Source organism: Calothrix sp. FACHB-168 (assembly GCF_963889195.1).
GTDB classification, from domain to species: domain Bacteria; phylum Cyanobacteriota; class Cyanobacteriia; order Cyanobacteriales; family Nostocaceae; genus Aulosira; species Aulosira anomala_A.
In genome coordinates, this window is sequence record NZ_CAWPNJ010000061.1 from 1 (window position 1) to 47840 (window position 47840).

38 protein-coding genes are annotated in these 47840 nt (G+C 40.2%); 27 read left to right on the forward strand and 11 right to left on the reverse strand.

Annotated features, from left to right (window positions below):
• The first annotated feature begins 559 nt into the window (after positions 1-559).
• The 3 genes from AACW45_RS30210 to AACW45_RS30220 all read left to right on the forward strand — a co-directional run bounded on the left by AACW45_RS30210 (position 560) and on the right by AACW45_RS30220 (position 3396).
• Complete coding sequence (locus AACW45_RS30210; protein ID WP_190636811.1) at positions 560-1603, forward strand: HNH endonuclease; 1044 nt, start codon at positions 560-562, stop codon at positions 1601-1603.
• A gap of 120 nt (positions 1604-1723) precedes the next feature.
• Positions 1724-2683: an orange carotenoid-binding protein gene (locus tag AACW45_RS30215; RefSeq protein ID WP_096646458.1), complete on the forward strand. Its 960-nt coding sequence runs from the start codon at positions 1724-1726 to the stop codon at positions 2681-2683.
• Between the two features lie 386 nt (positions 2684-3069).
• Positions 3070-3396, forward strand: coding sequence for a hypothetical protein (locus AACW45_RS30220; RefSeq protein WP_096589631.1), 327 nt, complete (start codon positions 3070-3072; stop codon positions 3394-3396).
• Between the two features lie 167 nt (positions 3397-3563).
• Here AACW45_RS30220 and AACW45_RS30225 read toward each other — a convergent pair whose 3' ends face one another.
• The 5 genes from AACW45_RS30225 to AACW45_RS30245 all read right to left on the reverse strand — a co-directional run bounded on the left by AACW45_RS30225 (position 3564) and on the right by AACW45_RS30245 (position 7247).
• Positions 3564-4475, reverse strand: a complete 912-nt coding sequence (locus AACW45_RS30225) for a HEAT repeat domain-containing protein (protein WP_190636813.1) — start codon at positions 4473-4475, stop codon at positions 3564-3566.
• A 34-nt stretch (positions 4476-4509) separates the two neighbouring features.
• Entirely contained in the window at positions 4510-4788 is a 279-nt protein-coding gene (locus AACW45_RS30230; RefSeq protein WP_242045795.1) for a hypothetical protein, read from the reverse strand.
• Between the two features lie 133 nt (positions 4789-4921).
• Entirely contained in the window at positions 4922-5677 is a 756-nt protein-coding gene (locus AACW45_RS30235; protein ID WP_190636815.1) for a phycoerythrobilin:ferredoxin oxidoreductase, read from the reverse strand.
• Positions 5678-5745: 68 nt separating this feature from the next.
• Positions 5746-6477 carry a 15,16-dihydrobiliverdin:ferredoxin oxidoreductase gene (locus tag AACW45_RS30240; protein WP_190636817.1) on the reverse strand — a complete coding sequence of 244 codons (732 nt, stop codon included), beginning with the start codon at positions 6475-6477 and terminating at the stop codon, positions 5746-5748.
• Positions 6478-6659: 182 nt separating this feature from the next.
• Positions 6660-7247 (reverse strand): phycobiliprotein lyase, encoded by a 588-nt coding sequence (locus AACW45_RS30245; protein ID WP_190636818.1) that lies wholly within the window; start codon positions 7245-7247, stop codon positions 6660-6662.
• A gap of 249 nt (positions 7248-7496) precedes the next feature.
• Here AACW45_RS30245 and AACW45_RS30250 point away from each other — a divergent pair, with 249 nt between their 5' ends.
• Positions 7497-8300 carry a pentapeptide repeat-containing protein gene (locus AACW45_RS30250; RefSeq protein ID WP_190636820.1) on the forward strand — a complete coding sequence of 268 codons (804 nt, stop codon included), beginning with the start codon at positions 7497-7499 and terminating at the stop codon, positions 8298-8300.
• A 423-nt stretch (positions 8301-8723) separates the two neighbouring features.
• Here the strand turns inward: AACW45_RS30250 and AACW45_RS30255 are convergent, their stop codons facing one another.
• Both AACW45_RS30255 and AACW45_RS30260 read right to left on the reverse strand, forming a co-directional pair.
• Positions 8724-10520, reverse strand: a complete 1797-nt coding sequence (locus AACW45_RS30255) for an ABC transporter ATP-binding protein (protein WP_190636823.1) — start codon at positions 10518-10520, stop codon at positions 8724-8726.
• 104 nt (positions 10521-10624) lie between these two features.
• On the reverse strand, positions 10625-12367 hold the full coding sequence (locus tag AACW45_RS30260; RefSeq protein ID WP_190636875.1) for an ABC transporter ATP-binding protein: 1743 nt from the start codon (positions 12365-12367) through the stop codon (positions 10625-10627).
• 1111 nt (positions 12368-13478) lie between these two features.
• Here AACW45_RS30260 and AACW45_RS30265 point away from each other — a divergent pair.
• The 3 genes from AACW45_RS30265 to AACW45_RS30275 all read left to right on the forward strand — a co-directional run bounded on the left by AACW45_RS30265 (position 13479) and on the right by AACW45_RS30275 (position 21698).
• Positions 13479-14654: a PAS domain S-box protein gene (locus tag AACW45_RS30265; protein ID WP_190636825.1), complete on the forward strand. Its 1176-nt coding sequence runs from the start codon at positions 13479-13481 to the stop codon at positions 14652-14654.
• Between the two features lie 713 nt (positions 14655-15367).
• Positions 15368-19588 (forward strand): chemotaxis protein CheB, encoded by a 4221-nt coding sequence (locus AACW45_RS30270; protein WP_190636827.1) that lies wholly within the window; start codon positions 15368-15370, stop codon positions 19586-19588.
• Between the two features lie 403 nt (positions 19589-19991).
• Positions 19992-21698, forward strand: a complete 1707-nt coding sequence (locus AACW45_RS30275) for an N-acyl-D-amino-acid deacylase family protein (protein ID WP_190636829.1) — start codon at positions 19992-19994, stop codon at positions 21696-21698.
• A 7-nt stretch (positions 21699-21705) separates the two neighbouring features.
• On the opposite strand, the gene AACW45_RS30280 is transcribed toward AACW45_RS30275, so the two are convergent.
• The 3 genes from AACW45_RS30280 to AACW45_RS30290 all read right to left on the reverse strand — a co-directional run bounded on the left by AACW45_RS30280 (position 21706) and on the right by AACW45_RS30290 (position 23510).
• On the reverse strand, positions 21706-22029 hold the full coding sequence (locus AACW45_RS30280; RefSeq protein ID WP_190636831.1) for a XisI protein: 324 nt from the start codon (positions 22027-22029) through the stop codon (positions 21706-21708).
• Entirely contained in the window at positions 22017-22466 is a 450-nt protein-coding gene (locus AACW45_RS30285) for a XisH family protein (protein ID WP_190636833.1), read from the reverse strand. Before AACW45_RS30285 ends, AACW45_RS30280 begins: the two co-directional genes overlap by 13 nt.
• Before the next feature lie 669 nt (positions 22467-23135).
• Entirely contained in the window at positions 23136-23510 is a 375-nt protein-coding gene (locus AACW45_RS30290; RefSeq protein ID WP_190636835.1) for a hypothetical protein, read from the reverse strand.
• A gap of 464 nt (positions 23511-23974) precedes the next feature.
• Between AACW45_RS30290 and AACW45_RS30295 the strand changes: the two genes are divergently transcribed.
• From AACW45_RS30295 to AACW45_RS30330, 8 genes are all read left to right on the forward strand, one after another.
• Complete coding sequence (locus AACW45_RS30295; protein WP_190636836.1) at positions 23975-24823, forward strand: immunity 49 family protein; 849 nt, start codon at positions 23975-23977, stop codon at positions 24821-24823.
• Between the two features lie 410 nt (positions 24824-25233).
• On the forward strand, positions 25234-28587 hold the full coding sequence (locus AACW45_RS30300; RefSeq protein WP_190636839.1) for a HEAT repeat domain-containing protein: 3354 nt from the start codon (positions 25234-25236) through the stop codon (positions 28585-28587).
• Between the two features lie 439 nt (positions 28588-29026).
• On the forward strand, positions 29027-29464 hold the full coding sequence (locus tag AACW45_RS30305; RefSeq protein WP_190636841.1) for an Mpo1-like protein: 438 nt from the start codon (positions 29027-29029) through the stop codon (positions 29462-29464).
• Positions 29465-29553: 89 nt separating this feature from the next.
• Entirely contained in the window at positions 29554-30549 is a 996-nt protein-coding gene (locus AACW45_RS30310) for an aromatic ring-hydroxylating oxygenase subunit alpha (RefSeq protein WP_190636843.1), read from the forward strand.
• A 275-nt stretch (positions 30550-30824) separates the two neighbouring features.
• Positions 30825-31565, forward strand: coding sequence for a hypothetical protein (locus AACW45_RS30315; protein ID WP_190636845.1), 741 nt, complete (start codon positions 30825-30827; stop codon positions 31563-31565).
• A gap of 5 nt (positions 31566-31570) precedes the next feature.
• A complete protein-coding gene (locus tag AACW45_RS30320) occupies positions 31571-32575 on the forward strand; it encodes an aromatic ring-hydroxylating dioxygenase subunit alpha (RefSeq protein WP_190636847.1) in 1005 nt (334 codons plus the stop codon).
• Positions 32576-32860: 285 nt separating this feature from the next.
• On the forward strand, positions 32861-33760 hold the full coding sequence (locus AACW45_RS30325; protein WP_190636849.1) for a ferritin-like domain-containing protein: 900 nt from the start codon (positions 32861-32863) through the stop codon (positions 33758-33760).
• Between the two features lie 255 nt (positions 33761-34015).
• On the forward strand, positions 34016-34285 hold the full coding sequence (locus AACW45_RS30330; RefSeq protein ID WP_190636850.1) for a DUF7219 family protein: 270 nt from the start codon (positions 34016-34018) through the stop codon (positions 34283-34285).
• Positions 34286-34294: 9 nt separating this feature from the next.
• On the opposite strand, the gene AACW45_RS30335 is transcribed toward AACW45_RS30330, so the two are convergent.
• Positions 34295-35041 (reverse strand): alpha/beta hydrolase, encoded by a 747-nt coding sequence (locus AACW45_RS30335; protein WP_190636852.1) that lies wholly within the window; start codon positions 35039-35041, stop codon positions 34295-34297.
• A gap of 367 nt (positions 35042-35408) precedes the next feature.
• Between AACW45_RS30335 and AACW45_RS30340 the strand changes: the two genes are divergently transcribed.
• The 12 genes from AACW45_RS30340 to AACW45_RS30395 form a co-directional block, all read left to right on the forward strand.
• Positions 35409-36617, forward strand: coding sequence for a P-aminobenzoate N-oxygenase AurF (locus AACW45_RS30340; protein WP_190636854.1), 1209 nt, complete (start codon positions 35409-35411; stop codon positions 36615-36617).
• Between the two features lie 158 nt (positions 36618-36775).
• Positions 36776-36967: a hypothetical protein gene (locus tag AACW45_RS30345; RefSeq protein ID WP_096647469.1), complete on the forward strand. Its 192-nt coding sequence runs from the start codon at positions 36776-36778 to the stop codon at positions 36965-36967.
• Positions 36968-37209: 242 nt separating this feature from the next.
• Entirely contained in the window at positions 37210-37509 is a 300-nt protein-coding gene (locus AACW45_RS30350; protein WP_190636856.1) for a 2Fe-2S iron-sulfur cluster binding domain-containing protein, read from the forward strand.
• Between the two features lie 59 nt (positions 37510-37568).
• Positions 37569-38924: an AAA family ATPase gene (locus tag AACW45_RS30355; protein WP_190636858.1), complete on the forward strand. Its 1356-nt coding sequence runs from the start codon at positions 37569-37571 to the stop codon at positions 38922-38924.
• A complete protein-coding gene (locus AACW45_RS30360) occupies positions 38921-39787 on the forward strand; it encodes a DUF4435 domain-containing protein (protein WP_190636860.1) in 867 nt (288 codons plus the stop codon). The genes AACW45_RS30355 and AACW45_RS30360 overlap by 4 nt, the downstream gene beginning before the upstream one ends.
• Before the next feature lie 29 nt (positions 39788-39816).
• The gene (locus AACW45_RS30365) at positions 39817-40839 is read left to right on the forward strand and encodes an aromatic ring-hydroxylating dioxygenase subunit alpha (RefSeq protein ID WP_190636862.1); all 1023 of its coding nucleotides are present in this window, start codon (positions 39817-39819) and stop codon (positions 40837-40839) included.
• Between the two features lie 116 nt (positions 40840-40955).
• Positions 40956-41693 (forward strand): glutathione S-transferase family protein, encoded by a 738-nt coding sequence (locus tag AACW45_RS30370; protein WP_190636864.1) that lies wholly within the window; start codon positions 40956-40958, stop codon positions 41691-41693.
• Between the two features lie 99 nt (positions 41694-41792).
• Positions 41793-43349: a GMC family oxidoreductase gene (locus AACW45_RS30375; protein ID WP_199331272.1), complete on the forward strand. Its 1557-nt coding sequence runs from the start codon at positions 41793-41795 to the stop codon at positions 43347-43349.
• 389 nt (positions 43350-43738) lie between these two features.
• Positions 43739-44485, forward strand: coding sequence for a sterol desaturase family protein (locus tag AACW45_RS30380; RefSeq protein ID WP_190636867.1), 747 nt, complete (start codon positions 43739-43741; stop codon positions 44483-44485).
• A gap of 362 nt (positions 44486-44847) precedes the next feature.
• Positions 44848-45579: a hypothetical protein gene (locus AACW45_RS30385; protein WP_242045796.1), complete on the forward strand. Its 732-nt coding sequence runs from the start codon at positions 44848-44850 to the stop codon at positions 45577-45579.
• A gap of 66 nt (positions 45580-45645) precedes the next feature.
• Positions 45646-46584 (forward strand): DUF1822 family protein, encoded by a 939-nt coding sequence (locus AACW45_RS30390; RefSeq protein ID WP_190636868.1) that lies wholly within the window; start codon positions 45646-45648, stop codon positions 46582-46584.
• Positions 46585-46856: 272 nt separating this feature from the next.
• Positions 46857-47840: CHAT domain-containing protein (locus AACW45_RS30395; RefSeq protein ID WP_190636870.1), on the forward strand; the 984-nt coding region annotated here is incomplete at its 3' end.

Sequence of the window (47840 nt, forward strand, 5' to 3'; positions counted from 1 at the left end):
GGGGAGATAAGACCAAAGATGGGGCGAAAGTCTCACCTGCGGCACTCGCCTGTGAGTACAGAAGCTCAGGGTGTAGCGAAGCGAAACCCTGAGTAGTTCACGTAGCCGGGTATTGAACCTGTCAAAGGGGTAACCGAACACATAGTGTTGTTACAGCATCAACACAGGGAGCATCCCAATTTTGACGCAATACCCTAGAAGGGTATTGCTATACCAACAAAGCCTGCCTTCTTTTGCTAAAAGTTTGATAGCCTGCGTTCGTCGAAGACGTTCCCGAAGGGTAGGCAGGCTTCGTATTTCTAGCCCCACCCTTATAGGGTGAGGGCGTTTTTGCACATTTGGGATGCTCCCTCAACACATTTGCCAATCCCCCTAAATAAAGAGCTAAACCAAGTTTATAGTTCATTTTTTGGCTTTATCCGCACGAAAGCTATAACTTGGTTACAATATCTTTAAAAAGATTGGTAACAATTTCATGATTAATGCTCTTGTGGTTTTTTACGATTAACACAGAAGCTGGACTAAACACTCAATACTATTTTTGACAGTTTACTAAAACATGGATTTCATCAACCAAGCACAAAATCTAGCATTTACAGTTAGAGATAAAGTTCAAGAAGTGGCAACTAATGCAACTAACGGTCTAGATGAAGTAGTTAATGAAATTAAAAACACTACTGTAGATATTACTACCTCAAGTATTAGCATACTCACTGATATACAAGGATTATCAACTACAGCAGCAAAGCAAGGTCTTCAAACTGTACAAAATGTTAGTAAAGCATTTGAAGCAGCTGCTATTGGGGCTACTACCTCTAGTCTTGTTATAGCTGATGCTCTGCAAAACTTGCCTTCGACAGCTACGGAATTAGCAGCAGAAATGCCTAAGATTGCCAATAGGTTGAGGTATCGTGCTGGTTTAAGAGTTGGCGACTCTCCTCGCTCGGACTCCGATATCATCAAACTTTTTGAGAAAATCCCTGGTACATCCAAGCTGGGAGCTAAGGAACGGACTATTCGTCAATTTCTCAGTGATAAACATGGTAGTCATATTATCCCACGCTCTCAAGGTGGCTCAAATGGGGCTGACAATATTCTTTGGGAAGTAGGCGTTGATAATATCCGTCGCGGTGCGAAAGTTATGACTGTTGGGGAGCAGTTTTATATTCGGGTTTATAATGCTGTCGATTCTATCGTCAGTAATTCTGGGACAATCGCTAAACTTGGTATTACTGCAACGGGAACCGCTATTCTCACCCAGGTAATGGTGACAGCGATTTCATATTCTTTGGATCTTTACCGAGGCGATATCACTGTTGAAGAGTATAAAACTTTAATTTTAGAAACGGCAAAAACAGCAGGTATTGCTACACCTATTGTTTTTCTTTTGTTGGTGGCTGTATTGGCTTTATTCCCAGAATTTACAGTTATATTGTCAGCACCAGTGGTAGTTGCAGGTTTCAATGCCTTATTTGGTATGAGTATTGCTGTACCAATCGTTCAATCGTTGGTTCGTCATACTCAAGCTGGTGGTTTTGGCAATGAAGCTGCTGGTGAGCTTTCCACTGCAATTGCTGTCAAGACCGATACAAAATTTTATTAAGTTTCTTTACTTTTCGTTACAAATGGTTAATACTACTAATTAGATTTACACAAATAAAGCTGTAAACGTCAGTTAAGCGTTGAGCTTGATCATCCATAAACTCCTAATTAAGGTTCACTTATGCCGTTTACCATCGATTCAGCTCGCGGTATCTTTCCCGAAACACTGACTGCTGATTTAGTTCCAGCAACCATTGCTCGCTTCAACCAACTAAGTGCTGAAGATCAGCTAGCGCTCATCTGGTTTGCTTACCTAGAAATGGGTAAAACGATTACCATTGCTGCTCCTGGTGCTGCAAATATGGTATTTGCAGAAAATACCTTGAATGAACTCAAGCAAATGTCTTTCCAGGAACAAACTCAGGTAATGTGTGACCTAGCAAACCGTGCTGATACACCCATTTGCCGCACCTATGCAATTTGGTCTGTAAACATCAAACTTGGTTTTTGGTATCGGCTGGGAGAGTGGATGGAGCAGGGTATTGTCGCTCCGATTCCACAAGGTTATCGACTATCAGCCAATGCAGCTGCAGTTCTGCAAGCAATTAGAGATCTAGATGCAGGACAGCAAATTACCGTTTTGCGTAATTCTGTAGTTGATATGGGATACGATCCCAATAAATTAGGCAGTTATACCAAGGTTAGTGAACCTGTAGCTCCGCCGAAAGAAATAGCTAAACGCACACCTGTCACTATCGAAGGCATTGATAATCCAACCATTCTGAGTTACATGGATAACTTAAATGCCAACGATTTTGATGCGTTGATTGAGTTATTTACTCCCGATGGTGCGCTACAACCTCCCTTTCAAAAACCGATCGCAGGTAAGGAAGCAGTCTATCGGTTTTTCCGAGAAGATTGTCAGAACCTCAAGTTAATACCACTGCGAGGTGTGTCTGAACCCGCAGAGGATGGTTACACTCAGATTAAAGTTACAGGTACAGTACAAACTCCTTGGTTTGGCGCTGCTGTGGGTATGAACATGGCTTGGAGATTCTTGCTAACTCCTGATAACAAAATCTTCTTTGTGGCGATAGACTTACTAGCATCTCCCAAAGAGCTACTGAATTTGGTTCGCTAGTACTAGAAGAATTTTCTTTTGATTCTGATCTAGAAACAGACTTAGGAAATGAGGTGATAGGGCGATCAATCCCAGACTAGGACAAAGCCCTACACCTCCACAAATTATAAATCTGCGATCTAACGCAGTACAATATCGAAAATTGTGAGTATGGCTTTGCTCTGACCACAATCTTCGATATGAAAACTGTATTAGGGACTTCCAAGTAAAAAATATTCCTGAAGCTATTGTTGATGGTTGACTGTTGACGGTTGACTGCGCCGCACTGAGCCTGTCGAAGTGTTGACTGTTAAGCGTTAACAACTTGAACGGAATAATATATTGTTTGGAGTTCCCCTTATGAAGTGAATTTGCTCTCTTGGAGGAGAGTATTTTGGGATGGGAGCATGAAGGTAAACGAAGTTAGCTGGTCTGATTTAGAACAAGAAGTTGCTCAAGCCGCCTTTCAAAAAGCATATGAGCGAGAAATCAACGCCCTGATTCAGGACGTTCGCGACAACGCCGTTCACATTTCCGAGTTGGAAGATATCTGGCGATTACATAACTTTCTCAGTGCCAAAAGACATGAGATTGATGGTAAGTATGATTACAACTATTCAGTTCTCGTATTTGTTTTTGCAACTCTGATTAAACAGGGATGGTTGCATCTGGATGAACTCAAGGGGCTGGATCAGGATAAACTTACTAAGATTGGCTCTCTTTCACGAATGTAGCTACCGGTGAAATGTTGGTGGTAGACAACTGAAAGGGAATGTTGCCAATCATCTTGTTGTGATTGGCGTTCAATTTGGGCGTAGACGCGGTAGACGAGCGGAGCGAGGCTTCTCGGAGAGTACGGCTTGTCATTAGACAGCGCTAAAACCGCCCCGAAATTAAATTGTTACCAATCATCTTCTTGTGACTGACGCTCAATTTGGGCGATCGCTAATTTCGCTAACACCCGCACTACCTCTTGTTCATCATTGAGTAAGGCCTGTAATGGTTCATTAGCTGCGCGATCGCCAATTTTACCCAGAGAATTAATTGCGGCTTTTCTCACATCCAAATCAGAATCGTGAAGTGCCAGAATTAAATGCGGTACAGATGGAGGATAATTCACTTGTCCCAAGGCGGCGGCGGCTTCTGTGCGGATCAGCGCTTCTGGATCTGTCAAAGCAGAAACCAGCAAGTTGCAAGACTTTTCATCTGACTGTTCTTGGGCTACATGACCTAAAGCACCAATCACGGCACATCTTACATCTAAAGAGGCAGCATTTAATGCTTTATATAGATAATCTGCTGCTTCTGAGCCAATAAACGCCAATGCCCATGCCGCATGACCTTTAATATCTTGGGGATGCTCATCTGATGCTAAAATGTCCAGCAACGCTGGTACAGAAGCTTCTCCTGTCCTAGCTAACGCCCCGGCTGCTGAACTTCTGACTACTGTATCTTCATCATTCAGAAAAGCCTGAAGCAATTCGGGTACAGCACGAGGATCGGCAATAATTGTGAGTGTCTTAGCAGCAGCCCGTCGCACCACTACATTAGAATGATTTTTCAGCGCTTCTATGAGAAAGGGCGTTGCGGCTTCGCCAATTTCACCCAAAGTTTCCGCAAACCGCAGTCGCACTAATCCTCGCGGATCTCCTAAACCCTCTACGAGTTGCTTGAGAACCGTTTCATCTGTAGCATCGAAGATTTCTAGTGAAATCTGCTCGTTTACTCTTTGAACCAAAGCATCATTTTCAGCTTGCACTCGCAGGATGGAATCGTTCACCCCTGAAGTATCAATATTGAGCGATTGACTCATCACAAATTCCCTATCACCGTTATTTTGAAAGCCTCTAATTACCAGATGTCAAAGTAGATTGCTGCTGACGTAGCGACTCTAGAGTAGCGTCTATTTGGGTAAGTTGAGGTTGCAGGCTAGCAAGGGCTTGTGCCTTCATCACTTTAGCTTTTTGTGCCATTGACAAGGTATCGTTAACCAGACGTTCGCGATATTGTTCTAATTCTGCGATCGCGAGAGTCAATTCTTCGGAGTCAGTTTGAGCGTTTGCTGTGAGTTCTGTAGTATCAGACATATCTGTTTTATTTGCTAAAAGTAGTTTTAAAATGCCCATATTAAATTTTCTCAGATTTCAGTGACTAAAGCATAGGAAAATGGGCATGGGGCATTGAAACAATTTTGGATTTTGGATTTCCGATTTTGGATTAGGTTTAAATCTAAAATCCAAAATCTAAAATCTAAAATTACTAGCCCCTAGCTCCTGATAATGTGAGTTTTCTTTCCAAATCGAAGAGAAAGCCGTGAATATATTCTTCTGTCCACTCACTACCGTAAAAACGGGTGAACATTCCTCTTGCTGGATCTTTTTCGGCGCGGTAGCGGAGATAACGCAGTTGGGCTTGTTCAATTTCGGTTAAATATTTGGAGTCGGTGATGGGTTGTGCTTGGTCAACAAAATCTAGGTAGGCTTGGAGATAGGCTTTAAAAGCTGCAAATACATGGGTTTCTACTACCTCGGTTTGCTGGGGGCGCGTCCAGAGAAAGGCGGGTGAGAAAAAGGGCTGGGCTTCTTCGGGGAAGTCCCCGCCCCAAGGGAGATGCTGCTGATGCGTCTGGAAAATTGGCAGGATAGGTTGGGTATATTTCGCCTGATATCCTAAATCATCCCGAAATAGGGGTTGCATATCGAGGGCGATTAAGTGTCCTCCGGGTAAGGTGACTAAATCTGCACCAAAGAAGGGTAAATCGTAATTTAGGTGCGGAAAAATTACGAAATTTAATACCTGAAGTGAGTTACCTCCCTGTACGTGGGCGGCTCGAATTTGCCGGAGTTTGCTAGTTTGATAGGCGTAGCTAGTTGTTAAAACTTCTTGGTGATGTTTGCCTTTACCTACTGTTGCTTGTTTGGACTCAAAGCCAGCAGGAATAGGATAAGACTGCAAATTTAAACGATTCTGTAAAAGCGCGATCGCGTAATCTAAAAATGGCTGATAGAGAGTCAACTTCGCTTCGCTCCAAATTCAAAATGAACAATCACCGGATTTTGTTGAGGCGATTTAGATTTAAATCTCTATTTGGTTGCTACAGCTGCTAATGGCACAGCATCCTCAAATAAAAATTCATGCAAAAATCGTTCTGACCATTGATGACCAAAGTAGCTGCTGAATAATCCAGATGCAGGATCGCGATCGGCACTATATTGGTCGTAGTCTTTTTGTGCTTTGACAATCCGTTGAATGTCTGACTGATCAATCAGAGGTTTAGCTTGGGCTAGCATCTCCCAATACAAGTTTAGATAGTCTTTGAAGGCCTCAAATACCCGTGTTTTGACTGTTTCGGCATCGGTTTTGGCAAATAACAGATATTTTGAAAAGTACTGATTAGCGTCATAAAATTTCATTTCCAGGTTTTGCGCCAAGTCTGGATACTTATCGCGTAATGTCTGCAATGGATAGATGTACTTCCTCAAGTAAGCTTCATCTTGAAAAAGCGGCTGGAAATCCATCACAATCAGGTTTTTCACTTGTCCGAAAGACAGAAAGTCAATGCCGAGTAAGGGCAAATCGTAGTGATGACTGGGATAAATCACGCTGTTAAAGATTTGAGCGCTTGCGCCTGCATCGATATATGTATAGCGGATTTTGCGTAATTCTGGGCATTGATAACACCAACTTTGAATTGTGGCGGGATTTCTGCCGCGATCGCTCACCTGATACTCTAGTCCGGAGGGAATCGGACGACTCTCTAATGTAAACCGTTGCAAAAGCGATTGTTCCAGATGCTCAAGGAAGCACTTATACATAAAAGTTAGAGACTAATTTGCCTTAATCCCAGAGAATAGAGGATTCGCAGATTCGCCGTCTCGAATATATTAAACAAAGTAACGATCCTTAACGTTAGCCGGAAGCGATCGCGCAATACCTAGAAAATGCGATCGCCCAGAAACTACAGGATATTCTGCCCAATAACTATCTGATAGAGACTTTATAGGGCGGCTCTAGATAAATTGTGTTCTACCATTTGCGCTAAATTTGTCTCAGTTAAATAACGTCGCTCAGAGCAATAAGTCATTAAATATACGCCATTCATCATTCTTACCGTGCTTACACGTACCCGAAAATCATCGGTCATAAACCAGCAGCGTTCCTGTCCCTGGTTAGTTTCATATTCGGTATCGATGGTTAAAATGCCGTCTTGTCCGAACCAATAACGGCTAACTACGGGGATTTTTTCCACATAGCCTTGATTCCGCAGCAATTTTCCCGATCGCCCTGTCTCATCATCTGGTACATCAATTAATACAGCCGCACGTTCCGGATCGGGTTCGCGATCGTCGTCATGTTCTTGCCACATAAAGCTAGCGCCGCCCTTAGCCTTAGCTGGATCGATTCCTTGCGCTTCGCAAATAGCTTTTACCCTGGGATCTTGGACTGTAATTACTCCCACATAGAGCTTTGATTCTCCCGACTGATCCGCCACCGCATCAAAGTGATGCACCGTGCGCTGAGTAAACCAAACTCCTTCACTCTTGTGAAAAAACTCCATCATGGTCATTGGTTGTACAAAAGGCATAGCTGATCCTCAAACAATTTTGGATTTTGGATTTTGGATTTTAGATTAACTCCAAGCAAAGACATAAATAATTGTGGATTTGAGAATTGTTCCGCGTAGCTTGCTTCTGGCGGAGCGAAAATGAATTAGTTTGCTATCAGACCCTTTTAAATTGTGAATCTTCAATTCAAAATCCAAAATTTAAAATCTAAAATTCGGGTAGATATATCGCGGTACAATACCCCTACAATAATCTCACAATTTCAATTCATGATCGGCAGAGAGACTCAAAAGACACCTCTAGATGTTTTGGCTGTCCTCAAGGCGGGAATTGCTCTGACGCAAGCAGATTTATATCAATTCAACCTCAGTGGTTTAGAACTGCAAAGAGCTAATTTACATCAAGCTATTTTGATTCGCGCCAATCTGAGCAAAGCGGATTTGAGTGCAGCAGATATCAGTGGCGCTGATTTACGAGCAGCAGATCTCAGTTATGCGATTTTAACAGATGCCAATTTACAGGCAGCTTGTATGTACAGAGTAGATCTCAGTGGTGCGGATTTACGAGGAGCTAATTTAACCAATACCAAGCTGCTAGGCGCGAGATATGATAGCCAAACCCTCTTTCCTGAAGGCTTTAATTACAAATCTTCGGGGGCAATTGGGCCTAATGCCTATTTGAATGGTGCCCAATTAAATACAGCTAACTTGCGTCATGCTGATTTGCAGGGTGCAAGTATGTTGGGTGCTTATTTAGGGGGAGCGGATCTAACTCGTGCGAATCTTCAAGGAGCAAGATTAAGTCAAGCTGATTTGCGCAAAGCCTGGTTACCGGGAGTATGTTTACGTAATGCGCGGTTAAATGGTGCCAATTTAGCCGGTGCTGATTTACGCGCAGCCGATTTGACTGGTGTGGAATTTGAGCAACTAGAAAGCATTGCTGGGGCAGATTTTACCCATGTTCAGGGACTAACTGAGGAGATGCGATCGCGCCTTTTAAGCCAACCAGCACAAGAACTAGATACAGCTCATGCTTTAACCCGTCGTACCACACGCGCCAGCCTGGAAACTTGATGGCATTTATAGTGGGGGCATTCGACCACACTGTAGGGGCACGGCATCCAAAATCTTCTCATATATACAATAATCTTACTGGTGCCGTGCCCCTACTACGGTTGTGGGTCAAATGCATGAAAACTGCTGTAAGCGATAAATCGCAACTACCAACCCAGCAAAATTAATGCGATAGACCAGTAGTAGTCTGTCAATTTTGTTTTGAGGGGTTTTTGGTAGTGCGGGCAGCGTTCGACTGAGCGCTCACGCCGAAGTCTTGCCCGCGTGAGCGAGACGCTCACACTACTGTCCCTCATTTCAACCCTGACACACTAGTAGTCTGGCAACCCAACTTTAAGGGGTAAAGAAACAAACCGCGAAGGCACGAAGGGCGCTAAGAAAGAGGTAGATAAGAGAAATAAAAAAATGATTCACCCAGCAAAGTTAACTTGTCAGAGTACTAGTAGTAGCTGCACCTAATTGCAGGGCGTATAGGTTCGCATAGACACCTTGCTCGGCAATTAATTCGGTATGGGTTCCCCGCTCAACGATTTGTCCTTGCTGGATGACTAGCACTTGGTCGGCTTGCGTAACAGTACTGAGACGATGGGCAATTACGAAACTAGTACGACCTTGCAACAAACGAGCGATCGCAGTTTGTACTAAAGCTTCGGTACGTGTATCTATACTACTAGTAGCTTCATCTAAAATCAAAATTTTCGGGTTAATCAATACCGCACGGGCAATACTAATCAGTTGGCGTTGCCCTTGGCTAAGTGGCGCGCCTCTTTCGCCTAATTGAGTGCTGTAACCTTGAGGTAATGAGGTAATAAATTCATGAACATTCGCCATCTGCGCCGCCGCTTCAATTTCCGCTTGGGTAGCATGAGGCAAGCCAAAAGCGATATTTTCTGCCACGGTGCCGCTAAATAAAATATTGTCTTGCAGCACTATGCCAATTTGTCGGCGTAAACTGGCTTGGGTAACACTCCGCACATCAATGCCATCAATTTCTACTGCACCTGCCGAGACATCATAAAATCGCAAAATTAAGTTAATTATCGTGGTTTTGCCTGAGCCTGTGGGGCCGACTAAGGCAATCATTTGCCCTGGTTTAGCTTGTAAATTTACACCTTTTAGCACCATTTGCTGGGGATTATAGCCAAATTTAACATCAACAAAAGTTACCTCACCTTGAATTTCTGGCATTTCTGTTGCATTGGCGGCATCTTTGAGTTGAGATGGTTCATCTAGCAGAAAGAAAATTCGCTCTAAGCCAGCAAAAGCGGATTGTGCTTGGGTGTAAAATTGGCTAAGGATTTGGATGGGGCGAAAGAATTGCTGCACATACAATAAAAATGATGTGACTACACCCACAGTCGCGCCACCAGTGACAGCTAAATAACCACCATAAGCCAAAACCCCAGCCGTTGCTAAGGTATTGAGAAAATCAATTGATGGTAAAAATGCCGCAGTAATAGCGACAGCTTCCACATTAGCGTCGCGGTTGGCAGCGTTGAGGATATCGAATTCAGCAATGTTAAGATGTACGCGATTAAAGGCTTGAGCTTCGCGCACACTACCAATATCTTCTTCTAGCTTGGCGGAAAGTTCGCCGATAGTTTCTCTGGTAACCCGAAATTTATCTCTAGCCCAACGCGCAAACAAGCTGGTAGTGATAATCATCACGGGAACAACAAGGTTGCTTAATAAACCCAGTTGTAGATTAATTGCCAGCATCGCAATCACAATGCCTACTAAGCTGAAAACGTTACCTAGCATTTGCGCAATTGTCTGTCCAAATGCCTGATTTACGGTGTTCACATCATTCAGCAGGCGACTCATTAAATCGCCGGCTTCGCTGCGATCAAAAAAGCTTAATGGTAGACTTTGAATTTTCAGAAAAATATCTTGGCGCAATTGTGCCAACAAGCGCTGCATAATCCAACCGACGCGCATAATTTGACCGCGAATCGCCAAAATACCCAGCCCATAAATTAGCGCTAGTAAGAGTAATAACAACAGTAAACCCTGTAAATTACCCTTGGCAATTAAGTTATCAACAGACCAACCGAGTAAAAAAGGCCCGATCGCTTGTGTTGATGCACCAATTACTACAAATGTCAAGGCTAGAGGAATTTCTTTGCGGTAAGGTTGGAAATATTGTAAAAAGCGGCGCAAAGTGGAGACTTGATTAGTTGCTTGTTGCTCAGATGCAACAACAGGGCCGATACCTCGCATAGGAATTTTAGGTTAGGGGCTAGGGAAGGGGGACAAGGAAGACAAGGGGGACAAGGGAGACAAGGGGGACAAATGACTATTGACTATTGACTATTGACCATTGACTATTGACTATTGACTTTAGTAACTTGAGATTCCAAAATTACGCCGTAAAGCGGGCTGGTGCGCATCAATTCTTCATGGGTTCCTTGGGCGACTAAGCGCCCTTTATCAATTAAAAAGATGCGATCGGCATTTTTGACTGTGCTGATGCGTTGGGCTACGACAAAGGTGACACAGGCTTTTTGGCGCATGAAATTATCGAGTTCGGCTTGGATTTGGGCGGCTGTTTGAGCATCAACCGCAGAGGTACTATCATCCAAAATGAGAATACTGTAATCGGTGAGTAAGGTACGAGCGATCGCAATTCGCTGTTTTTGTCCTCCCGATAAACCTATACCCCTTTCCCCGACTATGGTTTCGTAGCTATCAGGTAGGCTGGTGATAAAATCATGAATTTGCGCAGTTTTGGCGACGGAAATCACTTCTGCCAAGCTGGCGTGGGGTTTAGCATAGGTGATATTCTCGCGGATGGTACCAGAGAATAAGGTGGTTTCTTGGAAAACGATGCCGATATGCGATCGCAAACTTTTTAAGCTAAAATCCCGCACATCTCGTCCATCGATGCGAATTGAGCCTGCGGTAACGTCATAAAAGCGGGGAATCAAGTTCATGATGGTGCTTTTACCGGAACCTGTCATGCCCAAGATGGCGATTAATTCTCTGGGCTTAGTTTCAAAAGATACACTTTTTAAGGCGGGGGTAGTGGCTCCGGGATAACGAAAAGAGACATTTTCAAAGGTGATTCTCCCACTGCAAGTATCAAATTCCACAGCATCAGCGCGATCGCGAATTTCTACTGCGGCGTCTACCACTTCATAAACTCGTTGCGCTGAAGCCGCCGCCGATGCGATCGCGGGAGCGGCAAAACCAATGAGTAAAATTGGTTGGAGAATTAATACTAAATAAGAGTTAAAAGCTACAAGTTCGCCAATGGAAAAATCATTATTAATTACCTGCGCTCCCCCATAGGCAAACACTGCCAAAGTTACCAAGTTACTTAGCAAGAAAATAAAGGGGAAAGTATTATGAATAGCGTCAATGGTCTTCATATTCGCTTTGACCAGGCTATCATTGAGTGCGGTGTAACGCGACTTTTCCGCAGACTCCCGCACGAAAGCTTTAACTACCCTAATTCCTAATAAATTCTCTTGCAAGATAGCATTTAAATTACCTAATTGTTCTTGTACTTGTCCAAATAATTTTTGATTGCGAGTAATAAATCTTGCCATTAACCAACCGGAAATCGGCACTACTGTTAAAGTAATTAATGCCAATTGCCAATTCATAATTAACAGCACCACCGCAATACTAACTAATGTCACCACTGCACCGATGACTTGAATTAAGCTAGTACCAATAAAGGTGCGGATTTGCTCGATGTCACTGGTAACGCGAGTTAATAGCTGGGAAGTTTGCGAGCGATCGTGATAGCTAAAACTCAGGTTTTGAATTTTGCTAAAAATCTTATTGCGTAAATCATAGGCTACACCTTGGGAAGCGGCTTCCGCCCAGTAGCTTTGTCCAAAATTAAACAAACCGCGCGCGATCGCCGCTACTACCATCCAAGCTGCACTGTAAAGTACAATTTGCAAATTGCGCGGCACAATTCCGCCATCGATTCCCCAGCGAAATAATTGGGGGGTAACGGCGTTCGCAACTGTCAAAAGTAAGAGACTTAATAAAGCTCCTACAGAAATCCACCGATAGTTGCTCAAGCTTCCCAGCACTCGCCGGATCGCTTGCATCGACGAATTTTCAGTGAGTTCTGATTGTGGTCGCAATGGAATTCACCCCTGTATCTTTAAAAGATTATCTCCCATATTCATACAAGAGTAGTTTGGCTTTAAATATATCTACTGGGTTGTCTCATTCGTTGTCATAAGGTGGTGGTATTAAGATCCCCGACTTCTTTAAGAAGTCGGGGATCTAGCAACCCATTAAAATTAATCACAGATGATGGTTGAATTATTTACTACAATTCTTTTAAATACGCTTAGATGCTTTGTTGTAAAAAATTTTTATCGACTCACCATCCATGCTCGTCTTTTGTTAAATAAATCACTAAATAGGTATTAATATTGCTTAAGAACTTTTGATTATTATTAAGTTATCAACTACATAAATCATACTGCAAGTGCTTAACTCCAAACTTATCAAGGCTTTGAGAAATAATCTTCACTACAAATAGAGAAAAAATCAGCTTAATTACTATATCAAATAACTCGCTTTGTTACAAAGTAAAATGTAGCCTAAATCACAGTATAATTTAATAAAAATATATCTCTCTAGACTATATATTTTGCGTTAAAAATCCATTAATGTAGAGACGAAGAAATCACAAAACCTTCTTTACCCTATTTTTTATTAAATATTGCAGTCAGGATTTATTCAACTTTTATAGCGGTTCCCAATCTGGTGAAGTACATTTTCAAAGCTAATCACCTTGTCCAGCAAGATTTGGGTGTACCTCAGTAGCTTAGGAAACGCTATAAAAACAACTAGCTGGAAAATACCACTTTGACAAATATCAATCTAGATACAGCCATGATCTATAACCCATGTCCTATGCCCAGCAACTGAGCAGTTATTAGCTGAAAATGTATATTTTTACACTTCATTAAATAAATGTGGTGTTTTGGGGACTTTATGTTATTATTTATTCTTTGCATAGCCTAACTTACACGTAGATATAAAGCAATTATTTAGATCTAGATTTAGTTAGGATTTGTGCAAGAATTTGCACAAATGCTCTTATGGTAAAAGATTTTTAATAAAAATTTGATTTTGTCATGATATTAAATGTTTTTTCTTCCTAGCGTTCAAACTTAGTTAACAACTGCAACAAGAGAGAAGCCAATGAACCTAGAGCTGTTTTTCCAACGCACAGAAGTCTTGCACAAGCGGTTAGCAGATTTATATCAAACTGCTACTATTCTGCCTTGGATGCCAACGGAAATGCTACCCCAAGCATTTGCGGAACTTCACAACAGTTCAAAAACATTGCAGTTGGCGGTTGAAGAACTATATCAGCAAAATGAAGAACTCATCCAAACACAAAATTTTCTAGAAACCGAACGCCAACGTTATCAAGATTTATTCGATACAGCACCAGATGGTTATTTAATTACTAACGCCTCAGGTATCATCTGTGAAGCTAACCCAATGGCTGCTAAATTACTCAATGTTTCTCAACAATTTTTAATTGGTAAGCCAATTATTAATTTTGTTCCCATCGAAGAACGTCAACAATTGCGGACGGAAATTAACCGCTTAGGAGAATCTGATAGAAATACAGAATTATTAATTAACTTACAACAACGTCATGGTGATATTTTCAATGCGGCGTTAACAGTTTCAGTTATTCGCAATGCACAGGGTAAAGTCATTTCTCTTAACTGGTTAATTAGGAATATAACTGAACGCCAGAAATGGGAATCACCAGGAATGAAAAATGTTAGCGGCATTATCAGAGATCAACGCTTATATAAATACGATAAGGGAGACAATATTAGTCTCAACCCGCTACAGATTTTACAAGTTAGTCGAGGTTGGGTAAAACTTAGTACTTTCTGTGAAACAGGGGAAGAAGTACTCATTGGTTTAGTCGGCTCTGGTATGATATTTGGTGCTAGCATGACTTCTCTAAAAATTTACCAAGCCATCGCTTTATCAGAAGTAGAATTACAATCAGTTCATGTCTCAGAAATTGCTGCTTCTCCGCAACTTAGCCATAACTTTTTACCGAAAATTAATGAACGATTGCAGCAAACAGAATATTTACTAGCAATTTCTGGTAAGCGCCAAGTAGAAGAAAGATTATCTTACTTTTTAGAATTTCTCAAACAAGAAATTGGCGAACCTGTAGCAGAAGGAACGCGGTTAAATGTGCGTTTAACTCATGAAGATATTGCTAGTGCTTGCTGTGCAAATAGAGTGACAATTACCCGCTTTATGAGCAAATTAAAGCAAGAAGGTAAAATTAGTTTTGATAGTCGCAAACACATGATTTTAACAGATGTCATTTGTGCTTGAAGAAGGCAGCACTACCCTGCGGGAACGACTCCGTCGAACGACAAGCTCAGTGACCAGGCAGGAGGCAGAGGGCAGAAGGTAAAACCGTAGCATTTGTGCTTTGAAGATATCCTAATTTATGTGACTACAGCTTGATATGACAAAGTTATTTTTAAATATTTATGTAGGGTGTGTTGTCGCGCAGCGCAACGCACCTGGTTTATATTGATTAACTAATATCAATTTAAATAATGTTTGCAGCATCTCAATATATTCTAGAGGGCATGGAATTGCCATATCCCTACTGTTGCATTCTTGTTTTAAATTGCGATGAGAATTTACAGCAGATTGCCAGTTATGATTGTAGGGGCACTGGCACTGCCATGCCCCGAAGCGCTTACTGGGCAACGCTTATCCAAATTAAACTTAAATCTTTAAACATTAATTCTTTATCGGTGCGTTGCGCTACGCGACAACACACCCTACAAATACTAATATTTATTGGCTGGATATAAATATCAAAGTTAATATAAATTGCTGAATAAATCAAGATAAAATAATAACACCACACTTGACTGAAGTTAAGTTTTTAAGTGACTTAATACACAAATATTGTTTTTAGATGAAAGCTTCAGTCCGCTAGATGATTGGATTAATATCTGATAAAGTGCAAAGCATATCTGTAGTTTTAATAGCTAAATACCTAATATCCCCCAGTATTAATTACTCACACCATGACCTCTAGGCGTTCTGCTAAAAAATCTCCATCTAGTTCTTCGGCTCGTCAATCTGCAAATGAAGAACAAGACAATCATGACAATACATTATTTCCTATAGTGGGAATGGGCGCTTCTGCGGGTGGATTGGATGCTTTTAGGGAATTACTCACCCATTTACCAGATGATACGGGGATGGCGTTTGTATTAATTCAGCATTTGAGTCCCCATCAAAAAAGTTTGTTGAGTGAAATTCTTTCCCGCGCAACTAATATGCCTGTGCGGGAAGTAGAGAATGGGATGGTTGTGGAAGCAAATCATGTCTACGTGATTCCGCCAAATGCGAAAATGACTATTTCTCAGGGAGTGTTGCAACTGACTCCGAGAGAGAAAACCTACGGGTTGTTTATGTCGGTGGATACTTTCTTTATTTCTTTAGCAGAAGATAGGGGAAATAAAGCTATTGGGATAGTGCTGTCGGGAGGCGATGGCGATGGGGCCAGGGGGTTAGAATTTATTAAAGAAGCTGGTGGAATTACTTTTGCGCAGTGTCAAGATTCAGCAAAAGTTAGTGCTATGCCAAATACGGCTGTAGCTTCGGGTAATGTGGATTTTATTCTGACTCCACAAGAAATTGCTGAAGAACTCGCAAAACTCAGCCGTCATCCTTATATTCAACGCCAGTCACCAGCCGCAACAACGGAAGTATCTGAGCCAATCCCAACTAACAGCGATGCTATCTCGACTATTTTTAGTTTATTGCGGGCGGCTACGGGGGTAGACTTTAACCACTACAAACAAACTACTCTCAAGCGGCGAATTGTGCGGCGGATGATTTTGTATAAGTTAGAAAGATTGGAAGATTACGTCCGCTATTTGATGGAAAATCCGCCAGAGGTTTTGGCACTGTATCAAGATATGCTGATTACGGTGACGAATTTTTTCCGCGATCGCGAATCTTTTGACGCTTTAAAAACCAAAGTCTTCCCCATTATTACCGAAAACCGCACCCTAGATTCACCAATTCGCATTTGGGTAGCGGGATGTTCTACCGGTCAAGAAGCTTACTCAATAGCTATTTGCTTGTTGGAATTTTTAGGAGATCGGGTAATTAATACCACTATCCAAATTTTCGCTACAGATATTAATGAAGCGGTAATTGAAATTGCGCGCATCGGGATTTATAAACCCAGCCTAGTAGCCGAAGTTTCTCCCGAACGCCTACAGCGCTTTTTTGTGCAGGTAGAAGGTGGTTACCAAATTAGCAAGCCAGTACGGGAATTATGTATCTTTGCTAGACAAAACCTGATTGCTGACCCGCCTTTTTCTCACTTAGATTTAATTACCTGCCGCAATGTGCTAATTTATTTGGGCAATGCCGTACAAAAGAAAGTTCTACCTTTGTTTCATTATGGTCTTAAGCCTACTGGTTTTTTAATGTTAGGCACTTCCGAGACTGTAGGAGAATTTTCGGATTTATTTAGTTTATTGGAGAGAAAGTCCAAGATATATAGCCGAAAAATGGCTCCAGCGCGGTTGGGTATAGATTTAATTACCAATAACTTTCCCCTAAAGGCAAGTACTCCCCAGTTAGCAGCGAGCGATCATACTTGGAATGAGATGGAGATGCAAAGAACTGCTGACCAAATCATTTTAAGTCAGTATGCGCCAGTTGGTGTGATTATTAACAACGATTTAGAAATTCTGCAATTTCGCGGTCACACTAGTCCCTATCTCCAACCGCCAGCCGGCAGACCTAGCTTTAATTTGTTAAAGATGGCAAAAGAAGAACTGCGGTTAGAATTACGGACAGTGATTCATCAAGCAAAACAGCGACAGATATCAGTATGTAAAGAAGGTATCCAAATTGTTGAAAACGGTCAAGTGAGATTGGTAAAGGTGGATGTAGTACCGTTTAAAGCTCGCGGTGGGGAAGAACGCTATTTTTTAGTGATGTTTGCTGATATGCCAGCCTCAACAATTAATATCACACCGGAGAGCGATCACAATTTAAAATCTCGCCGGGGTAAACAAGCAGCAGCAGCAGAGCAAGAAATTAACACCCTGAAGCAGGAGTTAGCCACAACGAAAGAATATTTGCAATCAATTATTGAAGAACAGCAAGCCACTAATCAAAACCTCAGAGCCGCTAACGAAGAAATTCTCTCTAGCAATGAAGAGTTGCAAAGTACCAATGAGGAATTAGAAACCGCCAAAGAAGAAATTCAAGCCACCAACGAAGAATTAAACACCATCAACGATGAATTGCAACGGCGCAATCTCGAATCTACTCAGGTATCCAACGATTTACAAAATTTACTCAGCAATATTAATATTCCCATCCTCATGTTAGGTGGCGATTTGCGGATTCGCCGCTTTACCCCAGTGGCGGGGAGAATTTTTAACCTGATTTCTACTGATATTGGACGACCAATTAGTGATATTAATCACAATTTAAATATTGATGATTTAGAAGAGCAAATTTTAGAAGTCATTGGTAACCTCAACCTCAAAACCCAGGAAGTACAAGACGCTGAAGGACATTGGTACGATTTGCGCATCCGACCATACCGGACAATCGATCATAAAATTGATGGTGCAGTAGTGGTATTAGTTGATATTGACGCCCTAAAACGCAGCGCCGAACAGCTACGCGCCTCCAGAGATTACGCCGAGGCGATTGTGGATACCGTGCGGGAATCGATTGTGGTATTAGATTTAGATTTACGGGTAGTCAAAGCCAATCGCAGTTTTTACGAAACCTTTCAAGTACTACCACCAGAAACCGAACAGCGCTTAATATTTGAACTGGGTAATGGCCAGTGGAATATTCCGTTATTGCGATCGCTCCTACAAGATGTTATCCCCAGCAACGCCCCATTTCAAGATTTAGAAGTCGAGCATAACTTTGAGTCTATTGGGCACAAAATTATGCGGCTAAATGCGCGAAGAATGCCGCAAATTGAGAATATGCAATTAATTCTCTTAGTCATTGAAGATATTACTCAACAAAAGCAACTCGAAGCTGAACGCATTCAGTTATTAACTCAAGAACAATCAGCCCACACCGCCGCCGAAACCGCCAACCGCGCCAAGGATGAATTTTTATCAATTTTGTCTCACGAACTCCGCAACCCCTTAAACTCCTTACTAGGGTGGGCGCAGATGCTACAACGGCCAAATCTCACTCCAGAGATAATTAATCAAGGACTAGCAGCAATTGAGCGTAGCGCGATCGCTCAAGCGCAGTTAATTGGCGATTTGCTAGATATTTCTCGCATCAGCGCTGGTAGGCTGCGTCTAGATGCAGAATTCATGGAATTAGTACCCGTAATTAACGCCGCCATTGAAGTTGTCAGGATTTCTGCTGAAGCCAAAAATATTCAAATTGTCACTCAGCTAGATAGCACAGACAGAAGAATTAACGGCGATCCTACCCGCTTACAACAGGTAATGTGGAATTTACTGTCTAACGCGATTAAATTTACTCCAGCCGAGGGCAGAATTGACATTATCTTAGATTACAGTGATGTTCACGCTCAAATTCAAGTCAGCGACACAGGGCAAGGAATTACACCTGACTTTCTTCCTTATATTTTCGAGCGCTTCCGCCAAGCCGACGGTACCAGAAGACGCGCCAACCCTGGTTTAGGGTTAGGACTTTCCATCGTGCGCCATTTAGTTGAACTTCACGGTGGTACAGTAGAAGCTGAAAGCCCCGGAGAAGGGCAAGGTGCAACTTTTACAGTTAGACTACCTTTGCAAACTCAGTTAAGCGAAACTTCCCCGCCAACAGTTAATCAGTTACTTTTACCCACCCAGCCAGAACAATCCTTAGAAAATCTCCCCTCATTGGTAGGTTTGCGGGTTTTAGTCGTTGATGATGAAGCAGATATTCGCGATTTATTTTCCCTTACCTTGGAACAGTACGGAGTCATAGTCACAGCCGTAGCCTCAGCTAATGCTGCTTTATCCACCTTAATGGCTAACCCCACGGGTTATGATGTGTTGCTATCTGACATTGGCTTACCAGAACAAGACGGTTATGATTTAATCCGTCAAATCAGAGCGCTAGATGCAGAACTTGGCGGACAAATTCCCGCCGCCGCCCTCACCGCCTATGCAGCCGAATCCGAACAAGCCCAAGCCCTCGCCGCCGGATTTCAAATGCACATCGCCAAACCCATTGAACCAGAGCGATTATTATTTATTGTTGCCGCCTTGGCGGGCAGGGGGTAGCTTATTGTAGAGACGCGATTCATCGCGTCTGTATTGTTTATCAATTCATCGCGTCTGTATTGAAAAATAATCTTATACCAATTCAAATAATGTTTGCGAAAGATAAATTCTTTATAGGGGCACGGCACCAGTCACCTGTGTCAACTTAAGCTAAAAGCTATATACGGCGCGTGTTGTACAAAAACCTTCGCGCCCTCATCCCCTAACCCCTTCTCCCTCAGGGAGAAGGGGAATTAAATCTCTTGCTCCCCTCTCCCTGAGGGAGAGGGGCTGGGGGTGAGGGCGAAACCTTGCAACCAAGAAGGTTTCACGTTAAGTTGACACCAATGGGCACCAGTAAGATATTGGATATGCCAAAACATTGTGGATGTTCCCTACCCATCTGTCGCGTTCTTGTTTCAAAATGACCTTAGATTTACTAATTCAAAACGGGTTAATTTTTGATGGTTTAGGCTCTGCGCCTGTGCGCGGCGATATTGGGATTAAAAATGGCAAGATTTTCGCTATCTCTCCTGCCATATCTACCCCAGCAAAAGAAATAGTTGATGCCTCTGGGTTGTGGGTGACGCCGGGATTTATTGATATTCATACGCACTACGATTTAGAGTTGGAAATTGCCCCAGAATTAAGTGAATCGGTGCGTCATGGGGTGACTAGCGTAGTTATTGGTAATTGTAGTTTGTCAATTGCCATCGGTGAACCGCAAGTTCTCGCAGATATTTTTCAAAGGGTAGAAACGCTTTCCCATCGCTTAATTAGCAAATGGCTAAATAAATCCTTGGCTTGGCAAACACCAGGAGAATATTTACAACATTTACAACAGTTACCACTAGGCCCCAATGTAGCACCATTATTGGGACATAGTGCTTTACGCGCTTACGTCATGGGATTGGAACGCAGTTTAACTGTACAGCCGAGCAAATTTGAACTCAAACTCATGCAACGCATTACCGCAGATGCTTTAGATGCGGGATTTGTCGGCGTTTCTATTGATATGTTTCCTTGGCACCGCATGAGCGGAGAATGGCAAGGTGATACTATTCCTTCCCAACATGCCAAATTTAGGGAATATGCAATGTTAGCAAATTTGTGTAAAAAACGCGATCGCGTGTTTCAAGTCACGCCCAATTTACACCAGCTAACTTCTTTTGTTGATATTCTGCGCATGGGTTCGGGGTTTGGTAAACCACTGCGGCTGACAATTCTTTCGGCTTTAGATGCTGTCCATAATCGGCAACTCTGGCGCATATTTGCACCCATTCTATTTATCTGGAATCGCTTGCTTAACGGTAACGTGCGCTTGCAAACCTTAACTGAACCCTTCACAATTTACTCAGATGGCCCTGTTACCCCCTTATTTGAAGAATTCCCTACAGGCGCACAGTTAAACGGCTGTAAATCCCGCCAGGAAAGACAACAATTATGGCGTTCAGCAAGTTTTCGCGCTCAGTTTCGCCAAGAATGGCTGAATAAACAGCTTAAATCATTTCATCGCCAATTAGACTTAATGGAAGTGGTTAACTGTCCTGATGCCAGTTGGCAAGGTTTAAATTTTGCCGAAATCGCCCGCCGCCAACAACAAGAACCGATAGATTTATTTATACAAGCATTACAAGAATACGATACAGATTTACGCTGGGTAGCCACAGGCGCAAACGACCGCTTAAAGCCACGGTTAGCCATGATGCAGCATCCCCATATCTTCCCAGGATTTACTGATGCAGGCGCTCACGTGCGTAACCTGGGTTACTATGATGGCGCTTTGTCTTTACTCAAGCAAGCAGTTGCAACCAAATTTCTCACACCAGAAGCGGCGATTTCTCGCGTTACCGGCGAACCAGCCGCTTGGTTTCGGCTAAATACGGGAGTGCTGAAAGTAGGAGCAAAAGCCGATATATTATTACTTAACCCCAATGCCTTAAATCAACCCATCAGTCCCCAAGTAGAAATTTTAGATCCCCTGCTAGATAACGAACCGCGCATAGTTAAACGTGGTTCCGACGAGATTGTGCAAGCAGTGTATATTAATGGAGTGAGGGTTTTTGCTGAGGGTAAAATAGGCGATCGCTTAGGACGAGAAAAATTAGGAAGCGTTTTGTCACCATGTTAATTCAAATTTAAGCAGGAATTCGATGATTTTCCTGAGGCACAAAAGCTAAAACAATATCTTCTTCCGCAATACCATGATCGATTAAATCTTGAGTAATTCCTGATTCCATCCCATCGTACTCAATAATTACTTTTTCTGCCGATAAAGTTACGTAAATTAGATTACCCCTAATTCTTTTTCCCCTGTCCCATCCTACTTGCATTAAGGCATATCTATCTTGAGATTCATCAAAAATAGTATCTAACCGAATATTACCATGGGACGGTCTAAATTTAGAGTATTGAGTTACTACTTCCTTCACTATTTGACGATATTTTTTTAGCTTATCCATTGTGTGATTTCCGCCCTTTGTAAATTTACAATAATCATTTTTAATGGTAGCTCTTTAATTACAAGTTCACCTATCGGTTCCTGAAAAAAATCTTCATAAAGAGTATCGCTAATTGCTAAGTAAATATCACGTTCTGGATCTACTTTTCCCAAAAGTAAACCATACAAAACATACTGCCCAATTGCTTGTTCCAAATCTTTAATGATAGATTTAGCTTTAAATTCTTTAATCTCTATTGCAATCCGGTTATTATTCTTTTCAGCCCCAATTAGCCTACTCTCATTACTATTAGTTGCAGATTTACTCGCCCCTAAGTCAATAAACAGAAATCTTTCCCCGTAGGATATTACATAAGGGTCGTCAGTATCTTTAATTATCCAACCATCTTTAGTCAGCGCTTGCTTGACAGTTTCATGAATTGCATCCCTAGATGGCATATTGTATTAGATAAGACTATTAATCAGTAGTTTTTCATAACCATGCTATCAAATGTCAGAACTAAGCGATCGCTTCAAACACAAAAGACTGGCAAGCATTTGATGATCGTTAATTGTAGGGGCACTGGCACTGCCATGCCCCCAAGCGCGTAGTCTTAAATCACCATCCTATCAAATGTCAGAATTAAGCGATCGCTTCAGGCACAAAACACTGGCAAGCATATGACGATCGTTAATTGTAGGGGCACTGGCACCGCCATGCCCCCAAGCGCGTACTCATTAATCACCATGCTATCAAATGCCACAACTAAGCGATCGCTTCAAACACAAAAGACTGGCAAGCATTTGATGATCGTTAATTGTAGGGGCACTGGCACTGCCATGCCCCCAAGCGCGTAGTCTTAAATCACCATGCTATCAAATGCCACAAATAAGCGATCGCTTAAAACGGAAAAAATTAGGAAGCGTTTTGTCTCCCTTTGAAGGACTTCCAATTTAAATAATGTTTGCGACACATCAACATATTTATAGAGGGCAAGGCATTGCCTTGCCCCTACAATCTGTCGCATTCTTGTTTCAAATTAGTATTATTTTTCCCCCTGCCCCCTGCCCCCTGCCCCCTGCCCCCTGCCGACAAAGTGATAGTATATTTTTGTAGCTGAAAGTCCCTTAACTCGTAACCTCAACCGACTTTTGACGGCTAGGACGTTTGCGAGCAGATTTCTTCTTCAACCCTACAGCTTGCGCTTGATCGCTATCCGAACCATATTGCCCCTTTACAGCTTCTTTCATTGCTAAAATTGCATTGTGGAATTCCCATTCTGCTAACCTCGCAGCATCCAAAGCCGCACGGTATACAGCGAATCTTTCAGTTTCGGCTTGTTGCTGCTCCAACATTGCTTGATAAGCGTTCTGAAGATTTGCAATGGAAGCATCAGCACGGGTTGTATCATAGGTAGTAACGGTTTGCAATCCACGCAAAGACTTCACATCTTGACTAATAATTTGAGGACTTAAACGGCGTCTTGTATTTTGGATAGCCATAGAAAACACGTAGTAATGGTATGTATTTAATATGCCCATTAACGCCTCAAAAAATAGCACTAAGGCGATGTTTTTGGATAAACCAAGCCTAAATTAACGGTTAACTGCTTTTTCAGGCGTTACATTAACAATGTCAGGCGTTACATTAACAATGTAAGTCGTTACATTAACAATGTCAGGCGTTACATTAACAATGTCAGGCGTTACATTAACAATGTAAGTCGATACATTAACAATGTCAGGCGTTACATTAACAATGTAAGACGTTACATTAACAATGTAAGGCGTTACATTAACAATGTAAGTCGATACATTAACAATGTAAGTCGATGGCTTAGGAGCAATAGCAACCCTAAATGCATTATAAATACTTATCTTCCTTGTCCCCCTTCCCTTCCCCCTTGTGTTTGCATCTCAAATCGAATTGCTATAAATGATGCAGATACCTTGGTAGGGTAGATAAATTGAAAAAAATCGAGCGACATCAAACTTTAGATAAAAAAGATGCGGCTCAGATTTTGAGCTACATTGAGGATAATCTTTTACCTTTGATGCTGGAAGGATTTGCACAGAAGCCTCATTCTATGTTGGGAGCTTCTTTAGGACATTTACTCAATGCTATTAATTGTGCCGTATTGCTGGAGCGATCGCCACTAGAAATCTGGCACTATCTAGAATTATTCAAAACAGTGGCAATTTGCCATTTTCGTTTTGGTTCGGGAGCTGCACCTTTTACAGCCACTATCAATGGTACTACATTGCATTTTGTCCCAGAAGCGCATTCAGAGTATATGTATCTAGACAACTGGGTAACTGCTACTGATGCTTGCATTCTGCTAGGCGATCGCGAAAGTTTGAGTTTTTTAACGACAATGACAGAAGATGACTTTAGTAATGATAATTATACTAAACAGGAAAATCACTTTAACAGAGAATATTATCAATTTATCCGCACTTTTCTGAATAATCAGCAAAACAGCGAGAATTTTTTAACCGCCGCCATAGCCGCCGCCATTCAGCCCCAGGATAATCCCTTGCGTACCAAGTTTGTGAACCTAATTTGCTATCCACAATTGCGGTTATTGCAAAAGTTGATAGCTGGAGATGTACAAGCATTTAACGAGCAGCTATATTTAGCATTAACTGCTCACCAACAATTTTGGACTCAAGAAACTCATATTTATAATCCTAAAGGCTGGATTTCTCTAAAATTACTGGCAACTTGTGCGATCGCAATTAAATCACAGAATTTCACAATCAAAGTTGAATCTGATTATATTCCCCCATTTTTAGCAAATTGTAGGCGCAGTTAACCTACACCTGTCAGTACAAAAACCCTCGCCCTCATCCCCTCACCCCTTCTCCCCCAAGAGAAGGGGAATTAAATCTCTTGCTCCCCTCTCCCTCAGGGAGAGGGGCTGGGGGTGAGGGCAGAACGTTGCCGCCAAGCGGGTTTCACGTTAAGTTAACACCTATGAACAGTGCCAGTGCCCCTACAATTAGCGATCGCTTCTACCTCACCAACTAGCAATCTGCTGTATAAAATCTCTCTTCCCATGCCCAATGCCCACTCGCCCTGAGCGTTCGCGTAGCGTCTCGAAGAGAAGTCGAAGGGATGCCCAATGCCCCTTTATATTAATAAGTAAACCTAAAATTTGAGCTTATACTAATTATTCATACAGCCTAAGCAACAATTTTAGCCCTTGCTCAGTCAACTTCCTGCATGAACGCTGATTTTCAACATTACCTAGAATCAGTCTGCCACACTTACCAACATTGGTGGGAAAAGTACACCATTACAGATGTCGAAGGGCGTAGACAAAACTCACCGTTTGAGGGCTTGATGGTAGCAACAGTGTCGCCAAAGCAAGACAACCGAGGTGACACCCAAGAGAAAACAGAACGCTTACCAGTGCAGGAAGGGTTACGTAAATATGCAGAGAATCATGTATTACTTGTAGGCAAACCAGGTTCAGGCAAATCTACAGCTTTAGCACAGATGTTGTTTGAAGAAGCAGAGAAAGCAAAATCCCGGAGCGATTCAGGGTGCATACCCGTACTGGTGGAGTTACGACAATACCAAACTTCAGTGCTGGATTTGATTCAAAGTTTTTTGCAACGGCATGGATTATATGATGTAGAAATTAAAACCTTGTTGCGTAACCGACAATTGTTGCTGCTTGTGGATGGGGTAAACGAGTTACCCAATGAAGAAGCAAGGCGAGAGTTAAAAACTTTTCGGATAAATAACCCCAAAACCCCCATGATTTTCACTACGCGAGATTTGGGGGTAGGTAGCGATTTGGGAATTGAGCAAAAGCTGGAAATGCAACCCCTAACGGAGGAGCAGATGCAGCAGTTTATCCGCGCCTATTTGCCCGAAACAGGTGAGGAAATGCTACGGCGGTTAGGTGAAAGATTGCGCTCCTTTGGGAAAACGCCTTTGCTGCTGTGGATGTTTTGTGATTTATTTCAACAAACAAACAATATACCGCCAAATTTAGGTTTGGTGTTTCGCCAGTTTACGCAATTTTATGCCGACAAAATCAAAGATGATGTTCGAGTAGTTGAGGAGTTGCGCGGCTGGTGGAAAGAGTCATTGGAAGCATTGGCTTTCACCATGATGCAAGGAGAAACGCCAACAGAATTGCGAGTCATCATTGATAGGCTTGAGGCGGAAGAAATTTTGACGAAGTTTCTAGAAGGGAAAGTTGATTATCCGCCTACTCGCGCCAAAGAATTGCTGAAAGATTTACTCAAGCATCATTTAATCCAAATTAGTAGCAATGAAAAAATAGAGTTTCGCCACCAGCTACTTCAGGAATACTACGCTGCGGAATGTCTACTTCAGAAGCTTACCCATATTAGTAATGAAAAGTTGACACGGGATTATCTGAATTATTTAAAGTGGACAGAACCTTTAGCGCTGATGTTGGCTTTAGTGGAGAAAGAAGCGCCAGCAGTAGGGGTGGTGAAGTTAGCGCTAGAGGTGGATTTGGAGTTAGGCGCAAGGTTAGCAGGAGAGGTAAAGCCGGAGTTTCAGAAAAAAACAGTTGATTTAATTCTAGAGTTAGAAGTTTCTGAATTGCTCAAGATAGAGTTTTTAACGAGTACGCGCTCTAAGCATGGAGTTGCATTTTTAATTAATGGGCTACAAAATGTAGATTCTCATTCCTATATAATTTCTGTAAAAGCATCAGGGAAAATCACAGCTAGCCAAGCAGTAGTCGCCTTGATTCATGTTTTGAATTATCAAGATTCTGATGTGCATATAAATGCCGCATTAGCATTAGGAGAAATCAAAGGTGACCAAGCAGTATCCGCATTAATTTATGCTTTGAATCGTCAAGATATTATTGGGCATACAACTGCTATGAAAGTATTAGGAAAAATCACAGATAGCCAAGCAGTAGCCACGTTGATTTATGCTTTGAATGATCAAGATTCTGATGTGCGTAGATTGGCCGCAGAAGTATTAGGAAAAATCAAAGATAGCCAAGCAGTATCCTCATTAATTCATGCTTTGAATGATCAAGATTCTGATGTGCGTAGAAATGCCGCATTAGCATTAGGAGAAATCAAAGATAGCCAAGCAGTAGCCGCATTGATCCATGCTTTGAATGATCAAGATTTTTATGTGCGTGGAAATGCCGCATTAGCATTAGGAGAAATCAAAGATAGCCAAGCAGTAGCCGCATTAATTCAAGCTTTGAATGATCAAAATTCTAATGTGCGTAGAAATGCCGCATTAGCATTAGGAGAAATCAAAGATAGCCAAGCAGTAGCCGCATTAACTCAAGCTTTGAATGATCAAAATTCTAATGTACGTATAAATGCCGCATCAGCATTAGGAGAAATCTATAGCTCTGAAATACTTCCTCAAATGTGGAAGTTAAGATTAGCTGGGGTAGACTATGCAAAGAATGTCATTTCAAAGATTCAAGAGCGTTACAAGTTTTACAACCATGAAATTTTTCATTCTCCCTCAATTAAAAACGCAACTCAAACAGAATCAAAAACTATGCAATACCAAGACTTTCAAATATTAATTGATAAAAATCACCAAATCCGCGCCTCTTCAGAACAAGGTGATGTTTCGGCTGAATTACGCTTAGACATAAACGAAATTGAACTAGCCTTAGAACTGATTGAGTTGAACAAAACAAATGATAAATTACTCAAAAGTTTAGGAAACCAACTTTACCAAGCGCTATTTCCCAACCAAATTAACGCTCGCTTCCATGCCACAATGGCAGGGGCACAAGCAAATCAAGAAAGCGTTCGTTTGCGCTTAATATTTCAATCTCCGCAATTAGCCGCACTCCCCTGGGAATTCCTTTATGACGCAGAAACCACTACCTTTTTAGGAAACAACATCCAAACAGTGCTGTCTCGCTATATTGATGTTCCCCTGCAAAAACGCGATATCAAAACCGCTAAGTTACCCCTAAAAGTGCTACTCGTCATTTCATCTCCTACTGACTTAGCTCCATTAGACGCAACTGGCGAAGCAACGCTGATTAACTCAGCGCTGGAAACACACATCAAAGCAGGTCAAATAGAATTAGATATTATCAAGGAAGCTACCACCCGCAACATTAATCAAAAGCTGCGCGAAAAACCCTATAATATATTCCACTTCATCGGGCATGGTGTTTTTAAAGACAACAAAGGCTACATTGCCCTAGAAGATAACAATAAGCAAGCTAAATTGATGGATGAAAACGGTTTCGCCGACTTCTTCTTAGGCTACCGCAGCTTGGGGTTAGCTGTACTCAATTCTTGTAAAGGCGCAGAAGTGTCAGAACAGCAAATCTTTACCGGAATCGCACCCAATCTCGTACAACGGGGAATCCCTGCGGTAGTGGCGATGCAATATTCTATCCGTGACACCACCGCCAAAATTTTTGCTGATGAATTTTATCGCACCCTGGCTCTCGGCTATCCCGTAGACGCTGCTATTCAAACAACCCGCAACGCCATCTCTCAGGAAGTCGGATTAAATCAACGCGACTTTGCTACACCAGTACTTTATATGCGTGCCAAAGATGGCATCATCTTGGATTTTTCCGCATAATATTATGTTCGCTTGCGCAGCTGTGTAGGTTGGGTTGAGGAACGAAACCCAACAAACCCGTGGAAATGTTGGGTTTCACTTCGTTCAACCCAACCTACAATTATCCTTAACTACAGCTATATCAAACGTTAACTTAACGTGACACCCCCTTACCGCAAGGAACTGAAGTTCCTTGCTAATAGTAAAAGTCATCGTCAGATTCCTAAATATCCTCAAAATCTTGAGTCTACTTTAGTAGACTTAGACTATTAGCCTTGGAATTCATTCCAAGGCGGTTGACAAAGCTGCGTAGGTTAGGTTTCGTTCTTCAACCCAACATTTCCAGGCGTTTGTTGGGTTTCACTTCGTTCAACCCAACCTACATTTTAGAATTATGAATTACTTTTCTAAAACAAAATTATTAAAATATAGTTGATGAGTATTTTTCAATCATTTATTTATGAATAAAATAAACAATCATCCTCAACAAAATTTAAAAAATAAAATCAATAATCAAATTCAAGAGCATCCGTTTACAAATTATTGGGATATTTTTGTGCTTAAACATCAACATCCCATAAATATCGCTCTCCATATTCTTGGTATCTTCTTCTTTTACAGCTTACTCTTGACTACTTGGAAGCTGCAAAACTTTTGGTTACTTTTAGCCTTACCCCTAACACAGTTAATAGGCTTAACCGGACATCTTTTATTTGAGCGTAGCCATATAGATTTACAAGATGCTGTATTTTCTTGGCGAGCTTCCTACTGTTTAGGTAAAATGCTTATCAGGGTTTTAACGGGACAATATAAAAATGATATTCGCCAACGTCAAGAAATGTTATACCAATTTAATATGAAGTTGCATATATCTAGCATCCCCCTAAATCCCCCTTAAAAAGGGGAACTTTGATTCTCTTCCCCCCTTGTTTAAGGGGGGTAGGGGGGATCGAATTTTATGCAACCTCACAAATAAATGATCTAACTATGCAAATATTTAATAATTGGAATATAGTTGCTAAAGGATGGTATATTGCCTGTCCTAGTAACGCATTATCTAACAAACAAACCAAATCCGTAGAAATTTGTGGACAAAAAATTGCTATCTTTCGCGGTGAAGATGGAAAAGTTAGGGCTTTAGATGCTTACTGTCCCCATTTAGGAACAGACTTAGGAATTGGAAATGTTGAAGGTAATTTAATTCGTTGTGCGTTTCATCATTGGGCGTTTGATGAAACAGGAATCTGTCAAAATATTCCTTGTCAATCAGAAATTCCCCAACAGGCGAAAATACAAGCTTACGCAACAGAAGAAAAGTATGGTTTTATTTGGATTTATCCCGAAGCTAAAGCACCTGAAGGGGTAGCTGATTTTGATGAATTAAAAGATAAAGAAATTATTGCCCAAGCTGATAAAGCATTTGAAAGAAGCTGCCATCATCATATTTGTATGATGAATGGAATTGACGCCCAACATTTAAAGACAATTCATCATTTAGATATCAAAATGGATTTGTCGTTACATCGTAGTCAATTAGGTACACAAATTGACTTTACAATGCGCGGACAATTTCCGCAAACGACATGGCGAGAAAGGTTAGGTAAAAAATTTCTCGGTTCGAGTTATGAATATTCCATGCGTTATGCAGATGGTTGTATCGGTTTGTTAACAATGATGAAAAAAGTTAAGCTGTTTCCACCGTTGCACATGTTATATGCATATACGCCAATTGCACCAGGAAAAACGCGGATTCAACCAATTTATGTCACCGCAAAACGTCGCGGAATTGGGGGATATTTGCTGAGTCGGTTTTTATTGTTGTGTACTCGCTGGGCTTATTACATGCTCCGAGATGAGGATGGTAAGATTTACGATAATATTCGCTTTCAGCCTAAATTACTTTTGAGCATCGATCGCCCATTAGCTCAGTATATCGAGTATGTGAATCAGCTAGAACCCTCTCGTTGGTCAGTTAGGGGCTAGGGTATTGAATGTGCGATCGCAACATCATACCCAATTCTACCAAAAATCAACCCCGTAGGGGCGGGGTTTCCCCGCCCTTGTGAACAATCCCCGCCCTTGTCAACAATCCCGCCCTTGCGAACAATCCCCATGTCAAAATCAATAACCATCGCATTTCCCAGTAACATAAATAACCATTTTTAAATCTGTCACATTCAACCGTAATCACAGCAATTTCCCCGATAGATTGTTAATGAAGAACATCCCCCTAATCGAGTTTAGGTAAAATCCACATAATGAAAAGCTGGCTGGTTCCGGTTCAAAAGCTGCAAAAGAGCGATCGCATAGCCATGTATGCATTGCTGAAAAATCATTTTCAAGGCGTTACCTGGCAAGGGTTTGAGGCTGATTTAGCGCGGAAAAACTGGGTATTGTTGTTAAGAGAAGAGATTACCAACAGTCTCAAAGGTTTTTCTACGCTCATGTTACAGTCTACAACGCTTGCTGGAGAGAAAATTACTGTAGTCTATTCCGGCGATACTATTGTCGATCCTAGTGCTTGGTCAAGTACAACTTTACCCCGTACCTGGATTGCGGCGGTAAATTTTCTCCGCGAATACTATACAGAAAATAAACTATACTGGCTGTTGATTTGCTCTGGTTTTCGTACCTATCGTTTTCTTCCTACATTTTGGCAAGATTTTTACCCCCGCTATGATATCCCCACCCCTAGCGATGTGAGCAATATCATGTCAACTTTGGCACAAGAATATTATGGCGATACATACGATCAAGCAACTGGTATCATTCGCTTTCAAAATCCGCAAATTCTGCGGGAAGGGTTAATTGAAATCCCCCCAGGAAGACAGACTAATCCCCACGTTCAATATTTTGAGCAAATCAATCCCGGCTATCGTCAAGGCGATGAATTAGTTTGTTTAACAGAAATCCGCTATGACAATCTTACCCGTGCTGGGCAACGGATGTGGCATTCGGAATCATTGTTAGAATTTTTCTTTGAATCTGCACTGATTTAACTTTTATGCATACTACCAGCCCACAGTTAATCTTTAATAATCCGCAACAATTTGTGCAAGGATGGTATTGGGCATTGCCATCCAAAAAATTAAAAGTTGGCAAAGTCAAAGCTGTAACCCTACTGGGTAGAAAACTAGCAATTTATCGCGGAAACAGTGGACAAGTAAAAGCGGTAGATGCGCATTGTCCCCACATGGGCGCACATTTAGCGGAAGGTAAAGTAGAAGGTGAGGGAATTCGTTGCTTTTTCCATAACTGGAAATACGATGAACAAGGAATCTGTGTAGATGTTCCTTCTCTGGAAAAACCCTTACCTGTATGTATCAAAACCTGGTCAACAGCCGAAAAATACGGGATGATTTGGGTATGGGTAGGAGAAGATTCGCCAACTGCGCTACCTTTTGTTCCAGAATTAGAGAATGTAGATTGTGATTATATATTAGGAACGCGATTTAGCAAAAATTGTCATCCTAACGTGTTATTGATTAATGCAATTGATGCTCATCACTTTAATACTGTACACAATCTGCCTTTAGAAATTGTCTTTGATGCTCAAGATTTTCACTCTCATGCTATTACCTTTAGCAACACAACCAGAGGTGGTGATGATTCTTTATTAATTCGCCTAATTCGTCCTTTATATAAAAAAGAAGTTACCTATAGCATGTGTTATTGGTATGGTAGTACGGGAACTGTGACATTAGGCCCAGATTTTCTACATTTCTACATTATTTTTGCCTTAAGAATGTTAGAAGATGGCAAAACTGAAGGACAAACAATTTTAGTCACTCCCAAGCGACGAGGATTTTTCGGCTGGGTTATTAATCGCTTGTTGCTGTGGTTAACGCAGCAGGTTGGTAACTACTTTGCTAAAGGCGATACACAAGTATTTCAAACAATTCAATTTGATTTAAAAACACCCACCAAAGCAGATCGTTCAATTCTGCAATTTATTCAGCACGTTAACCAACAAAAAGCTTTAACTTGGCAAACTTGGGAGAATAATTAGTCATTTGTCATTTGTCATTTGTCATTTGTCATTTGTCTTTCTTGTCCCCCAATACTGCTCGGTTAAGCTCAAAAACCTTAACCCGCGTAGGTTGGGTTGAGGAACGAAACCCAACATTTGGGTAGCTCTGTTGGGTTTCGCAGAGCCTCAACCCAACCTACAATTTTCCTTAACTAAATTGTTCGTGAAAATCTTCTCTGTGTTCTTTCTTCGTGTACTTTGTGTACTTCGCGGTTCGTTATAATCATTTTTTGTTCACAACCTATCTAGGATTGCTGTATAAATATGAACAACATTGCTGGACTAGATTTACCACATTTAAATGCTGACGATAAATTACGACGAATATTAACAGCAGCGTTACCCAATCACAGCGATAATTCTGCACAGCCATCCTTAGATTATTGGGATGCAAAATTTTTTAATTTACATCAAGTACAAATTTTTAAACAAGCAAGTATCGCGGAACAATCTGCAATACTTCATCTGACTAACCGCAGCATTTTTTTAGAATCTTATTTCATTGAAAAAGCTGGCGTTGGTTATATGGCAAAAATGGTATTGTTAGCGGAAACAGTTGAAGAGAGAATGCTATATGCATTATTTGCAGCTGATGAAGCTACCCACCTCAGCCAAATTGTTAATTTTTTACCAGAACTCGAAGCGAGTCACAGCAAAGATTCCTTTGTAAATTTACTCGCAGAAGTTGTTGAAAGTGCAGATAAAGCAGTATTGTTGTTTGTGTTGCAAGTGGTTTTAGAAGGATGGGGTTTAAGCCATTATCGCCGCTTGGCGAAAGAATGCCATCATCCTCAATTAAAAGAACTATTCGCTAGTTTTCTCCAAGCAGAATCTCGCCATCACGGTACGGGAACAATGCTATTTAACCGCTATCCTGTATCTGCATCGAGTCAAGCAGCAGCAATTGATATCTTAGCCTGCTTTCTCTCTATGATACAGGTAGGGCCGCAAAGTGTATTATCTGCGATTGAACAGGTAAAAGGAGATTTGACGCGATCGCAAAAAATTCAAATCATGACAGAATTGGATACACAAACCCACAGTGGTACTAGATTAGAGATATTGCGATCGCTTATGCATGGTAAATCAGCTGAGGCAATTGTTCAAGCTTTAGACGAACGCGGTGCATTTACAGCACTCCCAGCTTATCAATGCGTATTTTAATCAACGCAATTGCGATCGTGTAATATCTCCAAAATATGCGATTTATCAGTAAAACATGGCAATGGCATATCCCCGGAAGCCTCTAGCTTAACAAATCTTTGCCTTACTCATCTGGAAAGCGATTAACTTAACTTGATGATAAATATAGTAAGTTTCGCAAAAGTTCACACTGCTGTCAAATCAACATCAATCATGATTCATATCAGTCAAATATGATGATTCTGACTTCAGTTTATGAGAGTAAAGGTACAACCTATGAATGAATCTCACCGCATTATCAAAAATAACTTTCTTTATCCCCGCCATCGGTACTATGGTAAAATCACGCCAGAAAATTTAGTATTTAATGCGAATCTCCAAGAATTTTCGCAAAAAGTTAGTTACATTTCTTGTTTAGAAACCAACGGTAAACTTTCACCCGATGAAGCTTATCAGGAGATTAAAAAAGTTTGGAAGCAATTAAAAAAATCTAAAAGAGAATTAGGAATTACCGCCAATATCAACGATGATGACAACATTTACTAATCTGGCTTTTTAATTACCATTAGTTAATATGAAAGCCAAATCAGCAGCACGAGATAAATGTGGACAATGTCCTCCAGGTAATTCTATTGCATCTACCCCCAAACGCTTAGGTGCAGCATAGCGTGACCATACAGGCGAAATTATTTTATCATCAGTACAAAGAATATATTTACATTCGACATTCGGTAAAACTTTGAGAGGATTGGATTCAAAAATATATGCTAAAGATTGCTGTATACGTCTTTTGGAAATTGCCCATTCCATCACATCAAGTTGACAATCATTATAAAAAATTTCCTGCAATACTGCTTTATCTGTAAAATCTCTACCCACAGAAACCGGATTAAACATATCAGGTTCATCAGCAAATTCTGCGACTTGACTTAAATCTTTTGGCGCGTAGTTTAAAGCTTTGCGGCTATCAGCATCAAGAGTATGAGCAAATTGATCGATAGTACTAATTCCTGGGTAGGGAATCAACGCCGCTAGAAATATTAATTGACGTACTTTACGCGCTTCTGCAACTAAGGGAATAATAGTACCAGCCATAGAATGACCTACTAGTACAATATCATCATCAGTTTTTGGCAATGCTTGAATTACTCCATCAGCAAATTGTAATAAACTTGCAGACGCATCTTCAATCGGTAAATCCATTGCGACTGTTTGATGTCCTTGCGCTGTTAAATAAGGAATTAATAAATCCCAACACCAAGCGCCTTGAAAAGCACCATGAACTAAACAAAAAAGACTCATATAGTAATCCTATTTTAGTTGTGAACGATATCGGTTTTGGCTGTTGACTGTTGACTGTTGACTGTTAACATTCAATAACGATACATATAATATTTCAATTTTAGTATTAAAATATGGGGTATATAATACCCATTTTACATATAATTTTATATGTACTTCAAGAATCAAACATCAGTTAACATAAAAATGTATTTTTGTAGGTTGGGTTGAGGAACGTAGACGCGGAGCGGCTTCCCGCAGGGTAACCCAACATTTTTATAATTCTGTTAAGTTTGACTATGTTCAACCTAACCGACGATTATCGGTAATAGTAGCTTATTGATTTTTCTGTAATTTAAATTTAAATTAACAATCTCAATCATAATTTATGATTAATACTATTCAGCCATTATCAGACAACCCCACAACTTACCGCAAATTACAAATTAATCATAGCCGCAACAAACAGCAGGATCATACTGCATTAATGGATGCAGCCACAGCACAGTTTCGCTATACAGATTGTCAAAATGAATATTGGAATCCCGAAGAATTTTCTCTACTGTACGCTACACCCTTATGGGAACAATCTACCCCACATCAGCGCGTGATTTTAAATCAACTTTATTGGGTAGCATATTACTCGCAAATTGTTTCTGCTGAAATCGCCACTATTTATTTTAATCAAACCAGCGCCGCCGGACTTTACGCTCAAGAAGATTTTCGGTTAATTTGCGATACTTTAGATTTAGAATCTGCTCAAGAAAGAGCGCATATTAACGCTTTTCGCACCATCGCTAAACAAGTTGAACAAGCATTATTTGGGGAACATATCTTTACTTACCCCATGCGCGGCCCCTTTACAGAAACGATGGTTTATGCTGATACAAATGCCCTCAAAACTTGGTGGAAAAAAATCCAACTGCAATATTTTGGTTTGATTTCTGCTAATAATATATTTTTAGCATGTCAATATTTCACAGTCAGAGGAGTGCGAACACTAAATGGTAAATTAGTCCAGCACAAACTCAGCAATTATTATCAAAAGCATCCGCAGCAAGACACTGCACCTATCCCGGCAAAAATTTCTTATTATCACTTTTTAGATGAAAGCTTTCATTTTAATAGTTCGACAATCATCTCACACGATATCGTTACCCAACTCCCAACCCCGACAGCATTTGAGCGCTTAGTTGCTAATTTAGGCTTACTCGGATGTCAGCGCGATCATTTTCATTTTTCCGCAGCCATTAACGGGATTTTTTGGTACGATCCGGCGCTGTATAATCAAATTTATCGCGTATTGCGATCGCCAATTTTTTCTCTGAGCGATAAAGACGCCAAAGAAATGATGCGGCGCTGCTTTACAGAAGAGTCAGAAGGCTTACATCGCAGTTTTTCCACTCATCAAGAAGCAATGGCATCTTATAAAATATATGTAGAAAAACTCAATTATCTTTGGGAACGTAACCGGGAAATGTCACTCATGGGTGCTAATTCCATTCCTCGCTATTTAGCAACTCAACAAAGAGCATTTCAACGCTTCCAACAGCATCAAAGTGAAAATTCACCGGAATTTGCAGCCATGAATAGATAATTTAAAACAGGCTCAACCTTGTATATCAGCTATTAGAAGGATTACCACCAATCGACACAAATCTTAATCTATATATTTGCTAAAACAAAAGTCATTTACATAATTTTTATCAGAAGATATGTCAGAGACTATAACTGGACATTAAAGAGGTAAGGATCGTGCATAAAGAATATATGGAAGTTTTAGAAACATTAATCGATCAATTGACATTATCCGCAATTCTAGAAATGTCAGAGCGTATATGCCACAAAAAAGCCGAAAATATGAGAACCCATTGGCAAGATGAAGCAGCAGCAAAGCGTTGGGAAAAAGCCGCTAGACAGATAGAACAGATAAATATTGATGTTTAATTAATTAAGCAATATATTGTAGGGTTACGGCATTAAAAAACCATATACACCAAAAAATTCTTTTTGCCCTATCCCTACAATATCTCTTAACTAAGACCATATTAAATTATAAATAATTTCCCAACTTGTAGGGGCAAGGCAGTGCCTTGCCCTAAACCTCGCGATATGTTTAGTATTTCTTATTTAAAGGATGTTAGCAAACCATGCTTAACAAAAATTTTTAATTGTTTGAATATTTATATATGTCTGAACTTTGTAAAATATCCTTTCCCGGAACTGATTACCCTCCCCTAAATCTCCAACCGCATCAAAATTTATCCGAGCATTTAACCATTCAAAATTCACCTGTATTATTTGGTTGTCGCACGGGTATTTGCGGAACTTGTTTAATTGAAGCAATTGGTGATATTCCTCCCCCTCAACCCGATGAACAAGAAATGCTAGATACATTCGCACCGAATAATCCCCATGCTCGATTAGCTTGTCAGCTTGAACTTACAGCTAATGTTGAAATTCGCAAACTGGAACATAGTCAAGGATAATCGTTCCATAGCAGTTAAAATAATATTTATAAAGCCTAAGTCTATAGCAATTAATTATTATGCGAATTCAGCAAATTTCTGTTAGTGGCTTATTTGGACTTTTTGATCATGTAATTCCCTTGAATATGGATGAGCGTATAACTATCATTCATGGGCCTAATGGTTTTGGTAAAACAGCAATATTGAAAATTTTGAATGCTTTTTTTAACAACAGATATTCAGAATTATTAAGTATACCTTTCAAAAAATGTCAACTTCAATTTGATGACAATAGTAATCTTGAAATCGTAAAAAATACGGATGCACTGGAAGAAATTGATAATAATATTATTTTTAATTTTAATAAATCTAACATAGAGTCAGTTTCTTATTCTACAAAAACAATAAATTCTCGTTCTTATGCACAAAAATTTCCAGTTAGTATATTGGAAGATTTTATTCCAGGCTTAACAAGAATATCTTCTGAAAAATGGTTATACATTCCTACGGAAGAATCTCTTTCATTCACAGAAGTTTTAGAGCGATTTCGGCATTTCTTACCTTTGAGTTCTATCCCAAAAGAAGAACCAGAGTGGTTAGATACATTGAAGAAAAAGATTCATATCCGCCTTATAGAATCGCAAAGGTTACTAAACTTTGTTCCTAGTCTTTCTCCCAGATTAGATTATAAAACTCCTACAATGTTATCCACTGTATCTGCATATTCTGATGAGCTTGCCAAGCTGATGCAAGATAAGTTCAAGGAATATGGCACTATATCTCAATCTCTTGATAGAACTTTTCCGGTTAGGGTTGTAAAACAACAGCCATCAACAGAGTTAACAGATGAACAACTTCGTCATCAATTCAATGAATTGGAAGCTACTCGCTCTCGGTTGATAGAAGTAGGCTTGTTAGATAAAAATGAAGACTCGGAATTCCAAATTCAACCTCAAGACATAGATGAAAGCACCAAAAATGCTTTATCTGTCTATGTTGAAGATGTGGAAAAGAAGTTAAACGTTTTTACTGATATAGCAAGCAAGATAGATTTATTAAGAAGAATTATTAATAATAAATTTGCGTATTCTTACAAAGAAATAAATTTTAGCAAGGATAAAGGATTTATTTTCACAACCTGTTATGATTCCTCGTTATCTAATTCAAAAACTCTTGCACCTACAGATTTATCATCTGGCGAACAACACGAGCTAGTTCTTTTATATGAACTATTATTTAAAGTTAAACCTAATTCTTTAGTTTTGATTGATGAGCCGGAGTTATCGCTCCATGTTGGCTGGCAAGTTCAGTTTTTAAAAGACTTACAAGAAATCACAAAGCTTGCTGATTTAGATATTCTCATGGCGACTCATTCACCAGATATTATTCAAGATCGCTGGGATTTAACGGTTGAACTAAAAGGGCCAGGAAAGTGAGAGAGTTTCTGACAGTTGACCGTGTTGCAAATCAGATTAGACTCCGACGCAGTACTTATTCAGGAACTTTCTTATTAGTTGAAGGCAGTTCTGATAAAACTTTCTATGAGCGATTTGTTGATAAATTAGCTTGTACCTTAGTCACTACTTCTGGAAACCCTTCTAGTAAGCAGCGTGCTATTGAAATTTTAGAAATTTTAGCAAAATCAAATTTTCAGGGAGTGTTAGCGATTGTTGATGCAGATTTTGACCGATTGCAAAATGTCGCATACAACCATCCGCATCTACTCCGCACCGATAGTCACGATTTAGAAACTATGTTAATTCAGTCACCTGCTCTGGAAAAAGTAGTTGCTGAATTTGGTTCTGAGGATAAAATTTCTCATTTTAATCGAGATATTAGAGAAGTATTATTTTCATTAGGTGCTTCAGTAGGTTATTTACGTTATATTTCTCAGTCTGATAAATTGAATTTAACCTTTGAAGGAATTACATTCAGCAGATTTATTGATGAAAAAACATGGCAATTTAATGAATTGAGACTAATTCAAGAAATCAAAAATAAATCTCAAGCTTTTTACTTGAAAGACGAAGAAATTCAAAAACGCTTAATCAGCGAAAAAAGCAATAATTATGATTATTCACAAGTTTGTTGTGGTCATGACCTAGTAGAAATATTATCAGTTGGTTTACGCAAGGTTATTGGGACTAATAAAGCGGCTGATATTGAAGCGAACAGCCTTGAACGCAATTTACGGCTGGCTTATGAAACAGTGTACTTTTGCAAAACTCAGTTGTATTCTGAAATTCGCCTGTGGGAAACCAATAATCAACCTTTTAAAGTTTTGCAGAATGACGTATAAGACTTTTCAAATTATCCCTAATATCTATTATGCAATTTGCAGATTTTTGGTATATTGTCGCACTTAGCGAACAGCTACGACCTAACACAGTACTAGCGCGATCGCTTCTAGGCGAGTGGCTCGCAATATTTCGTGACGAAAATGGACAAGCTGTGGCTTTGCGCGATCGCTGTTTGCATCGCAATAGTCGTCTGTCTACTGGTAAAGTATGTCAAGGTGCTTTGCAATGTCCTTATCATGGTTGGCTATACGATCGCAATGGTAAAGTCATAGCTGTACCTGCTGAAGGCGATGATTTTCAACCTTCTTTGCAGCGTCAAGCCAAGGGTTACCCTACCAAAGAACAGGATGGATATATATATGTGCGGTTAGCCGATAACCCCACTGAAGACTTTGCACCCTTTTCTATGCCTTATTATGGACAACCAGGTTGGGAAACGGTGCGGGTAATTAATCGGTTTGCGAATAACGTCACCAATTGCGCAGAGAATTTTATTGATATTCCCCACACAGCTTTTGTGCATCCTGGCGTATTTCGTACTGCTCGCCAGCAAAAGTTAGAAATGACTGTAGAACGAGAAAATGGTGCAGTTTTAGTAGAATATCGCCATGAAACTAGTAATTTAGGCTGGTATAGCCGTTTTCTGAATCTTCAAGGTGCAGAGATTAAACATTGCGATCGCTTTTACATGCCCAATATTACCTCTGTAGAATATCAAATGGGAGCGAATCGCCATTTATTCATCACCAGTCAATCTATCCCCGAAAGCGATAACTCAACTCTAGTTTACACTGATGTTACGTATAACTACGGTATATGGAATAAGTTAGCGCGTCCCTTGGTATGGTGGACAGCACAACATATTATCAGTCAAGATATTGATATTTTAGGCACTCAAGGCGAAGTGATTGGTAAATATGGCACACACTTTGCTAATACGGCTGCGGATACAATTCATGTATTTGTGGAATCAATTCGAGATGCGATCGCGCGCGGCGAAGATCCGCGATTATTACCCAATAAATCGGTAAAAGTTACCTTTTGGGTTTAATTGGCAATTCGCATAAATTCCTGATATTTAATTGGTATAATTTGTCATTGGACGATTGACTATTGACTCTGGACTATTAATAAATATAACCTTAGCCCAAGGAGTATCAAAAGCTCATGATTTCCTTATACACTACACCATCTATTTGGGGTCTACCAAGTATTAGTCCTGCTTGTATGAAACTAGAAACCTGGTTTCGGATAGCAAATATTTCTTATGAAACTTTGGTGCTGACAGCGAATGATATAGAATTAGCGCCTAAAGGCAAAATGCCCTTTATTAAATATCAAGGAAAGATAATAGGCGATTCGACTTTAATTATCGAAATGTTGAAGGAGAAAGAAGGAATAGATCTCGATAAAAGTTTAACTGCTACTGAGCGAGCTATTTCTCTTGCTTTTCGGCGAATGCTGAAAGAAAATACTTACTGGGGAATGGCTTATATTCGTTACAATGTAGAAGCAAATTGGCAAATCTATCAAGAAGTATTAGCTAATATGCTCTTTGGTGATACTCCCAAAGCAGAATGGGAACCTATAGTTGCAGAATTTGCTAATAGTACTCGCGCTCAGATATATACTCAAGGAATGGGTCGTCATACGAATGAGGAAATCTGCCAAATTATCACAGCTGATTTTCAAGCACTTTCTGATTTTCTAGCAGACAAACCATTTTTTATGGGAGCAGAAGCAACAACTTTAGATGCTACTGCTTATGCTTATGTAGGTAATACAATTAAACTTCCTTTGACGCATTCAATAATTGATAATGTGCGCAAAATGGATAATCTTTGTCAGCATTATGAACGGATGACACAGCGATTTTATCGCGATCGCCTCGTACCAGTGCCATGAATTATGGCGCATTCGTAAGGAAAATTAACTTTTGTGAGGTATTTATGAGATATTACCTAAATAATCACCCTCATAAATGAATCAACTACAGGGAAGGCGATGATAGCTGAATACAATTATGTTGTCATTGGTGCAGGTTCGGCAGGCTGTGTAGTAGCTAACCGCCTCACAGAAGACGGCGAAACTACAGTGTTACTGTTAGAAGCTGGCGATAGAGATACCAAACCAGAGATTCAATTTCCCATCGCCTGGCCAAAATTGTGGGGTACAGAAATAGATTGGGCATATTTTACTGAACCGGAACCATACCTGAATGGGCAAAAAATCTTTTGTCCCCGTGGTAAAGTTCTTGGTGGATGCAGTTCGATTAATGCCACAATTTATATCCGGGGTAATCGTGACGATTTTGACCATTGGCAGAATTTAGGTAATCCTGGTTGGAGTTATGCAGATGTTTTGCCATACTTCAAAAAATCCCAGAACCAACAACGAGGCGCATCGGAATTTCACGCAGTTGGGGGAGAATTATCTATTACCGATCCTCTCGCGCCAAGTGCGATCGCGCAACAATTTATCGCAGCAGCCACAGAACTAGGTTATCATCGCAATCCTGATTTTAATGGCGCACAACAGCATGGTGCAGGACTTTATCAGCTGACAGTCAAAGATGGTCAACGCCATAGTACAGCAGCCGCGTTTCTAGCGCCAATTCTCCATCGCCCAAATTTAACCACCACCACAAAAGCTTTAGTCACCCGGTTACTGTTTGAAGGTACGCGCACCGTAGGCGTAGAATATCTGCATGAGGGTAAATTACATCAAGTAAGGGTAAATCAAGAAGTAATTCTTTGTGCAGGTGCCTTTGATACCCCCAAATTACTCATGTTATCTGGAATTGGGGATGGTGAAAAATTGCGATCGCTAGATATTCCTGTAGTTGTTGATTTACCAGGAGTCGGTCAGAATTTGCAAGATCATCCCCTAGTTCTACTAGGATACCAAGCAACTCAAGTACCAGAAATCGCCCCAACCAGCAACATAGCCGAAGCTGGATTATTTTTACATAGTGAAGGACGTTTAGATACAGCACCAGATTTGCAGTTTTTCTGTGGCCCCGCTTTGTTAGTACCTCCAGCCTACATGCGCGAAGTCCCTGGTTTCACAATTGCAGCTTGTCTCATGCGTCCCGAAAGTCGAGGTTATGTGAGTCTGCGTTCCGCTTCACCCCATGACTCCCCCCTCATTCAGATGAACTATTTGCAAAGTCAATCAGACCTGCAAAAGTTCGTTGCGGGAATTAAAATTATCCGTGAGTTATTCCAGTCAAAAGCATTTGATAACATCCGAGATGAAGAAATCGCGCCGGGTGTTAATGCATCTAGCGATGAAGCACTGCAAGCTTATGTGAGGGAAGCTTGTGATACAACACATCATCCAGTGGGTACTTGTAAAATGGGAACTGATCCCTTAGCAGTTGTAGATCCGCAATTGCGAGTACATGGTGTTGAAGGTTTGCGGGTGGTTGATGCCTCAATTATGCCTACAATTACCACCGGCAACACTAATGCACCAACAATTATGATTGGAGAGAAAGCTGCCGATTTAATTAAATCTGCAAATAATGTGAGAGAAGAATTATTAATTCGTAATTCATAATTCGTAATTAATTCAAGATACGCGCTTTGGGGCATGGCAGTGCCCATAGGTGTCAACTTAAGTTCTCTGGCTTACCCAACAAACCGCCCACAGGCTGTAAGCCTGGGGCTAACGTTACAAAGCCCACCTATGTGGGCTAAATTTTCTTAGCCCACGCAGGTGGGCTTTGTTCAATTAGCCGCACCCTTCTAGGGTGACGGCGGTTTATTGGGTAAGCGAGGGGTTGGGGATGAGGATAAAACCTTATCAACCAAAAGGGTTTCGCGTTAAGTTGACACGTATGAGCAGTGCCATGCCCCTACGGTATTTGGCTTTGATTAAAGATTAAATTATTTATAATAAAATTGTACGGCAAGTATAAATAAAAAGTAGAAATTATTTAATAAAATATGCAAAACCTGGCACAAATTATAATTTTTATAGCTTTTATAGGATTACTTGGATGGACAATTAGCAATCCATTTGAGAGGGAACAGCTACAATTAAAAAGCCGAGAAGATTGGCTCATAGATGGGATAGGATTAACGATTCAAGGCATTTTCATTCCCTTGTTACAAGCTACTCTAGTGTATTGGCTATATCATTATTTACTTCCTAATCAACAAGGAATGATAAAATTATCACCAATTATTAGTTTGATTATTAGTTTGATTATCGTAGATTATTTATATTATTGGAACCATCGGTTATTGCATAGTAAATTTTTCTGGTCATTGCATCAAGTACATCATACAGTAACGCAGATGGATGTATTAGGTACTTCGCGTAATACAGCTTGGACAAGTTTTCTCATCATTTATTTATGGATACATCCTTTATTTTTGTATTTATTAGCAAATCCAACAGCTTATTTACTAGGAGTTAGCCTAACTTCTGCCCTAGATTTATGGCGACATAGCCGATTAATAATTTCTCCAAATAACTGGCTATATAAATTTGTTTCTTCTTGGTTAATCCTCCCCCAGGATCATGCTTGGCATCATTGCAGCGAAATTTATAATTGCAACTATGGTGCAAATTTCAAATTGTGGGATAAATTACATGGTACTTATTATGAAAATCAAGAGTTACCATCTAAAATCGGAATTTTTACTTCATTAACCTTGAGTCAAAAACTTTTATTCCCTTTTTCATAAAAGCAAGGTAGCACTTCCTCAGCAATATTGTTCTACAGCGATTGACTAATAACTTCCCCTTCTACATCGTAAATCATCAGGTGTAATGGCTTTATGCGATCGCTCCTACTTCTGTAACCTCATACTACAGAAATAATTTTCAAAAATTTTCCCAAAAACTGCGTAAAAGCTTCCCATCTCCTTCGTAGAAGGGTTTAAAGAGGTTGGGGAGCAATTACCATGCATCGATAAAAGTCGAATATATTCCCGCGAAAAGCTCGCTAACAGGGATATTTTACCGCGTGGTGTTGCGTTGCTCGCGTCGAAGGTGCAAATTTCCCAAAGCTCAAACAACCATTTACCCTACAGTATTCTATGTATCTATGATGACAACAAAATACCAAGCATTCGAGGTTGAGCAGGAGATTTCGATGGATGATGATTTAGATTTACAGTTGCGTCAGCTAGTTTACGCAGCACAAAACCATCCCCAAAAAAGTGCAGAACGTCGAAAAATATTGAATAAATTAATTACCAAAATCCAGCAATCCAAGAAATTAAAAAGGTTTACACGCTGGCATAATTTACCTGATTTTCAAGAGATTTATCACGAAGCTGAAGCAAAAACCTATCTAGAGATTTGCAAAAATATTGATAATTATCAGCCAGAATATAAGGTAATGGCTTGGGTGAATCAGGTATTTAATTGGCGATTTCACGATGTTTTAAGACAATACAGAAATCAACCCAAAATATTATCTCTTGATGAGTTAGAGAGTTGTCAGAGTGACTCAGATAAATCTTTGAGTAAAGAGTTATCTAGAGTTGGACAAGAACTCAAAGATAAACTGGTTTCTGAGACTGAAGATGAATTGGAATTATCAACGACCAAAAATTTCATCAAGAATGATCCAGAAGGACTTTTACAAAATACTTATATTGGTGAAGATAAAAATGCCAATTTACAGAAAGTCATATTAATGAGATTAAATAATGATAAATGGGAAGATATATCTCAAAAATTAGGTCATCCGATATCAAGGCTATCTGAGCTATATCAACGCAATATTAAAAAGCGTAAAATTATCGACTATTTTCGTAAATATTTACAATAAATCGGACATTAGACCGAACATTAATTCTCAATCATTCACTCTTGCACAAACATATTCAGGACAATTATGAACACTAAGCACGAACAAACATCTTTTACAATTCCTCTGAGTATAGAAGCTCATGCAAAGGCGAATCAACGCAAACAAGGAATATCAAATACTGAGGATGGGAAAAAAATATATCTCAATACTTTAGCTGTGTATGCGGTCAATTATTATCTTGATTGTATGGGGTTTGAAACTAATTGGTCAAATGCAGATAATAGTAATCCGTGGATGCTAAGTTTAATTGATTTAGCTGATTTGGAAGTAAAAAATATTGGTAAAATCGAATGTCGTCCGGTGTTACCAGATGCGGAATATTTGGAAATTCCCACCGAGGTAAGAGCAGATAGAATTGCATATATCGCAGTGCAGTTTAATCAGTCTTTGAGAGAAGCCAAAATTTTAGGGTTCACTACTCAACAACTAGCAAGAATACATTTAAGTCAATTACAACCTGTTGATGATTTACTCGATTATTTAACAGCAAAAGAAGCAACTGCAAAAGTCAATATTAGAGAATGGATGAAAGGGGTATTTACAGAAGGTTGGTTAAACGTGGAAGAAATCTTTAACCCACGAGAACTGAGTTTTAGATTCGCTAGAAATTTTAGTGTAACGAGGTGCAAAAAAGTTGATATTGGTTTGCAGTTAAATGGCGAGTCTGTGGTTTTGCTTGTCAAGTTAAATCCCAAAAATCAAGAGATAATTGATGGGGAAAATCAAAATCAGGGCGAAATAGATATTATTGTACAAGTTCATCCTGATCGAGAGAAAAGTGTTGCTTTAGCTCCAGGATTAAAATTGGTTGTTAATGATGAAAATGGAAAAGAAGTAGATGCTGTTACTTCTCGACAGCATGATGATTGGGTGGAGATTACATTAAGTGCAGAATTAAATGAGGAATTTAGTGTTGAGATAATTTTAGGTGAGTCGAAAGTGACCCAGGAATTTGTTGTATGATAATTAAAAATTTCTATCAATTTCTGGTTTATATGCTCTGTATGGGAACATCATAAAACAGGCTTTGCATCGTAAATTGTTTTTTAAAGTAGTGGGAGCATCTTGCTCCCTATTGATAATAGCGGGAATCCTTCCTATTGGTAGTAGTGGGAATCCTTCCTATTGATAATAGCGGGAATCCTCTTTATTGGTAGTAGCGGGCAAGATGCCCGCACTACTACAGGTTGTGATATGGATGAGATTTAAATCAAATAGATTAGGTTATATCACCTATGAAAAAGCTGGTTATTTTAAAATTTGATGGCAATTTTGAATCAGGGTTTCAAGTTAATTTAGAAATCGCAAATGAAGGACAACGCGCTTACCGAACCACCACAGCTAAGTTACCAGAAAATATTACGATTCCGCAATTATTAAATACCTGGCACGAAATATATTACAGTCGCTACAGTCAATTTAGGATTAAATCTGGGGGGAGTCGTCAGGTTGATCTGGAATCTTTAAAGCAAGAATGTACGAGAGAATCTATCAACTTACTTGCTAGTTTTAATCAATGGCTGAATGCACAATCTTTTATTTCTATTGCTAATTCTCTCAAAGAATTCAATCCCCAAGATGAAATCAGAATCATAATTACGACTTCTTGTCATGAATTACGTCAGCTACCTTGGCATTTGTGGGAGGTTTTAATTAATTTTACTTTGGTAGAAGTGGCTTTAAGTTCGCCAAATTCAGAACGGAGAGAACGAGCATATCGAGAAAAAATTAGAATTTTAATTATTTTGGGGGATAGTTCAAATATTGATATTGAAGCTGATAAAAAGCTGCTACATAATTTTTGTGGTGATGATGCGGAAATTGTCTTATTACAACAACCATCACGGGAGGACTTAAATCATTATCTGCAAGATGATTTGGGTTGGGATATGTTGTTTTTCTCTGGACATTCTCAAACCCAGAACCCCACCCCCAACCCCCTCCCCGCAAGCGAGGAGGGGGCTAAGAGGATGATGCAGGGGAGGATTTATATAAATCATCACGACAGTTTAACGATGGGGGAATTGCGGGATGCTTTGCAAGTAGCGATACAAAAACGCTTGCAAATTGCATTTTTTAATTCTTGCGATGGTTTGGGGATTGCTTATGAGTTGGAACAATTGCATATTCCCCAGGTAATTGTGATGCGGGAACCTGTACCGGATAAGGTAGCACAGGAGTTTTTGAAGTATTTTCTGCAAGAGTTTACTGGTGGAAAG

Excerpts from the sequence above, each read along its gene's own strand:
- AACW45_RS30210 (WP_190636811.1), top strand. The coding sequence starts at position 560 with ATGGATTTCATCAACCAAGCACAAAATCTAGCATTTACAGTTAGAGAT.
- AACW45_RS30215 (WP_096646458.1), top strand. The coding sequence starts at position 1,724 with ATGCCGTTTACCATCGATTCAGCTCGCGGTATCTTTCCCGAAACACTG.
- AACW45_RS30220 (WP_096589631.1), top strand. The coding sequence starts at position 3,070 with ATGAAGGTAAACGAAGTTAGCTGGTCTGATTTAGAACAAGAAGTTGCT.
- AACW45_RS30225 (WP_190636813.1), bottom strand. The coding sequence starts at position 4,475 with ATGAGTCAATCGCTCAATATTGATACTTCAGGGGTGAACGATTCCATC.
- AACW45_RS30230 (WP_242045795.1), bottom strand. The coding sequence starts at position 4,788 with ATGGGCATTTTAAAACTACTTTTAGCAAATAAAACAGATATGTCTGAT.
- AACW45_RS30240 (WP_190636817.1), bottom strand. The coding sequence starts at position 6,477 with ATGTATAAGTGCTTCCTTGAGCATCTGGAACAATCGCTTTTGCAACGG.
- AACW45_RS30245 (WP_190636818.1), bottom strand. The coding sequence starts at position 7,247 with ATGCCTTTTGTACAACCAATGACCATGATGGAGTTTTTTCACAAGAGT.
- AACW45_RS30250 (WP_190636820.1), top strand. The coding sequence starts at position 7,497 with ATGATCGGCAGAGAGACTCAAAAGACACCTCTAGATGTTTTGGCTGTC.
- AACW45_RS30255 (WP_190636823.1), bottom strand. The coding sequence starts at position 10,520 with ATGCGAGGTATCGGCCCTGTTGTTGCATCTGAGCAACAAGCAACTAAT.
- AACW45_RS30260 (WP_190636875.1), bottom strand. The coding sequence starts at position 12,367 with ATGCAAGCGATCCGGCGAGTGCTGGGAAGCTTGAGCAACTATCGGTGG.
- AACW45_RS30265 (WP_190636825.1), top strand. The coding sequence starts at position 13,479 with ATGAACCTAGAGCTGTTTTTCCAACGCACAGAAGTCTTGCACAAGCGG.
- AACW45_RS30270 (WP_190636827.1), top strand. The coding sequence starts at position 15,368 with ATGACCTCTAGGCGTTCTGCTAAAAAATCTCCATCTAGTTCTTCGGCT.
- AACW45_RS30275 (WP_190636829.1), top strand. The coding sequence starts at position 19,992 with ATGACCTTAGATTTACTAATTCAAAACGGGTTAATTTTTGATGGTTTA.
- AACW45_RS30280 (WP_190636831.1), bottom strand. The coding sequence starts at position 22,029 with ATGGATAAGCTAAAAAAATATCGTCAAATAGTGAAGGAAGTAGTAACT.
- AACW45_RS30285 (WP_190636833.1), bottom strand. The coding sequence starts at position 22,466 with ATGCCATCTAGGGATGCAATTCATGAAACTGTCAAGCAAGCGCTGACT.
- AACW45_RS30290 (WP_190636835.1), bottom strand. The coding sequence starts at position 23,510 with ATGGCTATCCAAAATACAAGACGCCGTTTAAGTCCTCAAATTATTAGT.
- AACW45_RS30300 (WP_190636839.1), top strand. The coding sequence starts at position 25,234 with ATGAACGCTGATTTTCAACATTACCTAGAATCAGTCTGCCACACTTAC.
- AACW45_RS30305 (WP_190636841.1), top strand. The coding sequence starts at position 29,027 with ATGAATAAAATAAACAATCATCCTCAACAAAATTTAAAAAATAAAATC.
- AACW45_RS30310 (WP_190636843.1), top strand. The coding sequence starts at position 29,554 with ATGCAAATATTTAATAATTGGAATATAGTTGCTAAAGGATGGTATATT.
- AACW45_RS30315 (WP_190636845.1), top strand. The coding sequence starts at position 30,825 with ATGAAAAGCTGGCTGGTTCCGGTTCAAAAGCTGCAAAAGAGCGATCGC.
- AACW45_RS30320 (WP_190636847.1), top strand. The coding sequence starts at position 31,571 with ATGCATACTACCAGCCCACAGTTAATCTTTAATAATCCGCAACAATTT.
- AACW45_RS30325 (WP_190636849.1), top strand. The coding sequence starts at position 32,861 with ATGAACAACATTGCTGGACTAGATTTACCACATTTAAATGCTGACGAT.
- AACW45_RS30330 (WP_190636850.1), top strand. The coding sequence starts at position 34,016 with ATGAATGAATCTCACCGCATTATCAAAAATAACTTTCTTTATCCCCGC.
- AACW45_RS30335 (WP_190636852.1), bottom strand. The coding sequence starts at position 35,041 with ATGAGTCTTTTTTGTTTAGTTCATGGTGCTTTTCAAGGCGCTTGGTGT.
- AACW45_RS30340 (WP_190636854.1), top strand. The coding sequence starts at position 35,409 with ATGATTAATACTATTCAGCCATTATCAGACAACCCCACAACTTACCGC.
- AACW45_RS30350 (WP_190636856.1), top strand. The coding sequence starts at position 37,210 with ATGTCTGAACTTTGTAAAATATCCTTTCCCGGAACTGATTACCCTCCC.
- AACW45_RS30355 (WP_190636858.1), top strand. The coding sequence starts at position 37,569 with ATGCGAATTCAGCAAATTTCTGTTAGTGGCTTATTTGGACTTTTTGAT.
- AACW45_RS30365 (WP_190636862.1), top strand. The coding sequence starts at position 39,817 with ATGCAATTTGCAGATTTTTGGTATATTGTCGCACTTAGCGAACAGCTA.
- AACW45_RS30370 (WP_190636864.1), top strand. The coding sequence starts at position 40,956 with ATGATTTCCTTATACACTACACCATCTATTTGGGGTCTACCAAGTATT.
- AACW45_RS30375 (WP_199331272.1), top strand. The coding sequence starts at position 41,793 with ATGATAGCTGAATACAATTATGTTGTCATTGGTGCAGGTTCGGCAGGC.
- AACW45_RS30380 (WP_190636867.1), top strand. The coding sequence starts at position 43,739 with ATGCAAAACCTGGCACAAATTATAATTTTTATAGCTTTTATAGGATTA.
- AACW45_RS30385 (WP_242045796.1), top strand. The coding sequence starts at position 44,848 with ATGATGACAACAAAATACCAAGCATTCGAGGTTGAGCAGGAGATTTCG.
- AACW45_RS30390 (WP_190636868.1), top strand. The coding sequence starts at position 45,646 with ATGAACACTAAGCACGAACAAACATCTTTTACAATTCCTCTGAGTATA.